This is a genomic window from Amycolatopsis sp. FDAARGOS 1241 (assembly GCF_016889705.1).
GTDB lineage: Bacteria > Actinomycetota > Actinomycetes > Mycobacteriales > Pseudonocardiaceae > Amycolatopsis.
The window spans coordinates 1,746,959-1,801,198 of record NZ_CP069526.1; the positions used below are offsets into that span (position 1 = coordinate 1,746,959).

Consider the following 54,240-nt stretch of genomic DNA (forward strand, 5'->3'; position numbering starts at 1 on the left):
ACAAGGAACGCGGCCGCGGCGGCCCGGTGCCAGGAGGCGATCACCGCGGTCCCGGCGCCCATGCCCGCCGCTGCCAGCAGCACCGGCACAACGGTCCGGATCAGCGCCCGATCGAGGGTGTCGGCGTCGCTCATCGCCCGATCCAGCGCCTCGCCCGTGCCCAGGCGTCGCAGTCGTTCCGGGCCGGCCTGTGCGGCGTCGCGGAACAAGCCGGACCGCAGTCGGGTGAGCCAGTTGAGCGTGGCGGCGTGGCTGACGAGGTTCTCGGCGTACCGCGCGAGCACGCGGCTGATCGCGAGCGAGCGGACGCCGCCACTGGGGGTGAGATAGGAGAAGCCGGGAAGGAGTCCCGTCCCGGACAGGAAACAGCAGGCGATGAACCAGCCGGATAACGCCAGGAGTGCGACCGAACTGCCCTCGGCGACGAAGGCCAGCGCCGCGCTGGCAGCAAGGGTGATCGCCGGGCGCCAAGCCAGCAGCCGGAGTGCCCGCAGCAGTGGTGTCGTCATCCGCGCACCACCGGGCTGTCGGTGGTCACGCGTCCCCGGTCGAGCCGCAGGACGACATCGGCTCGGCGGATCAGCTCCGCGGAGTGCGTCGCTACCAGCACAGTGCGGCCGGCGGCTGCTGCGAGCATCGTGTCGAGCAGCTCGCGCTCGGTCTGCCGGTCCAGGTGTGCCGTCGGTTCGTCCAGCAGCCACAGGGGTGCGTCTCGCAACAACGCGCGCGCCAGCGCGACCCGGCGGGCTTGCCCGGCCGAGACACCCCATCCGCCTTGGCCGAGGACGGTGTCCAAGCCCAACACGGGATCTAGTCCGGCTTCCCGCGCGGCGCGGGCGATCGACTCGGGTGCGGCCGCGGGATCGGCGATGGCGATATTGTCCGCCAGCGTGCCCGGCACCAGGACGGTGCCCTGGCCGATCCAGCCGGCGACGCCGGGGCATGGCCCGCTCGCCTGCCCGGTCGCGGGGTCGGCGAGGGTCACATCGCCCTGCTGCGGTGTGATCAATCCGGCGACCAGCCGCAGCAGGGTGGTCTTGCCTTCGCCGGAAGGCGCGACCAACACGGTCAGCCGTCCGGCGGGCACTGTCGTGGTCACGTCACGCAGGATCGCGCCCCGCGGGCCGGCGGGATCGACGGTGATGCCGGTCAACCGGATCTCAGGCGGCGCCGGTAACGGGTTCGGCCGGGTCTCGGCAGGTTGCTCGTCGCGTGACAGCACTCCGCGCAAGACCTGCGCGGCGGCCAGTGCCTCGTCCCGCTCGTGGTAGCCGGTCGCGTAGTCGCGCAGCGGCGCGAAGTAGACGGGGCAGAGCACCAGGACCAAGAGCCCGCCGCTGAATCCGAGAGACGGCAGCCACACAACGTGCAGGTAACCCAACAACAGCAACCCCACGTACGTCGCGCACACCGCAATGGCGCAGGTGATCACCGCGTCGAGCACTCCGGAAACGACGAACGCCCGGCGCAGCACCACCATCGTCGCCTGGTTCAGCCGATCACACGCCTGCCGCACGACACGTAGCTCGCGCTCGACGGCACCCAGCGTGACCAGGGTCCGCATGCCGCGGAACCGGTCGAGCAGCTGCTGAGACAACAACCGGACTTCGGCCAGCTGCCGGCGCTCCGCGTCCTCGGTAGCCAGCCCTGCCAGGCGCAGATTTACCGGCAGGATGGGTGTCGCCACGGCGAGGATGAGCGCGACCGGCCAATGCACCGCGGCCACGACCAGCAGCACCACCGCGCACGATGGTGGTGCGGCTCGCCGCGCAGGCTCGGTCCGGGCGTGGTGGTTCGCAACATGGTCGGTGAGCTCGACGAGCGCGTGCGCCGCCGCGCTGCCTTCGGGGCGAGTATCACCGCCTCCGCCGGGCATCACCGCGCGCAGCAGCGCCGCTCGCAGCGCGTCGGCGACCTGCCGCGCGCCGCGGCGGGCCCAGCGCCGGGACACGGCGAGGGCGCCGGCGCGGGCACCGCCCGCGAGGACCAATCCGACCAGCGCCGCCCACGTCCGGTCCGCGACGAGCACGGTGACCGCCGCCCAGCCGCCGACCGTCGCGGCCTGCGCGATACAGCGGCCGAACGCCGCCGCGTGGAAGGCGTGGCGGCCCGGCGCGGCCGAGCGTGCCAGCCAGTCGCGGTCCCCGGCCGCGTCAACGGTCCTCATCGCGCCGTTCGTGTCGATACCACACCAGTGCGCCGAGCAGGATCAGAACGATCAGCGCGATCAGGTTCAGCGTTTCGGAATGGACGCTCGGGTAACCGCCGAAGGTGTCGATGCAGAGGAAGTAGATCAGGATGCCGGCGACAGTCCAGGCGAGGTTCGCCGCCCAGCGCCGCGCCTTCACCGGGCCCCTTTGGGGGAGGGCAGCAACGCGTGCGCCGACGCCGAGAGCCCCGCCGGACGGACCGGTGCCTGCTCGCGGAACTTTCCGCGGAACACATGGTGGGCGTACCAGCTGTAGAAGACCAGCAGCGGGATGTTCGCGCCGACCCCGATGAGCAGCAGAAGGAACGTGAGCCCGGGCGAGCGCGCCGAGTCGATCGTGATGTCCGGCGGCACCACCGCCGGCGCCACCAACGTGACCAATCCCAGCACACCGGCGACCTCGGCGATCACCATTCCCGTCAGGGCGCGGCGGTCGGCACCGCGTGCGAACCCGGACCATGCGACGGCGAGACCGGCGCCTGCCGCGGCCACTGTCAGCGCGAAGACGGTGACCCGCAGCGGGGAGTCGAGATGCACCACGGTCGCCGTGGCGGGCAGGCTCAGTGCCGCAATCACGGTGACGAAAGTGGTGAACCCGAGCAGCACGCGGCCGGCGGCGCCGACGTGGCGGCGCAGCTCACCTTCGGTCTTCAACCGGAGGAAGGCCGCGCCGGCCGTGGCGTAGAGGAGAACGGTGGCGAGCCCGGTGACCACCGAATAGGGCGTGAAGAAGTCGAAGGCGCCGCCGGCGTAGACGCCGTTCGTCACCGTCACCCCCGACAGCAGCCCGCCGATGGCGACACCCTGCGCGAAGCTCGCGAGAAGAGAACCCACACCGAACGCGAGCCCCCACGGACGCGGTACTCCTTCGGCGGTGGAGATCAGCTCGATCGCCGCGCCGCGCAGAACCAGCGAGAACAGCATCACGATCACCGGCAGGTATAGCGCGGGCAGCAGGACGCCGAAGGCGCCGGGCAGGCCTGCCCACGTGCTCACGGCAAACAGGATCAGCCACGTTTCGTTGCCGTCCCAGGCGGTGCCCACGATTTCGACGAGCTCTCGCTTCCTGCCGCGGTCACGTTCGATCAGCGTCAGCGTGCCGATACCCAGGTCGTACCCGTCCAGCAGGACGTACATGCCCAGGCACAGCAGGATGACGGCAAACCAGGCATATTGCATGTTCCTCACGCCCCTTCCGCGACGACGCCGGCCGCGCCTGCAGTGAGGTCTTCGAGCGGCTCCGGGCCGCGGCGCACGTTGCGGACGACGTAGGTCACCCACACGGTCAGCAGTGTCAGGTAGATCGCCATGAAGCCGATCACGGAGAAGATCAGCTGTCCGGTGGCGAGGTGGGACACTGCCTGGCTGGTGCGCAGGTAGCCGTAGACGATCCAGGGCTGGCGACCGGTTTCGGCGGTCACCCAGCCGCCGATGATGGCCAGCACACCGATCGGCGTGAGCCAGACGAGCAGCCGGTGGAACCACGGCGTGCTGAACAGCCGGCGCCGCAGCCGCAGCACGATGCCGGTGAACACCGCGGCGAACATCACGATCGACGCATAGAACATCACCCGGAAGCCCCAGAAGACGGTCCACATGTTCGGCCGGTCGGCCGCCGGGGTTTGCAGCAGGCCGGGCGTAGGCGTGGCTCCGGACAGGTCGTGCGCCCCGGTCCAGCTGCCGACCATCGGGACGCTCAGCTGAACCTTATTGCGTTCGTTGGCCGGGTCCGGAATGACGAAGATGTTGTAGCCGCTGTTCGTTGAGTCCCAGTTCCCCTCCAGTGCTTGGAGTTTGGCCGGCTGGTCCTGCGCGACGTAGTCACCGGCGACGTGGTCGCCGATGTAGACCTGCAGGGGCAGGAGCATGGCGAGCACGCCCAGCACGAGCGACACCGTGCGCTTGCCGAAGGCGCGCTCACGGTCCTTGAGCAGGTAGTAGGCGCCGATGCCGCCGATCATCAGGGAAGCGGCGATCAGGACGGCGAGCAGCATGTGCGGGAACCGCCAGCCGAAGGACGGGCTGAAGATCACCTGCCACCAGTCGGTCGGCTCGAACCGGCCGTCGACGATCCTGAACCCAGAAGGAGTCTGCATCCACGAGTTCGCCGCGATGATCCACGTCGTCGATAGCACGGTGCCCAGGGCAACGATGCAGCACGAGAGGAACACGGTGCGTTCCTTCACGCGGCCGTCGCCGTACAGCATGACGCCGATGAAGCCAGCCTCCACGAAGAAGGCCGTGACTACTTCCATGCCGATGATGGGCGCCACCACGGGGCCCGTTGCGCTGCCGAACGGCCCCCAGTTCAGGCCGAACTCGAAGGTGATCACGGGCCCCTGCGACGACGCCGAGCGCGAAGCCCACCGCGAAGATCCGTTTCCAGAACCGGTACATCTGGAGGTAGACCGGATCACGGCTGCGCAGATAGCGGCCATATACGAACGCCAGAAAAATGGACAATCCGACCGTGACAGCCGGGAACGTCATGTGGAACACGATCGTGATGGCAAACTGCCAGCGGGAGAGTTCCAGCATCGTCGGTGAGGGCATGAACCGGGACCTCCCACGAACCGGGCGGAGCGGAAGTGCTGCGTTGCGAACGGAGATCGGGGGTTGACAACGTGGCCACGATCGTGATCGGACGCGAGTTGCCCGTTTCGCTGCTGTTCACGCTCACGGAACCTCTGTCTCCCAAGCTCCCGGCAATTTGCCGGGCGAGAGCATAACCGAGAGACGCCGTCGTTGTCGTTCGCTGAAACAACTGTCTTCAGCCGTAGGCCCGGGCTCGTCCGCTATGGAAGAATTCGGCGGCGGTCTCGGGGGCCGGCGACGAGGGAGGACGTTATGACCACGGGTGCCCATGGCCTTACCTGGCACGGTCGTGCCGCCTTTCCGGCGTTGCTGCTGGCGCTGACGGTGGTCACGGGCGTCGTGGACGCGGTCAGCTACCTGCGGCTCGGCCACACGTTCGTGGCGAACATGACCGGGAACGTGGTCTTCCTCGGGTTCGGCCTCGCAGGCGCGGCGGACGTGTCGGCCTCCGCGTCGGTCGTCGCGCTCGTGGCGTTCCTGGCCGGTGCTCTCGCGGGCGGCCGGCTCGGCCGGCGGCTCGGCGGCCACCGGGGCCGGCACCTAACGATCGCCGCGCTGATCGGCCTGGCCGGTCTCGTGGCGGCGTTAGTGATTTCGCTGGTGTGGGGCGATCAGCCCGCTGCCGCCCGGTATGTGCTGCTGTTCGTGCTCGCGGCCGCGATGGGGCTGCAGAACGCCACAGCCCGGGCACTTGCCGTACCGGACATGACGACCACGGTGGTCACGTTGACACTGACCGGCCTCGCTGCGGACAGCCCATGGGGTGCGCGCAAGCCCAGCAAGCCGCTGCGACGGGTGGCGTCGGTGGGGGCGATGTTCGCCGGAGCGCTGGCGGGCGCCCTGCTGGTGCTGCACGTCGGCGTCGCGGCCGCGTTGGGACTGGGCACCCTGTTGCAGATAGCGATCGCGGTGACCGCACACCTGCTGTCTCGCGGCACTGAGCCTGCCGCGTGGGCGCCGGCCGGCGCTTCCAGTGCGTAGCGGCCGCCGAACTCGTATCATCCGCGCATGTCGCAGCGTCGCCAGACCCTGGCCGAAAAGCACTTGCGCCAGGCCGACCCGGTGCTGTCGGGCGTCATCGACGAGGTGCTGCGCGAGTCCGGCGGAGTCCGTCCGGCGTTGCCGCCCGCGCCGTCTTCGCGGGACAACTCCGACATCCCGGCGGATCACTACGCGGTTTTGGTGCGCGCGATCGTCAGCCAGAACATCTCGAGCTTCGCGTCGCGCGCCATCTACCGGAAACTGACGGGCGATTCGACGGCCAGCCCCCGGGGCCGGAAGAGATCCTCGCGCAGGACCCCGACGAACTGCGGGTCGCGGTCGGACTGTCGGGAGCGAAGACGACGTCTCTGCGATCACTGGCCGAATGCATCCTCTCCGGCGAGCTCGACCTCGGCTCGTTGCACGAGCTGCCCGATGAAGCCGTGATCGCGCAGCTGACCAGGGTCAAGGGCATCGGGGTGTGGACGGCGGACATGTTCCTGATGTTCCACCTGTACCGGCCCGACGTGCTCCCGGTCGGCGACCTCGAACTCCGCCGCACGGTCGAAAAGGTGTACCGGCTGCCGGAGAAACTGACGCCCGCCGAGTTCGTGCGGATGGCTGAGCCATGGCGCCCGTACCGGACCCTCGCGTCCGTCTACCTCTGGCAGTTCACCGAAAAGACCCCGCGGCTGTGACGCAAACGGTCAGGACGCCTCCGCGGCCGGAACCGGTCTCGCCGGGGCGTGGTCAGCATCGGTGCGGCGCTCTTTCCAGGCTCGCGGACAGTAGCGCGAGACGGCCGAGCCACTGAGGATCGCCCCGACCCCGTTGACGGCCGAGGCCTTGCCGCGGCGACGGCCGGGGGAAGCTGCTCATGTCAGGAAGCGGGCGTGCTGACCGACCACAGCACCTCGAAAAGGTTCGCCTGGGTGCGGGCGTACTCGCGGCTCTCGATCATCATTGCGAAGTTCTCGGTGCGCGAGGACATGATCGCCACTGCATTGTCGCCGATGTAGGTGGTCAGGGTGAAGATGTGTTGGGGCGGGGCGAAGCGGACGTCGCGGATGTCTGTGCCACTGGTGGGCCAGCCCTGGTCGGTTTCGCGTTCTGGTGAGCGCACGACCCGCAGCGGTGTCCCGCGCCGGCGGCGGCTGGTGATGTAGTCGTCCATCACAGCGGCGCCCGGCACGGCCATCAGGTCGTGCATCGAGAGGATGCCGCGCAACGGGCAATCCCATTCCAGCGTCTCGAACAGGGCTGTCCGCATACCGGATTCGCCCTCCAGGTACCGAACCCGGGGGCGGCTGCCCTGAGTGTCGCGCATGGCCCGTAGCTCGGGCACGAGCCCGTCGAGCAGCTGCTTCCGGGTGGCGAGCTCATTGAGCAGTACGCCGGGGTCGGCCGCGGTGAGTACGCTGCGGCCGCGGCCGGCGGGCCGGCCGGTCGGGCCGACTTCGGTCATAGTCACCAGTCCGCGGTGGAGGAGGCGCTTCGCGATGTCGTAGCCGTTGGTGCGGCTGAATCCCGCGCGTTCGGCGGCTTCGGCGACGGTCGGGCGGGTCAGTTCGAGCACCGCGAGGTAGAACTGCGCCTCCTTGGGGTCGAGCCCCGCCGCCACCAGTTGCTGCCACACATCGCCTCCACAGTTGTCTTGACCCCTTGACCCTGTTGATATCGCTGTTTAACTTGACTCGAGATGCGCCATCGTCCAGCTTCTTGTGTCGAATCGCCTCGACATATCGCCGTCGCAGACGCCGTAGGTGAGGAAGTCATGCCGGAGTTCCACGTCCAGTACGAGCGCGGTCTGCCGATGCGCAGGCCGGAGGGCTTCCAGCCTCGCGTCCCGCGCTACTCGGTACGGTGGGGGCACCCCGTGCCAGAGCTGGTCGCGGAGTACTTCGGCCTGCAAGGCGCCGTCCTGCGAGGTGTCCGGGCGCGCCGCTTCACCCGGCTGGTGCGGGAATTCTTGTCGGTGCCCGAGGGGCCCGGTGCGGGTCGAGGTCATGGATACCGAGTCCGACGAAACCGGCCGCGCGTTGACGGTGGTGGTCGCGTATTGGACGTCGACCGCCGTTCACGCGCGCTGGACGTTCGGGTCGGCCTGGCGGGATTGGTGGGAATCGCCGGCGCGGCTCCAGGACGGTGTGGGGTACTGGCGGGAAACCGTCGTGTCCCCGTACGACCGGCACGAGACCGTCTACTCGCGACCAAACTACCGCGCCGGGTTCGCCCGCACGCCCGGCGCGCAGCTCGTGGAAATCACCCATAACGGCTACTTCGGAGCCGCGCGGGGGACCGCATCCCGCTTTCCGCGATCGACGATCTCACGTCCCCGGAGGGGCCGAAGGTGCGCTGCGAAGACCAAGGTGATCCGCAGGGCCGCCGGGTGGCCACGGTGGTGCCGCACAACTTCGCGATCGTGCGCTCCGGCCAGTTCTGGCACGAGTCGGAGCCGGACCAGGCACAGGACTACGAAAAGTCCCTTCGCCCAAGCTGGACACCGGCATGGCGTACCTGGCCGACCACGACGATCTCGGGTGCGTTTACCTGAGGCAGCTGACGAACGTCGACGACGGCTTCCGACCGCGGCGAGAGACTTCGGTGCTGTGCGGCTTCCAGGAGTACTCCGGGCTGGAGCAGTGGGCGGAGGGACATCCCACCCACGCGGCGATCTTCGAGCACGCGATCCGGAAGGGCCTGGAGTACGGGCCCCGGCGTGACGTCGTGACGTGGCACGAGTTCTTCATTGTGCCGGGTGGCAACCTCTTCGAGTACGTCAACTGTGCCCGGGGCACGGGCCTGACGTCCGTCGAACCGTTCTGGGTGCGGGGGTGACCCCGTTCGCGAGCCAGGAAAGGAACTGGATGAGCAAGGTGAAGTGGCGGTCGTGCAGGCCGGGACCACAGCGTTCGATTCCGCGGGAGCGGTGACGCTGGTCGACCAGTGGGCCGAACGTGCCACGGCCGACGGCGCGCGTCTCGCGGTGTTCCCCGAGGCGTTCGTCGGCGGGTACCCGAAGGGCACCGCCTTCGGTGCGGTGGTGGGCAACCGAACGCCGGAAGGGCGTGAGGAGTATCGCCGGTACTTCGAGGCGTCCGTAGAAGTACCGGGGCCGGTCACCGAGCAGCTCGGCAACATCGCGCGGCGGCACGGCATCACCTGGTGGTCGGCGTCATCGAACGCGGGGGCAACACGCTGTACTGCACCGCCGTGTACCTCGATGAGAATGGCGCTCTGCTCGGCAAGCGCCGCAAGCTGATGCCGACTGCCGCGGAGCGCCTCGTGTGGGGATTCGGAGACGGATCCACGATGGAGGTCTACGACACGGCGATCGGCAAGGTCGGTGCGGCCTCCTTGTCGTAGAACGGGCCGGCCAAGACGTCGCCGAGCGGGCCGATGATGGCGCTTCCGCCGTTGGAGACCACGGTTTGCAGGTCGTCGCCGAAGACGTGCGGGTGGTCGTTCGGGAAGTCCTTGACGCGTATGACCTGGTTGGCGGCCAGCACGAAGCAGCGGCCTTCCTGCGCGATGTGCCACATGGTCGCGTGATGCGCGGGGGTTCCGTTGGCCGTCGGCGCGCAGTAGAGCTGCACATCCTGCTGGTACATCGCCATCCGCGCGGCGGGCATCAGGTTCTCCCAGCACCGCAGGCTTTCGCGTTCTGGCACGCAGAGTAACGTCACGGCGCTCCTGACGCGGGACGGTTCGCGGCACGGTTTGAGCGGGTGGAGCCGCGGCGGCAGGTGGTGGCTTACCTGCGTGGACTGCTCGGTGAGACGGAGCGGAAGAGCGGGTGGACGCTGGCCGAGGCGGCCGGCGAGGCCGGCCCGGAGGGGATGCAGCGCCTACTGAACGCCTACGCGTGGGACACCGGCGGGGTGCGCGACGATGTGCGCGCTGCGGTGGTCGAGGTGCTCGGCGACGCCGAGCGGGGTGTGCTCATCGCCGATGAGACTGGCTTCCTGAAGAAGGGCACGAAATCCGCCGGCGTGGCGCGCCAGTATTCGGGCACGGCCGGGCGGATCGAGAATTCGCAGATCGGCGTGTTCTTGGCGTATGCCTCGGATCGGGGACGAGCTTTGGTCGATCGGGAGTTGTATCTGCCGAAAGAGTGGATCGCCGATCGGGGCCGCTGCGCTGCGGCCGGCATTCCCGACAGCGTCGGATTCGCGACCAAACCCGAGTTGGCACAACTAATGTTGGAACGCGCACTTGCCGCGAGCATCCCGTTTGCGTGGTTCACCGCCGACGAAGCGTACGGGCAGGTTGGACGGCTGCGGCTCTGGCTGGAAGAACGTGACATCGCGCATGTGCTCGCAGTGCCCAAGTCCCAGATGGTGATTTCCATGGATCTGCGGCAGCGGCGCGTCCACGCCGTCATCGCGGGTGTCGACCCGGCCGCCTGGCAGCGTCTGTCCTGCGGCGACGGCGCTCACGGGCAGCGGATCTACGATTGGGCCGTCGTCGACATCCGCCCCCTGCGCCGGCCAGAAGTCGGCCACTGGCTGCTGGCCCGCCGCTCAGTCAGCGACCCCACCGAGATCGCCTACTACATTTGCTTCGGCCCCGCCGCAACCGACCTCCACGAACTGGTGCGCGTCGCCGGAAGCCGCTGGGCGATCGAAGAAAGTTTTCAAACCGCGAAGAATGAAACAGGGCTCGACCACTACCAGGTCCGACGATACGAAGCATGGTATCGGCATATCACCCTCTCCATGGCAGCGGCGGCATTCCTCGTCATCACCCGAGACGCGGCGAAAAAAGGGGCGCTGCAACCAACGATCGCACCGGGTTGATCCCCCTCACCGCTCACGAAGTGCGCAAACTCTTCAACCGAATCACCGCACCCATTCATCACGCCATCGAACACGCCCTGCACTGGTCACGATGGCGACGAACCAGCCAAGCCCGAGCCCACACCAGCCACTACCGCAGACAACATCACAAACCGTCGTTGCAGTACTAGTACTCCAGCCGCACTTCGTGATCTTGCTCTGATAGGTTCTCGGTCTTGTGTGGGTGGATGAAGACGTCTCGGCGTGGGCGGCGGGCCTGGAGGGGTTGTTCGGGCGGGTGGCAGGCCGGTTCTTCCGGCCCGAGCCTCGCCGACGTGCCCGCGCTTACGTGCGAGGCTTGTTAGCGCCGTTGGCGGACAAGAACGGCTGGACCCTGGCCGAGATCGCGGGAGACACAACCCCGGATGGCATGCAGCGGCTGCTCAACGCCGCCGCCTGGGATGCCGACGGTGTCCGCGACGACGTGCGGGCCTATGCCGTGGAACACCTCGGCGACCCGGACGGTGTCCTGGTCGTGGACGAGACCGGATTCCTCAAGAAGGGCACCAAATCCGCCGGGGTGCAGCGGCAGTACTCCGGGACCGCGGGCCGGATCGAGAACTGCCAACTCGGCGTGTTCCTCGCCTACACCACAACGAAAGGACGCACTCTCGTCGATCGCGAGCTATATCTGCCGAAATCCTGGATCGCCGACCGCGAGCGTTGTCGCGACGCGGCGGTGCCGGACGAGGTCGAGTTCGCGACGAAGACCACGCTGGCCAAAGCGATGCTCGCCCGCGCGTTCGCGGCCGGTGTCCCCGCACGATGGGTGACCGCTGACGAGGCGTACGGCCAGGACAACAAGTTCCGATCCTGGCTGGAACAGCGAAACATCGGCTACGTGGTCGCCGTCCCCCGCAGTCAGCCCTTGCCCGCCGGCGGCTTCGCCACCGCACGAGCGGATCACCTCGTCGCCCAGGCACCACCCGAGATCTGGAAACGCCGCTCGGCGGGTGACGGTGCCAAAGGACCACGACTCTACGACTGGGCCACCGCCACGATCCCCACGATCGGCGAGCACACCCCCGACGGGTGGACTCGACGCCTGCTCGTCCGTCGCCAGATCACCCGCACCGGAGTGGAACCCGAACTCGCCTACTACCTGTGCTGCGCCCCCGCGACCACGCCGGACGAGGAGCTGATCCGGGTCGCGGGGGCCCGCTGGGCCATCGAGGAATGCTTCCAGACCGCCAAGAACGAAGTCGGCCTTGACCACTACCAAGTCCGGCGTTACGACGCCTGGTATCGCCACATCACCCTGGCCATGCTTGCGCACACCTACCTCGCGGTCACGGCAGCGGTGTCCCCAAAAGTCCTGGCCGCGGCCTCATCCCGCTCACCCTCGGCGAAGTCCGCCGTCTGCTGGCACATCTGATCCACACCGCACCACACTGGCGTCCGATCCTGACCTGGTCACACTGGCGACGACGTCACCAACACCGCGCGAAGACCAGCCACCACCAGCGAAGACAGCACAAATATCACGAAGTGCGGCTGGAGTACTAGTCGCGTCTCTCACAGTCACGCGCTGACAGACTGACTGGTCGCTCACGGTGCCGGAACCGTTGGATGTCCCGCGCGGCGGGCCTGTGATCGTCGGGGGTGCGGGCACAGTTCAGGTGGTGATCAGGGACATTTACATCGCGTTGCCGGAGCCTGACGGCGGTTATCGAGAGCCGCCGTCGTTTGAGCTGGGTGTTTCGGTCGTGGGTGGCGTGGCGTATCTGGAGCGGGTGGAGCTGAGCGGGGATAAGGACCCGCAGCGCCGGCAGACGGGACCCGCGATGACGGTTCCGGCGCAGGCGCTGCTGCGCGCGTTGCAGGCTGCCATCGCCGACGAGGAATCATCCGTGGAGTTCCTTCGCGAGCACGCGAAGCCCCCCGGCACGTGAGTAAGCCGTCCGACGCTCGGAAGTCGGGGCGTGCCGGCGCGCCTGCGGATACGGCGGCCGAGCACGAGCAGGCACAGCAAGACCAGGCCGCCGACGGCGAAGATCCACGGGCTGCGCTGTGGTCAGGCGTCTTGGGGTCCCCGTAGTACCTGCGGAAAATCGGGCGGATATGGCTGACCAGCAATGATTCAGTTGTTGGTGGCGCTGTGGTCGGCGAGGACGTTGTGGACGGTACCGGCGGACAGCTGGGTGGTGCGGTCGATGGTGCGGATGGACTCGCCGTTGGTGTGACGGGCGGAGAATGACACGGCGTTTGTCGGCGTCGACGACGCGGGGGCGGCCGCCGACCCGGCCGCGTGCTCGTGCGGAGTCCAATCCGTTCAGTAGGGCCCGGTCAGCGGGAACACCGACTCGGCCGCCGACTTCGGCCCGGTCCGATACGGGGTGATCTTGCCCAGGTCCGGAGATCCGCGGTGACAGCTGCAACCCGAGCAGGTCGAATAGCCCGTAGTCCACGAGCGTCACCCCGTGCGTGTCGGTCGCGTGCTCGGTGATCGGAATGTCGGTCGCGTTGCCGAGGATCTCGTCCAGGACGTAGTGCGCCTCGCGTTTCGTGGCGACGATGATCTTCGTGCCGTAGGTAGTGTGCCGGTCACGTGCGTGTACGTCGATAGGCCCTCCAGGCGTCGGCCATTCGCGTGAGGCCGAGGTTGGTGGACTGGGCGAGCAGCACCGCGATCGGGTTCCGCTTCAGCTCGGGGCGCGGGCCCGCTTGCCGCCTGGCTACCACTAGCGGCTGCCGCTGACCCTGGTCTTCGGCACCGGCACGCTGTCCTCATCAGACGGCCAGCGGTTCCCCACACAGCCACCACCCCCGCCCTCGGCTAGATGATCCACAAACTCCGCTTTGCCACCGGCCGCCGGCGAGAGAGCCCAGCTGATGCACGAACTCCGCACCCGCGTCAAAGCAGCCGGGCACCGGGGGTTCTAGGAGTCGCAAGCAGACGCCTTCCTACTCGCGAGTCAAGCGGCCGATATCTTCAGCCGTCTCCCCAGGTCAGGGGTTCGTCGGCGCCTCACGCGCTCCAGGGCGGCAATGGCAGCCCGGATCCTCTCCTCTTCATCGCCAGCGCCGAGGCCAAGCCGGTGACCCGGTCAAGGTGAACCACCAAGTAGGCCTCAAGCCGCTTCAGCTTTTACCGGACACCCGCCAAAAGGTCGGCGAGCTCGCGCGGGTGGGTCAGCGGGGCCAAGTGCGGGGCGTCGAGGCGCACGATGTGGTCGGCGCCGTCGGCCATCTTCTCTTGATCGACGGGGAAGATCGTCTTGTCGCGCTCGCAGATCACGTATGTGACAGGGTGCGTGCGTTCGGGTTCGGTACCGGATTGGGTGAAGCTGACCAGCGCTTGCGCGCCCCGGCGGTGGTGTACGTCTACGAAGGCGCTCTCGTCGATATCGACGGCGAGAACGTCCCGGGCCAGCGCCGAGTCGTCGACGACACGGATCGTCCCGTCGTCGTGTGGGACGAGGAATTCGATGGGGTGCGGCGACCGGATCTCGAGGACGGTCTGCCCGCGCTTCGGGCGGAACGCGGCGACGAACACGCTGTGGCGCACGTGTGGATGGCCGGCCAGCTCGGCGATGACCATGCCGCCGTAGGAGTGGCCGACCAGCACGACGTCGCGGACGAGACCGTCGATGACCTCTCGCACGTGGGCGACGTCGGCGGGCAGGTCACCGAGTTTCGTCGGGTCGGCGCCGCCGCTGGGCAACTGCTCCACAACGTGCACGCCGTGGCCTTGTGCTCGCAGTGTGTCGGCGACCTGCTGCCAGCTCCACCCGGCGTACCAGGCACCGTGTACGAGCACGTAGTCCATCTGATTCTCCTTTGAACAGACATGGGACCCGACCGCGGTCGGATCCGATGCAATACCTGCATCGTTCGAATATCGAACACATTCTCGTTTTCCGAACACATTTGACGACAGCACCGTACCCACCGTCAAGACCGTGGTCTCGCGACTGCCCAATCCATCACTGTCCGTGTGCAACAACTGTTTGTTGACCATGGTCCGTGGTCGTGCTTTGCTGTCTCCTGACAGAACCGGACCTGCACCTCTGGCCCGAATCGTTCCTGGCATGCGCGATCACGGTGCGCACCTGGAACCGTCCCGCAAAGGAGCGGACATGCCCTTCGTCCCGGCATCTGACGGTGTCCTTCTGCATTACGAATCCACGGGCAGCGGCCGCCCGATCGTCCTGATCCACGGATGGACGATGAACGGTCGCTTCTTCCACAAGAACGTCGAAGCGCTTGCCGCACACCATCGAGTGATCACCATCGACTCGCGCGGGCACGGGCGGTCAGGCAAGGAGCTGGTGCACCTGACGATGGAGCAGGTGGGCCGGGACGTCGACACCGTGCTGGCCACGCTCGACGTGCGAGACGCGGTGCTGGCCGGCTGGTCGATGGGCATGGCCACCGTCTACAACTACCTGGCCCAGTTCGGCACCGAACGCCTCGCCGGGGTCATCGACATCGACATGACCCCCTACCTGTTCGCGGACGAGGGCTGGCCGCACGGCGTGTTCGGCACGCTGGACGCGCGAAGCTCACTGGACGTGCAGCGGCAGATGATCGCCGACCGGACCGGTCTGATGAGCACGCTGGTGCCCGCCATGTTCGCGGCCGGAAGTACCCCGGAGCCCGACGTGCTCGCCTGGTGGGCCGACGAGTCGACCACGGTGCCGGACCTCACCGCGCTCGCGCTGTGGGTTTCGTTCTCCAGCCAGGACTGGCGACCGCTGCTGCCGTCCATCGATGTACCGGTGCTCCTCGCGCACGGCCGAAAGAGCCAGATCTACCCGACCCCGGTCTGGGAATCGCTGGCCGAGCTGATCCCGCAGACCTCCCTCGTCCTGTTCGATGAAAGCGGCCACTCACCGTTCTGGGAGGAGCCCGAGGCGTTCAACACGGCCGTACTCGATTTCCTCAAACAACTGTGAGGGTGCGGGGAGACCACCTACTTACTGCGGCACTGCCGCAGTAAGTAGGTGGTCTACTGCGGGGGCGCAGTGACACTGCCGTGAGCAGCGGGCGCCGACGTTGCGGGCTTGGACATGCGGCGAGCGGCCCCGGGTCGGTGGGGTTGCCGATGGGGTGCTGGTTGATCCAGAAGAGCGCGCACAGATCGAGGCGGTGGCGGGCGCGGGTGACCGCGACGTAGGCGAGGTGGGCCTCGGCCGGTTCGATCCCGGGGATCGGGATGTCGGCCGGGGCGCGCAGCGTGCGCTCGTGCTCGGCGTGCAGGGCGAAATCCAGCTCCGGCACCGTCTCCCGCAGCAGGGGCAAGTGCTCTCGCGCAGTGTCGGCAAGGGCGCGCAGCATCCCCGGCAGGTCCGGATTGCCGCGGTGCGCGGGGAACTCGCTCGGCTGCGGGGCATACAACCAGCGGTTGCGGGCCGCCCAGTACCGCAACCCTCGCTGGGCGTCGGGCGTTGTATCCGCGACCACTCCGCGCGTTCGATCTCGCTGGCGTGCGCCCATTCGTAGTGGTGCAGAACCTGCGCGAGCTGGATCAGCATCCCGTTGATCTGCCGGGGCCGGGGCCGGTGCGTGCGGAAGCCCGGCGCGTTCCGGTCGAGTTGATCGCGCCGCTGAGTTTCGGCGTTCATCCGCGGGTACAGGTAGTGCAGGTACGCGTTGCCGAAGCCGTGCAGCGTGGCCTCGGTAAAGTGGGGGAGGGCGCCGGTAGGGAACCCGGCGGTCGAGCCGTGGACAGCGGCGTACAGCCAGGGCAGGACGTCATCGGTGCCGGCGACGATCAGCCACCGGCGGTCGATGCCCTTCTCGTCGCTGGGCTTGGATGCGGCGACGCAGGCCCACAGGAGTGCGAACCCGGCCGGAGTCTGCACCCAAAATTCGCGGGCGTGGTCCGCGGCGAGGCCGTGCCGGTGGGCGCCGAAGCGGGCGCGCAGCTGTCGGACGCTGGTGGTGATGTACCCGCGGCCGGACAGGCCGGTGTCGGCCGGCGGGTCCGGGTTTGCGCGGTCCGTCGATAAGATGATCAGGGCATCTACCGTGGCTGGCGAGGAGACGGAATGCGAGGGAGCGCATCGGCGCTGGCGGCCGGGCGGCGTCATTCGGTCGGTCGCCGTTGGGACGGGACTGTTCTCGCCGTCGGGAACAATGCCGCCGGCGAGTGCCGTGTGGCGCGGTGGGAAGGCGTCGTCGCTGTAGCGGCGGGCAATGTCCATACCGCGCGCAACACCGGGAAGTCCCACACGGTCGGACTTCGATCGGACGGTACCGTGCTGGCAACGGGGTGGAACGGCGACGGCCAATGCGATGTCGCCGAGTGGCGTGATGTCACGGCCGTGGCCGCGGGCTGGCGCCGTACACTCGGGCTCCTTGCGGATGGCACCGTGCTGGCAGCGGGCCGGGGCTCAGAAGGCCAGTGCCACGTGCATTCCTGGCGGGAGATCGTGGCTCTGGCTTGTGGTGACTGGCATTCAGTCGGAGTCCGGGCGGACGGTTCGGCATTGGCCGTGGGGAACAACAGCCGAGGACAGTGCGATGTCTACGGTTGGCGCGATCTGACCGCCGTTGCGGCCGGATATCTGCACACGGTCGCTCTCAGAAGCGACGGGCGTGTTCTGGCGACCGGGGAGCGGACGACCGGAGCCAGCGGCCTCGGTCAGTGGGAAGACGTGGTGGCACTCGCTGCGGGCAGCTACCACACCGTAGGAGTCACGGCACACGGACGGGTCCTCGCGGCCGGTGACAACAGCCAGGGGCAGTGCGACGTCGGCGGTTGGCGGGATATCGTCGCTGTGGCCGCGGGCTCCATCCACACTCTTGGCCTGCGCGCCGACGGGACGGTCGTCGGGGCTGGGAACAACGCCCATCGCCAGTGCGACGTCGACTCCTGGTCGGGAGTCCAACTCAGCAGTTGACCAACGCGCCGTTACGAGTCCCAGTAGTGAGTTTCCGGAGGAAATCGGCAACGAGGTTGGCGTCAAAGTGCCATGCGTAGCTTGCCCACCGACGGCCGACCAGATAGTGGGGGGAGAGTTTCCTGTCGAAGATCGCCAGCTGTGCGTGCGTCGTGAGAGCGGCAGTTCGTCGTAGTTCGGCAGCAGGCCGAAGAGATGGTCGAATTGCCCCCCGTACTGGCCATACGGCCGTGAGTGTGCCATTCCGGTGCCCGGAGTGCGCCAGTTTATGAACCTGATGCCCATTTTGGGGCTGGCATTGCTCTCGGGCATCCAGTCTTCCTCGGACAGACTTGAGTAGTCGAAGCGCACCCGCTGGAGATTGGGAATCGTCGCCTCGCCGACCCCGATCTTCGGGATGGCAGGCGAATCCAGCACGGTGACCCGGACGCTCGGCCGAGCGCCCTGCCGAGGCAGGACGCGGCCATCCAGCCGGCCGTCCCGCCGCCGAGCACGAGTATCTTCTTGATCCGGTTGTCGTTCATGATCCCCCAATGTCCCAGTCGAAACGAACGGAGTTGCCCGCCGTTTTCGTGGATGTCCGCCCCGACAGCCCGAGCTGACGGAGCACCGCGGCGCCCAGTTCGCTGTCTGGATCGTCGAGATCGAATGTGATGTCGAAGTGGTTCCGATGCGTGATCACCAGATCCGAGACGGCGGCCGACCGCGAAGTGGCGGCCTTGACGAGATCGCTGTGCTGACGCGCGAATTCAGCGGTCTCGGCGCCGCCGCGCGCTATGACCAGCGGCGGAAGCCTGTCGGGAAGGTGGCGAATGGGGCTCAGCCGGGCCGCCGCGTCGGCATCGAGCCCCAGCGGTTCGTTCACATAGGTGTGCCGGACCGGCTCGAGGTCATACACCCCGCTGAGCAGGATCGCTCCGGCGAACACGTCCGTGGGATGCGTTCCCGCGGGCATCCAGCCATCGAGCAGCGCCATCAGGACCAGATGAGCACCGGCACTGCTGCCGGCGAGAGTGATCCGGCGGCTGTCGACCCCGAGGTCCCGCGCGTTCTCGACGAGCCACCAGATGCCGCGTCGTACCTGACCGACGATCTCGTCGAGCCGGTACTCGGGAGCCAGCCCGTAGTCGATCGCCGCGAACGCGGCGCCCGCCGGTACGAGCCCGCGGGCTGGAAAGGACGAGTCACTCTTGCTGAGCTCCCGCCAGTAGCCTCCGTGCACGAACACCAGTAGCGGTGCATCCGGGCCAGGCGCCGAAAAGAAGTCGACAGTCTCGCACGGCAGGGAGCCGTACAGAATATCCGTACGTACCGGCACCTCGGTCCTGGTCTGCGCGCTCTGTACGGCGTACGCGGTGAGGAAAGTCGAAATGTCGGCGACACAGGAGCTCGGCGAATACTGCCGATCGAGGTCGGCTTGGTGATATCCGCCGTAGACGAGGGAACTCAACGTGCACTCCGATCAGCCCAAGGAACCGGCGTCAGATAGCGGCTAGCAGTTCGAGGAAGAACCAGTGCTGGCCACCTTGCGTAGCCAGCTGACGCCGGAGGTACCGCCGGTGCCGGGCTTGTGGCCGAGTATGCGTTCGACGGTCAGCAGATGTGTGTAGTGTCATGGCTAGTACTGGTGGTTCAGGCCGCACAGTGATTCGGTGCGGGCGGGTAAGTTCCGGTACTCGCGTTGCGACCGGTAGACCTGCGTCCACGCCTCCTCGACCGCAGCGTGCGGTTGGTACAGCTCGGCGAAGTTGCGCTCGACGCAATGCACCGGGACACCCAGAACGCGGCGCCGGGGCACGGCGAGCGCCGCGTCGTACAGGCTACGGTGCCCGTAGCGCAGCCATGACATGCTTTGTACACGCAGCCCACCGGCCGGTACGGAGCTGCCATCCGGTGAGCCTTGTTGCCCAGCGCGCATTCCAACTGCCGGTACATGTAGAACTGCAGGCCCGATGCCGGTCCCAGCTCGTCCCGGAAGGCCGCGAACTCCGTGGGTGTGATCGTGCTGACTGCCATTCCAGGCGCCGTAGTCGAGCACCGGCTCACCGCCGGTGCTCTCGTCCCGGTGCCGCCGCTCCTTCTCGGTCAGCGAGGTATAAGAGCGCGGGGCCGTACGCTCCAGCCTCATTCGACATCAACTCCCACCAGGTGTTGCTCGACAGCGCCGAAGGCGTTATGCGTCGATCGCGAACACCATCGCCTGGCTGGCCGTGGCCGGGATTCGCGGTCGCAGTGAAACAGGGAATTTGATCGGCGGGTAATGCGCATCTCTTGCGAGCGCTCAAGGTTCCATAAGTAAACCCCCGGCAGCGTGCGCTACCACCCATTGGCGTAGCTTGGCACGGCCACATAGGCGCTGATCAGCAATCTTTCGATTTTCCTTCGGCCCGCCGGGGTTCAGGTCGTGACCGTCGAGGATTGCCGTGACCGTGCCGGACAACTCGCTGAGTATCCGGCGAAACCGTCGGACATGGCGTATGTGGTTTTCAGCTCCGGTTCCACTGGTACGCCCAAAGACGCGACCGTCTCGCATCAGGCGGCGCTGGGTACTTGTACGGATGTCTGCGACCTGGGGATCGGTGCACAGGACGCGGTGCTCGGGCTGACGTCGCTGAGTTTCGACTTGAGTGTGTTCGACGTGTTCAGGGTGCTGGGGGTGGGCGGGCGGCTGGTCCTGCCACGCCCCGGTTCCCAGCGGGATCCGGAGCACCGGCTGGAGCTGGTGGCCGCGCACGGTGTGACGGTGTGGACGAGGCCACCGGCAACGGCACTTCGCCACGGCGGGCCGACTGACCGGCCGACCAGGTGCGCGAGCTCGCGGTGCACGCGCTGCCGGCGCACATGGTGCCGAGCAGGATCCGCGTGATCGACGAGCAGCCGCTAAACGCCCAGGGCAAGGTGGATCGCCGTCGGCTGGAGGAACTGGCCGGTGAACCCGGGAACGGCACCACGGTGGTCGGGCCGGCGTCCGATGCGAAGGTCCGGATCGCCGCGATCTTCGCCGAAACGCTCGGGCATGATCAGGTCGGCGTCACGGACAATCTCTTCCGTCTCGGGGCGGACTCGGTGCAGATCGTCGCCATCCGGCAGCGGCTGTCCGCGGAGTTCGGCCGTGAGCTCGCCCTGGCGCGGATGTTCGAGAACACCTCGATCCGTACCTTGACCACCGCCTTCCGACCGCGCCCAGGCTCTCTTCGAACTACCCGCCGCCGTCCCGTCGGCGGGTAGTTCTCACCATCGTCCTCGAGCGGTGAAAGGAACGGGAAGGAAGCCCGGCCGCCGTCGTGGGCGAACCCTAGATTGGGAATGGGCCACGGCTTTCGTAAAGGAGCTGACTACGTTGAACACGGTTCCCGAACTGTTCGAGTCAATCGTCGCGCGGTGCGGCGCGACGCCTGCGGTCGTCGACGCGCGAAGCACTCTCGAATACGGCGACCTCAACACCACGGTGAACCGGTTGGCGCGCAGGCTAATTGCCGAGGGCGTCGGGCCGGATTCGATCGTCGCAGTCGCCGTGCCGAAGTCGAACGACCTGATCGTGACCATGTTGGCTGTGCTCAAGGCCGGTGGCGCCTACCTCCCGCTCGACCCGGCTTATCCTGCGGAACGCCTGTCGTTCATGCTCTCCGAAACGCGCCCGGCACTGCTCGTCCGGACGTCCACAGTAGACATATTTCAGATGTCCTTGGCGCGGGTATGGCGGGCGGCTCAGCCAGCGGGATGACCGGAGACGCATGGCGAGGCGCTGCTCTCGGTGGCAGAGGCGCTGGAGCGGGCCGGCATGCAGCTACGCCCGCACCTCGGCCGGAGCCGATCCCCCTCCGTGGTGTCCACAGCGACGTTCAGCTCTGTTCGTCCTCCGTCTTGTGCCGGATGGACTCGCCTCCCTTGTGGTGGCCCTCGCGGCCGAACAGGCTCTCCAGGACCCGCTCCAGCTTGCGCACGGCGCCGTTGAACGCATCGGCCACCGAACCCGCGTGGTTTGTGACCGCGACGGGCTGGTGCCGGGCAGGCCGGGCTTCGATCACGCACCGCAGGTCTTCACCATCGGTGCCGGCGCCCATTTCGTCGCTCAGGTGGACGTCGAGCCGGGTGAGGTGGTCGCTGAACCGTGCCAGCTTCGACTCGAGCTCGGCCTGGAAGTACTGGATCAGCTTCTCATCACCGCTCAGGTTGCTGTCCGTGCTGATCTGGATCTGCATTGCGTGGTTCCTTTCTCCCGACCCTGCCGCGACTTTTACCGCCGCGTGGTCAGTGCTTTCGGTGCCCGGGCCGCGACATCGGCCAAGTCGCGGACCCCCACGTCGGTGTGTGCCGTCAGGGTGTTGCTTGGTGTTGTGGGGACTACTGCGCGGTCGTGGGGAAGAAGTCGGCCACGTTGCCGGCGTCGTCGAGGGTGGACACTCGTACAGGCGTGCTGGGTTGCGCCCGCCGGGCAGTTCGACACGTCGCCAGTCGCTGCTCACCACGGCATCCTCGCCCGGGGCGACCTTGTCTGAGCGCATCGCGATGCCTACTTGCGCAGCAGGGCATCCGAAACGCGGACGTGTTCTCCGACGCGGACGATGAGCTGTCCGCCCAGGCCGTCAGCGTCGGACCAGACCCAGAATTCGATCTGGCCGTGCTCCTCGCGGACGGAGACCTTCGACACCGTCTCTCGCTCGAGGGGCAGCCGTTCTTTGTTCGCCTCTGTCCAGCGCACATGCACAGCACCTGCTATTTCGTCCCAGGTCAGTGTGACGCCTGAGCCGTCGTTTGCCCTGGCGGTCATGCTGACGACGCCGGGCTCGTCAGCTGGGACGACTTCGATGGGGAGGCCGTCGAGATCGGAGAGTTGAGGAACTTCCATGAGAGCGCTCTCACTATCCCTTCGGGATCACGGTAGTCATTCGCAGGCCGCTGTCGGTGATCTCCCAGGTCGACTCGAGGTGTAGGAAGCCTCCCGGGCCCGCGAACGGAGAGTCGCGGATTTGGTGCGGGTGATTCGCTCGATCTCGCTCAGGTCGTGGTCGTCGAAGCCGTCGTGGGCCGGCGATGGTCCGCCAGGCGTCGGCGAGGTCTGCGTGCCCGCGGCGACGGTGCAGCGCGGCGAGGTAGACCACGGCGTCGCCCATCTGGTGCGCGGCCGCAACCCGCAGCAGACGCTCGGCGTCGCGCAGCTCACCTCGGGCGAACGCCTCGCGACCGGCGTGTAGTGACCGCTTGGCATCGGCGAATACGGCCATCTCGGCGTCCATCCGCGCCGTCTCGTCCGGGGTGAGCTGTGCATACCGCTCGTAGAGCTGCGCGAGGGCCCGGCGAGGCGCGAGTTCGTCCTGGGTGCCCTCGGCGATGGCAGCCAGGTCCGCCGCGAACAGGCGGTCGACCAGCGTGTCGTCGGGGTCCTGGTCGCGGGGCCCGTCGCCCGGGTTGGCGCTGGTGTCGTCATCGGTCACGTGCCAGCCCCTTTCGCGACGTCGGGTTCGGCGGTGGCCGCCGGGGCGAGGGTGGCTCGCAGCTCGGTGATCTGCCGTTGCATCCGCTCGACTGACTCAGCGACGTCGTGCCGCCCGTTCTGCCGTTCCCGGATGCCGGTGTCGAGGATCGCACCTCGAATGTTCGGTTACTGCGCTCGTGGCTCGTCGGCGTCGGGGTATATCGCGAAGGTTTCCACGTAGTCGACTGCGGCGTACAGGGCGTTTCGCAGCGGTGCGATGTCCCGGGCGATCTGGGCGAGGAGCATGCCACCCTGGTACGCGGCGAGGAGCGTGTGCGCGAGCCGGGTGGGGTCGGCCGTGGCGTCGAGGCGGCCGAGTCGCTGCTTATGTTCGGGTGCTGCGTGCTGACCTGGTGGTTTGCTCGGCAACCCTCTCACCTGGTCGTTTGTTGTGTCAAACCGTCGTGCCGAGTCGCACACCGTGCCCCCGCAGTCGGGATTTTCGCCGTCTTTTCCCACGGCTGTTCCCACCCAAGAGCCACGACCGATCACCTCGACTATCGCGGTTTCGTCAAACATCAGTTCGACGGATCCCTCACCTGGGCAGCGAGTCCGTCCACTCGGCACTGATCGCGGCCCCCCGCGGGTCGTCCAAGTGGTACACGGCGCCGTCGGCGGTCACGAACGTCGACGTGCCGTTGACACGCCCGGTCGCCGGGGCGACGACCAGGCGTTCCTCCCCGGGCAGCACGAGCCCGCGCCCGCCGGGCACGGCACCGAGGTCGCGGACGCCCGGATAGGCGGCGATCGCACGGAACGCCGCGGCCCGCACACCCGGCGGCGCGGGCAGCGCCGACACGAGGGAAACCAGCGACTCCAGCAATGCCTGCTCCCGGTCGCTCGCGGTCAGCGGACCCGCACTCGTCCGGGCGTCGCTGTGCTTCAGCGCCTCCGCGATCCAGTCGCGCAGCGCCGTCGGGTCGGTGGGCAGGGCTCGAAGCTGGTCGAGGGTCACGTCGACGACGCCCAGCCGGAAGGGGTTCGACTGGCCCAGCGGCACGACCCGGCCACCGGACTTCGCGCCGCGGAACCACTGGTGACCGTCGGCCGTGGTCCAGGACTCGTACGTCAGATCCCGGGACGTCGTCACGACGTGCCAGTAGGTGCCGGTTTCCGACGGCGCCTTCGCGGCCACGGTGGCCGCCGCGAGCAGGACGTCCTGGCCGGTGACGACGGGGGCCACCGCCTGCGGCCGCGGGGCCTCCGCGGGAGCGCCGGGCAGGGTCGCCACCACGATGGCGGCCGCGGCCGCGGCGGCGAGGCCGGTGCCGAGCACGAGCGGGCGGCGTCGCCTCCGTGGCGCGCCGAGCATCCGGTTCTGCAGCCGGTGCCGGCTCCGGTCGACGACTTCCTGGGCCGGTTCGGTGGGCAGCAGCACTGCCCGCAGGGTCTGCAGGTCATTCATCGGACGCCTCCTGGGCGAGAACAGGGGTGAGTTTCTTGCGGGCGCGCGTCAGCCGGGAGCCGACCGTGCCCGGGGAGATGCCGAGCGCCTCGGCGACTTCGGCGTAACCGAGTTCGCCGAGGGCCACCAGCAGCAGGACGTCACGCTCGCCGGCGGACAGCCGGGACAGTGCCTTGCCGAGCTGCCCGGCCGCGATGGCCGAGACGACGCGGTTTTCGTGGCTTTCGGCGGCCACAGGGACGTCGAGCCGGGAGAGTGCGCGGTAGTGCCGGGCCTCCTTGCGGCGGTGGCGCGAGACGAGGTTGGTCGCGATGCCGAACAGCCACGCCCGCAGGTCGCCGCGGCCGGCGTCGAACGCCTTCCGGCGGTCGAAGGCGACGAGGAACGTCTCGGCGGCGATGTCCTCCGCGGCCTGGGCGCCGAGCCGCCCGGCGACGTACCGGTAGATGTCTGCGAAGTAGCGGTCGTGCACCTCGGTGAACGGCTCGACGCCGGTCACCGGGGCCGCCGTCACGGTGCTGCCTCTGTCATGGGGTTCCTTCCCGTAGGCGTTAGTTTCACCACCACTTCGCCGAAGGTCCGGAACTTCTTCCCTACCCCACCAGTCAGGGGCGCTGCGGCTCGCGAAGCCGTTCGTACGCCGTGGCTGCGCGCGGGACGCCCAGTCGTCGTCCGGCGCGGAGGCTGCGTCGCACGGGCCGGCCTATACGCGTGAAGAATCTTCGCGCCGTCTACTGCTCGATGGGCGGAAGGGGCTGGCTGTCCATCACGTGGATGTCGAATACGAGCCCGTCGGGCCTGATGGCGCGACCTGTCCCTGACCGTCGTGATCGACCGACACGCCGTCCCGCTACTGGAGCCACCACACGATGTCGTTCGCGAGATCGAGCGCGTCCAACGTGGGGTGCACGGCCGTGAAATCATGATCGCTCGTCATCGGCCAAGTCTGCTCGACAGCCCGGACGTTCGGCTGCGTCTAAGCTGGCGTGTCACCGAAACGGGCTGCTTTGAGGGATGGCACGCTGACCTCCGTGACGCCCAAGCCTGAAGCAGTTCCCCTCGACCTCGGCAGGTTCAAAGACCGGGAGCAGGCCCTGATCCTCGCAGGGGCCGGCTGCCCGAGGACTTACACCGAGATCGCAAAGCACCACATGACACGGCTGAATGGCCAGCTCACGGCAAACATGCTGCTCTTCGGGTCCTTCGTCTCCCGTATGCGTGGGCTCCATGAGGGCGTGGTGCGGGAGATCGCCGCAGACGACCAGCATGCCGCTTTCCCGCTGATCCGCGCATGGCTCGAAGTGAGCACGATCGCGCTGTACTGCCTGCGCAAGCCCGACTACGTCAACTTCATGCTGTGGGGTCCGGGCAAGGACCGTCCCGGGCACAAGAGCTTCGCGGCGATGTTCCATGTCGTCCGCGAGGATGCCCCCGGACACGAACCCATTTACCGGCAACTGTCGGACTACAGCCACTTCGGCCAACTCGGCATATGGAATGCCCACACGCCCGGTGAGGACAGTCGATACGTGTCGTGGACGGACATCCCACGATTCCGCAACGAGGGCCATTTCCAGACCGCCTGCGCCTGGGCACACGAACTCGCGGCCAACGGATTTCAAACCCTTCACAGACTCGGTGGGTTTCTTATCCCGGGCCTCGGCGATGACTCCGATCCGGATGATCCGGCCACTCCTTGAGCCCTCCTCAGCTACGTCGCTGGTCAGCGAGGTCCACGATGGACACGTGCCTGTGCCGGACCTGCCCCTGCGGCTCGCGGTCGCCGAGCCGGCCGCGGTGCTGCCCAGCGGCCGGTACGAATATTCGCCGAAGCTCGACGGGTGGCGCCTTCTCGTGCACGTGCCCGGCGGAGTGCTCCAGTCCCGCACGGGCAGCTACCTGACTGACCGCTTCCCCGCAGTGCTCCAAGCGGCGGCCGACCTGGGCCGGATGGTGCTCGACGGCGAGCTGTGCGCGTACCGCGGAGGGCGGTTGGACTTCGCGGCGCTCAGCTACGGCCCGGCTCGGCGGCGCACGGAAGACGTCGCGCTCGTCTACATGGCGTTCGACCTGCTCGGCGCGCGGGGTCGTGACCTCCGGCCGTGGCCACTGTCCCGCCGGCGAGCGCGGCTCGCCGAGGTGATCGGCGACGGGAACGGTGGTGTTCAGTTGATGCCCTCGACGCTCGATGTCGAGGTCGGCCGTGCGTGGATCAGCGCAGACCAGGCCGTCGTCGGTGTCGAGGGAGCCGTGGCGAAACCCTGACCAGCCGATATCCCGCACGCGGTGGGCGCGCGGGTTGGGTAAAGGTGCGCTACTACGACGACATCGATGCCCTGGTGCTCGGCGTGGTCGGGAGTCCGTCACGTCCGGCGGCGCTGGTGCTCGGGCAGGCCGACCGACGCGGGCGCGTGCGCGCAGTGGGGCTGTCGACGACGCTGTCCCGGCCGGCGCTCGTGTCGCTGGCCGGGAAGCTCCGGCTCGCCGAGGGCGGCCCGCAGCGAGCGTCCGGGATCATCGCCGGCCTGCCCGGAAGTGAGGACTTCTCGTTCTGGCCGGTCGAGCCTGGCGTGGTCGTCGAGGCGCGAGCTGCCCCCGGACGAGACCGGCAACCGCCGACCCCGTCGACGCACCGGGTTCGACAGCGCAGGTAAGGCGCAGGAGCAGCTGGACCAGGTCCGCGATCTTCTGGCGATTCCCGGAGGAAGACGACGATGAGACCCGGCGCAAGATCGGTGATCTGATCGCTGAGGCGATCGCTGCGAAGGCGAAGCTGCCAGACGTCGACGAGATGAGGCGGTTGGTGCGGGTCGGCGCCGATGTCACCGACGACCCGCTCATGGAGGAAGTCCTCGCGATGTTCCTGGCCGCGAAGGAGGTCGCGGTGCGACACCGGACCCTGGCTCGAAACACCTACCGGTCCTACGAGTCGCATGACCGGCTGTACTTGCGCCCGCATCTGGGGCAGGTCCGGCGGCGCAAGCTGCGGGTGCGGCACCTCGATTCGATGTATGAGGCGATTCTGGAGCACAACGAGCGGATCGCCGAGTTCCGCAGGAGCGGGGATCCGGTGAAGATCGCGGCCGTGAAGTGGCAGCGCCCGGTCGGTCCGACGTCGATCAACAAGATCAACGGGACGTTGAAGACGGTGCTGAGTCCGGCGGTCAGGGAGGGGCTGCTGCTGGTGAACGTGGCCAAGCTCGTGGAGTTGCCGGCATTGGTGCGGCCGACTCCGCTGGTATGGACGCCGGAGCGAGTCGAGTTGTGGCGCCGCACGGGGCAGAAGCCGGGCCCGGTGATGGTGTGGACCCCGGAGCAGACGGGCGCTTTCCTGGACCGTGCGATGAACCACCCGCTGTATCCGTTGTTCCATGTGATCGCCCATGTCGGGCTTCGCCGTGGGGAGGCGTGCGGGCAGCGGCGCTCGGAGACCGATCTGGCGGCCGGCACGTTGAACGTGACCAACCAGATCGTGCAGTGGGGCTGGGAGACGGCGCAGACGAAGCCGAAGACGACCAGTTCCGAGGGGGTCGTCGCGTTGGACGCAGACTCGGTGCTCGTTCTTCGACGGCATCTCGCGCTGCAGGACGTGGACAAGGCGCGGTTGGGGAGCACCTGGCAGGAGCACGACCTCACGTTCACCCGGCCGGATGGATCTCCGCTGCATCCGGCCGAGGTGACCGAGGTGTTCTACGAGATCATCAAGCTCGCCGGGCTGCCGCCGATCCGCCTGCACGACCTTCGGCACGGGGCGGCCACGCTGGCGCTTGCGGCGGGGGTGGAAATGAAGGCTGTAGCACATGCTCCGGCATTCGTCGATCACCGTGACCTCCGACACCTACACCAGCGTGCTGCCGCAAGTGCCTTCGCGGCGGCCGAAGCAACGGCCGCGATTATCCCACGGCAGTCGGCCCGCAATCTCGGGCTCCCCTCGGGCTCACAGCAGACCACAAAGGACGGTGACAAAGTGGAAGAACAGCGTCCAGATAGCACGAATCCCCAGGTCAGAAAATTCCTGAACCTGGGGAGTGAGGGTGCGCCATCAGGGACTCGAACCCCGAACCCGCTGGTTAAGAGCCAGCTGCTCTGCCAATTGAGCTAATGGCGCTTGGTGCTTCCCGCCGCCTCGGTTTCCCTCGGCGACGTGAGAAAGATTAGCAGGCTGTTCAAGCCCCGTTTCAGGGGGGTGCCCTTTTCGCGCAGCACCTGGCCGCCACCCGCCCGGCAGCCTTCCTACCTGCACCTTCGCACCCTGCCCCTCCCCGCGCAACCCCCGCCACCCGGTCTCCGACCTCGCCCGCGATCACCCGCGTGACCGCCATCACTCTCCGTGGCGATCTCCCTCGTGCGACCGCCCTTCAGTCCGCAGTGGACGGTCCAGGCGAAGAACAGCCACACCGCAAATCGCAACCACACGGGGTGGGAGTCCAGGGCGCTGGCCCCTGGCGGGTTCTGGGGGGCCGACCCCCAGAAAAAGGCGAAACCCCAGCTTGGGGGAGGACCCGCAAGGATCCGACCAAACTGGGGTGATGGGGTGAGCGACGGGTTTCGAACCCGCGACCTCCTGGACCACAACCAGGTGCTCTACCAGCTGAGCTACGCCCACCATGCGCGAGGGATCTGCGATCACCTTGCTGAAAGCAATCGTAGCGTGCCCTCGCGACGGGTTTTCACCGGGTCAGCTTCGATGCCGTTCCTGCACCTCGGCGGCGGCGGCCTTGGCTTGTTCGCTGGTCGGGCCGGGTTGGGGGACGAAGGCGACGCTGCGGTAGTAGTCGAGTTCGCCGATGGACTCCTTGATGTCCGCGAGGGCGCGGTGGGCGAGGCCCTTCTCCGGCTTGGCGTAGTAGATGCGCGGGTACCAGCGCCGTACGAGTTCCTTGACCGAGGACACGTCGACCATGCGGTAGTGCAGGTGGCTGTCGAGGGTCGGCATGTCGCGGGAGATGAAGCCGCGGTCGGTGGCGATGGAGTTGCCCGCCAGGGGGGCCGCGCCGGGGTCGGGGACGTGTTCGCGGATGTAGTCGAGCACGCGCTGCTCGGCCTCGGCGAGGGTGACCGTGGAGGCGCGGACCTCTTCCGTGAGCCCGGACTTGGCGTGCATGTCGTGGACGACCTGCGGCATGCCGTCGAGCGTGGTGTCGTCGGTGTGGATGACGATGTCGACTCCGTCGCCGAGCACGTTGAGGTCGGCGTCGGTCACCAAAGCGGCTATTTCGATCAACGCGTCCTTGCCGAGGTCGAGCCCCGTCATCTCGCAGTCGATCCAGACTAGATGGTCGGTCACCCGGACAACCCTAACCCGACACGGGGATGTCAGCGGGGTTACCTGCGCATTCGGCGCGTTACGCTCGGGCGGCCAGGTGAAACGGTGTGATTTGGGACACGGACCGGAGTGTGGGGAGTGGCCGAGCAGGGGTCGGGGCCTGCGGCGGAGATCGCGCAGGGGTATGTGAGCGAGGGCGCCGCGGTGGAGCTGGGAGCCGTCGTCATCGACGGGCAGGCCGACGCGGCCGCGGCCGTACGCCTGCCGTTGGCGACGCTGAACCGCCACGGCGTGGTCGCCGGCGCGACCGGTACCGGCAAGACGAAGACGTTGCAGCTGATCTCGGAGCAGCTGTCGGCCGCCGGGGTCCCGGTCGTGCTGGCGGACGTGAAGGGCGACTTGTCGGGCCTGTCGGCGGCAGCGGAGCCGAACGACAAGCTCACCAAGCGCGCGCAGGAGCTGGGTGACGACTGGGCGCCGGCCGCGACCCCCGTGCAGTTCCTGTCGCTGGGCACCGGTGGCAAGGGGTCGCCGATCCGCGCGACGATCACGAGCTTCGGCCCCGTCCTGCTGTCCAAGGTGCTGGAGCTGAACGAAACGCAGGAGTCGACGCTCGGCCTCATCTTCTACTGGGCCGACCAGCGCGGCCTGGCGCTGCTCGACACCAAGGACCTGCGGTCGGTGATCACCCACCTCACCAGCGACGAGGGCAAGGCTGACCTCAAGGACATCGGCGGCGTCTCCGCGGCGACGGCCGGGGTAATCCTGCGCGCACTGTCCAATCTGGAGGCCCAGGGTGGCGAGGACTTCTTCGGCGAGCCCGAGCTCGACGTCCACGACCTCATGCGCGAGCTGGACGGCAAGGGGGTCGTCACGCTGCTGGAGCTGGACAACCTGCAGTCGAAGCCGGCGCTGTTCTCGACGTTCCTGATGTGGCTGCTGGCCGAGCTGTTCGAGGAGCTGCCGGAGGAGGGTGACCTCGACAAGCCGAAGCTCGTCTTCTTCTTCGACGAGGCACACCTGCTGTTCAACGACGCGTCGAAGGCGTTTCTGGAGCGCATCGAGCAGACGGTGAAGCTGATCCGGTCCAAGGGCGTCGGCGTGTTCTTCTGCACGCAGCTGCCCACGGACATCCCGAACGCCGTGCTGTCGCAGCTGGGTGCGCGCGTGCAGCACGCGTTGCGCGCGTTCACGCCGGATGACCAGAAGGCCCTGGTCAGGACGGTCAAGACGTACCCGAAGACGCCGCACTACGACCTCGAATCGGCGCTGACGTCGCTCGGAATCGGGGAGGCGGTCGTCACGGTGTTGTCGGAGCGCGGTGCACCGACGCCCGTCGCGTGGACGCGGCTGCGCGCGCCGCGGTCGAAGATGGGCTCGATCGGCGCGCAGGCGGTCGCGGCGGCGGTCACGGCCTCGGACCTGCAGGCGAAATACGCGCAGACGATCGACCGCGAGTCCGCGTACGAGAAGCTGGCCGCGAAGGTGGCTCCGCCTGCCGAAGCACCGGTGCCGGAAGCGCCGCCCGCGCCGAAGCCGGGCAAGGAGGAGCCGGGGTTCATCGAGCAGACGATGGCCAACCCGGCGGTGAAGTCGTTCATGCGCTCGGCGGCCTCCGCGTTGGGCCGCGAGATCACGCGCGGGCTGTTCGGCAACCGGCGGCGCTGAAAACCTGACACCAGATGGCAGGTATGGCGGGTTGTGTGGGCGCCGACGCCTCACCGATCGGGAAGGACCAGGGTCATGACCACCGCCACCGCGAGGTTCGAGCTCGACAAATGGGAGCCGCAGGCCCAGGACGAGGCACGTGGCACGGAGTTCGCGCGGGTCGCCATCACCAAGACGTTCACGGGTGCGGTCGAAGGCACCAGCCGCGTCGAAATGCTGACGGCCTCGAACGCGATTTCGCGTGCCTACGTCGCCTTCGAACGCCTGTCGGTGTCCATCGACGGGCGGAAGGGCTCGTTCGTGCTGCGGCACACCGCTGGTGACGAAGGCCTGTCGCTGGTGGTCCTGGCGGGTTCGGGAACGGGGGAACTCGAGGGCATTTCCGGTTCCGCGGCGATCACGATGGACGAGGCCGGCAACCACACCTTCACCCTGACCTACGACCTCCCGGCAGCGTGACAGCCGCTCTCCCAGGGCCCCGAATCCCTGGGAGAGCGGCTGTCACCGTGGTTTCCCCGCCCGACCCCGAATCGGGCGAGGAAGGTCGGACGGGCCGCCCCGACCGCGGTCCGTCCGGCGTTCCGGGTCAGCCGTTGACGATCTGGTCGACAATCGTCTTGGCGTCGTTGATCGGGATGGCGAAGCCGATCCCGACGCTGCCTGCCGCGCCGTTGGCCGAGGCCGTCGGGCTGTAGATCGCGGAGTTGATGCCGATCACCCGGCCCTGGGCGTTCACGAGCGCGCCACCCGAGTTGCCCTGGTTGATCGAGGCATCGGTCTGGATCGCGGTGTAGCTGGGGCCGTTGTCAGCCGCGTTGGACGTCCGGCTGAACGGCGACTCCTGCTGCTGCTCGCCCCCGCCGACGTCGGACAGCGGCCGGTTCAGCGCACTGACAATGCCGGTGGTCACGGTGTTCTGCAGCCCGCCCGGCGAGCCGATGGCGACGACCTCCTGGCCGACCACCAGCTTGCTCGAGTCGCCGAGGCTGGCGGCGCTGAGCCCGCTCGCGCCCTTCGCCTGCAGCACGGCGATGTCGCCCTTGGTGTCGGCACCGAGCACACCGGCCTGGTACTGCTTGCCGTCCGACGTGGTGATCGTGACGTCGCCGACCGCGCCGCTGACCACGTGGGCATTGGTGAGGATCCGGCCGTCGGCGGTCAGGATGACGCCCGAGCCGATGGCCTCGCCCTGGTCCGTTTCGACGTTGACCTGCACGACACTCGGCGTCACCTTCGCCGCGACCTGGCTGACGTCGCCGGTGGCGGTGGTGTTGCTGACCGTCTGGCCGGTGACCGCGGACGACGTCGCCGCCGGCGAAGCCACCGACGTGGTGGTCAGCCCGACGATCGCCGCGCCGGCGCCGCCGCCGATCAGCGCGGCGGCGAGCGCGGTCGCGCCCACCACGGCGGCGAGCTTGCCGCCCCGGCGCCGCGGCGGGGTCGCCTGCGGAGCCGGCTGCGGCTGCTGCGCGAAGAGCGGGTTCGGCGCGGCCTGCTGCTGGTACCCGTACTGGGCGTACGGGTAGGGGTGCTGGGGGTTCTGGTGCGGCTGGTGCCCACCGGATGAGGCGGGGCCGGGCCGACTCTCGTTCTCGGTCATGACACCAGGTTCGCCGCCACGGTTGTGAGAACCCTGTGGAAACACCTGCGGCTTTGCTGAGAAGAATCTCCTGAGAATCCTCAGGCATTCCTCAGCGGAAATCCGTGGGTTTCAGTCGAAGAAAGCCGGGACGTCCAGCGCACCTCCCGCGGCTTCGAACTCGTCGTGCACGGCTATGCGCAGCGCTTCGTCGGCGAGGTAGTCGGCGGCCGTGAGCGCGAGCCCGAGCGCGCCGTCGACGACGGCCTTGTCACCCGACGGTGAGCCCGCGGCTTCCGCGAACTCCTTGGTGTGCAAGGCAACCGTGCTTCCGGACACGGCGATCATCGGGTGCAGCGCCGGCATCCGGTACGACAGGTTGCCCAAGTCCGTCGAGCCCGTGAGGAACTCCGGCACGATGCCCGGCGGCAGCGGCTTGCGGCCGGTGCCGAGCTGGTTGGCCGTCCAGCGGCCGGCGAGTGTGGTGTTGAACCGGATCGGCAGGTACGCCGGCTGCGAATCCCACGTCAGTTCCACGCCGCAGCCGGTCATTTCCGCGGCGCCGTGGGCGATCGCGGTCATCCGGTTCGCGAGGTCCCGAAGCGTTTCCGGGTTGGCCGAGCGGAGGTAGAACAGGAGCGCGGCGCGCTCGGGGATCACGTTGGGGCGGGCGCCGCCGTCGGTGAAGACGCCGTGCACGCGGTCGCTGGAGGGCAGCTGCTGGCGCAGCCCCGACACGCCCTGGTACGCGAGCACGGCGGCGTCGAGTGCGTTGCGCCCCATGAACGGCTGCGCCGACGCGTGCGCGCCGACGCCGTGGAAGACCATTTCCAGCTGGCGCCGCCCGAGGAACGGGTGCAGCGCGATGTCGTGGCTGAACGGGTGGAGCATGATCACGGCGTCGACGTCGTCGAACACACCGGCGCGCGCGAGCGTCTCCTTGCCCCCGCCCCCCTCCTCCGCAGGTGTGCCGATGAGGGAAACGCGGCCGCCCAGCTGCTCGGCGACGGTGGCCGCGCCGAGGAACCCACCCGCGCCGGTCGTGCAGATGACGTTGTGCCCGCACGCGTGGCCGAGCCCCGGCAGCGCGTCGTACTCCGACAGGACGGCGATGTGCGGGCCGCCGTTGTCCGGGGTGCTCGCGCGCAACGCCGTGTCGAGGCCGCCGAGGCCGACGGTGACCTCGTGGCCCTGGGCACGCAGGAGCTCGGCCAGAGCGCCGACGGACCGGTGTTCGGCGAAGCCCTCTTCCGGGTGGGCGTGCAGGTCTTGGCTCAGGGCAACGAGCTCCGGGGCGCGAGCCTGGACTTCCCGCTCGACCGCGGCGCGCACGCCGGCGTCGGCTCCGGTGTGGTCGGAGCCGAGGGGTTCGGCGTTCGCGACGGCTTCGGCCGTGGCTTCGATGAGAGCGCGGAGGTGGGCGTCGTCGGGTGGGACGGGAGCGGCGTCGGTCATGCGGGGATGCTAACCCCGGGCACCGACGAAGTGGATCAGTTCGCCTCGGGGAGCTTCCCGGCGACGATCTGGGTGACGCCCGAGAACCGTTCGGTGATCACGACGAATCCCCGGGCGCGCAAGGCCGCCGCGATTTCTCCGCGGTCGAACATCCGCTGCCCGCTGAGGATTCCGCCCGCCGTGTCGACGATTCGCGCGGGTTGCCAGTCGCGCCGCGCGCTCGTGAGGAGCACGACGCGGCCGCCGGGACGCAGGATGCGCGCGAACGAGTCCAGTGCGCGTTCGGGCTCCGCGAACATGTGCAGCGCGGCGAAGCAGCAGACCGCGTCCACTGTGGAGGGTGGGAAGGGCGGCTCGACGGCGTCGGCGCGGAGGTAGGCGACGCCGGCCGCGACCGGGGTCTCGGCGACGGCGCGGGTGAGCATCGCGGGGGCGCCGTCGAGGCCGATGGCGAGGCCCTCGGCGCCGACGGCTTGGCCGAACGCGCGCGTGAAGCGGCCGGTGCCGCACGCGACGTCGAGCGCGAGCTGGCCCGGGCGCAGGGCGAGCAGTTCGACGGCGAGCCGGATCTCGTCGGCCATGCTCGGGCCGAAGGGGCCCTTGAACAGGCGGCCGAAGGCGGGGCGCCAGTAGTGTTCATAGACCTGGGGGAGCAGGGTCGTGCGCATCACGCGCTGGGTGAGCCCCGTGGTGGGCCCGGCCTGGGGCGCGTCGCCGAGGACGTCGAGGTAGCCCGCGTCCACGGGTTTCGCCGGGGCGTCGAGCAGGTCGGCGAGCCGGTCCCGGGCGGTCGGCTGCGTGGTCACCGGCGCTCCTTCCTTTCGGATACCGGCAGTATGCCAAAGCCCCCACTTCCACGATCGGGTGAAGATCCGGCCGATCAGGCGTTCGAGCCCTCGGTCTGTCGGTGCCCGTTCCTAGCGTCTTCCCCACGGTCTCCGAGCCCCGGAGCCCGCAGAGGAGGGAACCACGATGACCGCACCGATCCTGCTGCCGATGAACGTGCCGACCGGCGAAATCGCCGTGCGCGGGCCGTTCGACCTCACCGTCGCGAGCCGCTACCTGGCCGGCTTCGGTCCCGCTGGGCGTCCCGACGCCGCCGTGGAGCCGGGCGTCCTGCGGCTGGCCTTCGCGGTCGACGGCGTGTGGACCCACGCCGGTGCCGCGATCCGCCAGAGATCGCCGGGTACGGTGGAGGTCGAGGTGTCAGCGCCGGTCGATCTCGCGCCGCGCGTGATGACCCAGGTCAGCCGCGTGCTGTCACTCGACGTCGACGCGTCCGCCCTGCCCGACGTCGACCGGCGCGATTCGGTGGCCGCTCGGCTGAGAGCGTCGTGGCCGGGTCTTCGGCCGGTGCTGTTCTCGTCGCCGTACGAGGCCGCGTGCTGGTCGGTGCTCGCGCAGGGCATGCGTTTCACCCAGGCCATGAAGCGCCGCCGCCTGCTCGCCGAACGGCACGGCCGCATCGTCGACGTGGGCGAGTACCAAATCGTTTCGTTCCCCGCGCCGGGGGCGCTGGCCGAGTTGGCGTCGGAGGAGGGCCTCGCCGACTTCCGCGTCGCCCGCCTGCGCTCGGTCGCCCAGGCCGCCTTGGACGGCCGTCTCGACCAGGCCGCACTCCGCGGCGTGCCGGTGCCCGAGGCGCTGGCCGCGCTGTGCGCGATCCCCGGCATCGGCCGCTTCTCCGCCGAGCAGATCCTCATCCGCGCCGCCGGCCACCCGGACCTGTTCCCCCGCGCCGACGGCCGCCTGCACGCCGCGATGCGAGAGGTGTACTCCCTCCCGGCCTCCGTCCCGCCCGAGCAGCTCGAACGCCTGGCTGACGACTGGCGCCCGTACCGCAGCTGGGTCGCGCTCCTCTTCCGTGCCACCCGCGACGCCGTGGCGCCGGAAGCGCAGGGAGCCACGCCCGAAACGGTCACGGTCGCGGCCGAGGAGACGGCGGTGGGCTGATTTCCGCGGGGGCGCTGCTGCCGGGTCTGGCCAGACGGCCGTGGCGCGGCCGGTTCTGCGAGGTCGATCGCCGGGACCGATGACGAGGCGGGCTAAGACGAAGGAGGTCGCTGGGTGGAGGGTGAGGCCGGGATGTCGGAAAGGGGAACGCATGGAGTGAGCCGCGGCCCATAGCGAAACCGGACACGGCCTGGTGCGGCGGGCACTAACAGCGGCCAGATGTCGCCTGTGGTGAGGTGTGCGCGTGATTTCGCGCGTGTTCGACGTCTCATCCGTGGCCACCACTCCGGCCCTGGCCGGAGGGTGGGGGCGCCTGGCTGAGGCGCAGGGAGCCGTCGCTGACGCGCTCACACAGGCCAACACCCCCGCCGCGATCACGCTGGTCACCGGCGGCGTGGCGCTGCTGATCGTGCTGGCCGGGGGCACGCCGTGGCGGTTCGCGCGCAACGTGATCACCATCGTGCACGAGGCGGGCCACGCGCTGGCCGCCGTGCTGGTCGGACGGCGGTTGCGGTCGATCAAGCTGCACTCGGACACTTCGGGCGTCACCGTGTCGCGCGGGAAGCCGGAGGGACCGGGGATGGCGTTCACGGCGCTGGCCGGGTACGTCGCGCCCTCGGCGCTGGGGCTGCTGTTCGCGAGCCTGGTCGGGCAGGACTTCATCACCGCGGTGCTGGTGCTGGTCGCTTTGCTGCTGCTGGGTGTGCTGATCATGGTGCGCAACGCGTACGGCGTGTTCACCGTGGTCGCGAGCGCTGTCGTGCTGGGGCTCGTGGCGCTGGTGGCGCCGACCGTGGTGCAGGCGCCGTTCGTGTACCTGCTGACGTGGTTCCTGCTGTTCGGCGGGGTCCGGCCGGTGGTGGAGCTGCAGATCAAGCGCCACCGCAGGCAGGCGCGCAACTCCGACGCCGACCAGTTGAGCCGGTTGACCGCGGTGCCCGCGGTGCTGTGGGTGCTGGTGTTCGTCGTGCTGACGGTCAGCTGCCTCGTGGCCGGGGCGCTCTGGCTGTTGCAGCCGGTCGTCGTCTGAGCGTGACCACGGGGGGCCGCGAGCGGCCGCCGCTGTGTGACGGGCGTCCCGAGGGGTGAGCCCGCCGTCCCCCGATGTGGGCGTTGCGGCAGACTATATGGCTGCCGTTCTCCTCGCGACCAGCGGAAACGCGGTTAGTAGCCAGTGGGAGCAAAGCGGAGTATCTGGGACTGTTATCGCAGGTCAGGAGGCATCCGTTACCGATTCGCTGGGAGCGTCTGGGGGCGCTTGGTTATCGCGGTCCGTCCCACGGTCCGTCCCACGGTCCGTCCCACGCCGTCCCATGCCCTCGATCGCGCGGAGACCTGGACGCTGCCCGAGCGCGGAGAACAGCTTCGCGCGTGCTTCAGCCGTCTGCTGTACGTAGCCGGCCAGCTCGTCGAGGTCCGCATGACCCATGATCGACTTGACGGTGAACACGTCGGCGCCGCCGGAGACGGTCTGGGTGGCGAACCCGCGCCGGACGCCGTAGCCCGAAACGGGCGCGACGTTCGCGCCTGAGGCTGCTCGGCGCAGGTGCAGAGACAGCAGATCGGGACGCAGCACTCCGCCTTGCAGGTTCAGCCACACGAGCGCGCCCGTGCACGTCGAGCCGTCCATGTGCGGTACCCCGCACCCGGTGTCCAGCTTCCGCCCGTCGAGCTGCCGCCCGATGATGTCGACGGCCTGCCGGGTGAGGGGAACCGCCCGCCAGTCGCCGTCCTTGGGGTACGCCCGGATCTGCTTCAGTCGTTCGACGAACACGTCAGCCACCACTAGGACGCCCTCGTCGAGGTCGACCCGATGCGCGTGTAAGCCGGCGAGCTCGCCGGGCCTGAGCCCGGTGGCGAGCCCGAAGTCGACCGCGTCGCGGTATCGCGGGTTCATCTTGGGCGCGACCTTGTCGCGGTGGCTGCGCGACACGTGCGGCTTTGTCCCCTTGTTGGTGCGCGGGAGCTCCAGGCCGGCGCACGGGGATGCGTCGAGTACCCCGGCCTTCACGGCAGCGTTGATGGACGAGGTGAACACGCGCGCGATGTTGCGTACGTAGGCCGCTGAGAAGCCCTTCCGGACGAGGCTGTCGATCCATGGCTGGACACCGTTCTCGCCGGTGTGCTTGATCCCGTTGAGCGGCACATCCTGCCACTTCGGCATGACGTGGTTCTTGACGTAGCCAGCCTGGTTGATGCCATGGCCAGAGGCATACGTACGGTCCGCGTTGAAGGTCTCCCACCACTCGCCCCACGTCGTGCGCGCCGAGAGCGTGCCCTTCTCCGCGGCTGCCTTCCGCTTCGCCTTGCTTTCGAAATCGACTGCGGCTTCCTTCGCGTCCGACTTGCGCGCGAAGGTTCCGGGCACGCGCTTCTTGTTGCCGTCGGCGTCGCGGTACAGGCCGCGGTATCTACCGCTCGGGAGCTTCTCTGTGCTCGGCACGTGCGTCCTCCTTGCCGAGGTATAGGTCTGCTTTTTGCCTTCGCTGTCGTAGCACGTTGTACATCGTCCGGGCGCCCATCAGTGCTCGTTCAGCTTCCCGTCGTTCATCCTTCGCGATGTTCCATTTCTTTAGCACATCTTCAGCTTCCTTTGGAGAGAAGTTTGATGGATTTTGCCGCATCTCTTCATAGACGGCGTGGGCCGCTTCTTCCGGTTCTGTGACCTGAAAATATCGTACTTCCGCTTCTGCAAAAGCAACGGCAGCTGCGGCAATCTCTTCGTCGACGTTCGGATGCTCCGCAACGAAGATCGCCCCATCGACCATGTCGCGGAGTCTCTTCAGTGCATCGAGATCTAGCCCGCGTAGCCTGCCCCGTAGGTCGAGACTCTCGTCAGGACCGCCCGCCGTACCCTGTCCGGCCGCTGCCGCTGGAGCGGCCGATGCCTTTCCTGACCCATGTGCCGCAAGATTTAGGAATGCTGATCCTTCGGCCGCCGCCTCTCGGAAGTGGACATCTGTTTCGTGGGCGCTCTGCCCGATGGCGAATTTGGTGCGAACGCTGCTTAATTGAGATTCAAGCTGCCTGATCAATGGGCTTGTTTTATGATTCTCCGGCGTTCGCTCAATAACAGTTCTAGCAGTGTTGATAACATCGCGTATGTTCTGGTGGGACGCGATCGATTCTGGTTGTTTTGACAAGTATGTCAACGCATCGATTGTAGCGCGGATTTCGTTTGCTCGCTGAATATTCGGGATCGTACCTGAAATGCCGGCTGCTTTTAATGCCACCTCCGCGTCTAAGCCGACCGCGTCTGCGGCCTGTACCACTGTGATCGGCTTCGGGTTCACGGGGATCTTGGTTCCGTGGCGTCGCTCAAACCCCGACTCCAGCTGGCGCCATCGTCCTTCAGAGAAGCCCGCTCGCCGGGCGGCGCCGCGCACGGAGAGCTTTCTTGCCGTGCGGTGCTCCCTGAGGAGGTGTCCAAGATCGCCCTCTTGCTCCGAAGTCATTGCCGAATCCTCGCATCCGTTGCTTCGCAGCTATCTAACGCTACGCCCCCATCGGCTCCCATACACTACACCACGCTACGCATCAGTACGCATAACTACGCACCACTACGCACCCTCACGCAGGACTTCTAGTTGCTGCGCATGGCGGTTGCGCGTGTCGCCTTGCGAAGCATCGATCGCTTCGCGTAGCGTCTGGCGTCATCGGGGAGCCACGCAAGGCTCCAAGTGAGTGCAAAGGAGTGGCCGAATGGCCGACACCACGGTGAGCCCGTGGATGGGGACCCCGGGAGGGGCGACCTACACCGGAAGACACGCGAAGACGCTTCTGAAGGCGTTACGGCGCGGCGAGCTGCGCGGCTACCAGAACGGCCCTGGTGGTTCCTGGCGGATCCACCGTGACGACCTGGACGCGTGGGTCCGGGGCGAGCGCCCGCAGAAGCCCCGGAAGTCCGCGTGATCGCGATGACCAACAACCCCCAGACGAACCACCCGGCCACGTACTTGGCGGTCGGTGCCGGGCGGCCCGTCGAAACGACCATGGAGGAAACCAGCATGTCGCTTGCCCCCGAGTGTGCCACATCGGCGCAACTCGTCCCGTCCATGATCGAACAGCACACCGAGACCGGCGCGTTCTGGCTGGCTGACGCCGACTCTGTCGCTGAGCCCCCGTGGTGCGTCATGCCGCACGGCGACACCGATCACCCGGAAGACCGGCGCCACGCATCCGAGTTGTTGCTGCAGTTCAAGCCGGTGCTGCTGGAAGCGGTCCGGGCGAAGTTCCCGAACGACGATGGTACTCACGACACCGACGAGGTCGTCCTGTTCGTGGAGATCGCGCAGTCGTTCCGCGAATCGGCTCCGCGGATCGGTCTGCACACCGATCTGACGGGTGGCGAGGTGGGCAAAGGGCTCGACTTCACAGTCGCCGAGGCCGAGCAGGTCGGCCGTGCACTGCTCGCCGCCGTTCAGATTGCCCGCGGCGGTGCCCAGTGAGCAAGGTCATTCGGTGTGAGCGGTGCCGTCGTCGGCTGCGTGGCCGTGGTGACGGCTGGAACGTGACGATGTCGCGCGGTGTGCCGGCCGGGTATCTGTGCCCCGGCTGCCAGACCCCGGAGGAGAACGCCGAGGCAGAGGTCAATCAGGCGACTCTGGACTACGCGGTGCGTGCGGACGGGCGGGCGATCGGCGTGCCCAAGGGGCTGATGTCGGCCGACAAGGACGTCAATGGAGGTGCCCGCTGATGACGGACGAGTTGATCCTGACGGAGTCGAAGACGATGCGGGCCCAGTACGCGGGGCGAATCGACGTGCTGGACAAGGTGGGCGCGTTGGCTCTGGCCGACGGCATCCACGCGACCACTGAGCAGGTAGCGCACTACTACGAGATCACGGTCAAGACCCTCGAGTCGTTGATCGAGGACAACCGCGACGAGCTTGAGCACAACGGGTTACGGAAGATCGACGGTGAGGAACTGGCCCTCTTCAAGGGGGCCAGTGGGATCGCATCCCGGGCGAAGTCGCTGCTGGTCTTCCCGCGCACGGCGATCCTGAACGTCGGCCAGCTGCTCACCGGCTCGACGGTGGCGAAGACGGTCCGCACTTACCTGCTGGCCGTCGAGGCCACCGCGACCGCGGAGCACCGTGAAAGCGCTATCAAGATCGTCCGCTTCCAGGAGCTGACCAACTACAAGAACATCCTCCACTCCCTGAAGCTCGGCGGCGCTGTCCGTGAGGACTACGCGTTGGTGCAGGACACGATTTACCTGACGCTGTTCGGGAAGACGGCGCGGCAGATCAAGACCACCCAGGAGCAGCAGACCGGCACCCCCCGCAAGCGTGGCGGAGGGTTCTGCAAGTCCGACGTTGCGAAGGACTTCATGACCGTGGAGCAGTTGGAGCTGCTCGACGCGCTGGTGGCGATGACCATCGCGCAGATCCGCCTCTACCACCGGGACGGGGCGACACCGGCGCAGATGCTGGACGCGGTACACCGCGCGGCTGGCCTCATCGACTGTGGCCGACTCGGAGGTGCCGCTTGAGCACCTTCGCTGAAGGCGCCGAGGTCTTGGTGGTCGCTGACAGCGGCTGCTGGGGCCGGGCGCACATCCGCGGTGATGCCGCCGTGCTCACCGGCGAGATGAAGTGGCAGGACGCGTTCTCGCCCCCGGCCGGGTTCGTGGTCCCGCTGGACTCCTACGGCATCGAGTTCACACCGTGGGAAGACGACACCCCCGAAAACGAGTTCGCCGAGGTCATCCCGATCGGCCGCCGCGCGGTCCGTTCTCCCCGGAAGGACACAACCCGATGACCACCATCCCCGAGACCGTGAGCGTCCCGGCCACCGAGCTGCAGGCCCTCAAGGCCGTGATCGAGGACTTCATGTTCGCTGTCCTGTGGTCGCAGCGTGGTGACGACGCGTGGGGCGTGCTCAGCGCTGACCGGTTGCGCCGCGCCATGGAAGACCGTGGCGGCGAGTTCACCTTGCCGTTCTGGTTCAACCGCAACCACCTGCTGGTGAAGGTGGAAGACCGGGTGTACCGCGACGACCACAGCGACCGCAGCTACGGCGTCGTGTACTCCGTCACCGCCTTCGCCGCGCTGGTGGACTGGGAGAACGCCGATGTCGAGTGGACGCCGTGGCGCTACATCCACACCGACGCAAGGCGCCACGACGAACCCTCGTTCGATGTGACCGACTGGGGCGCCGTCGCGGTCCACATGGGATACCGCCGTGACCGGCACATGTCGCCCGATGACGTGGCCGCTCAGCGGATCCTTCGCGCGCTCGACGACGCCGAGGAGGCCGGCCAGTGAGCTGGATCATCGTGGTCGCAGCGCTCGGTCAGATCGCGAGCATGTGGGTCGGCGTCGGGATTGGCCGGCACTGGCCGAGCCGCGCCGCGCTGCGTCGTTACGACGCCTTGGTGCTGTCGGAGATCGATCGGCAGCTCGAGGCCCGCGCCCGCAAGATCCTCGACGAGGGGAGCCACCGTGGCTGACGAGATCACCGGCTACGTCCGGATCCAGCTCGCCGACCTCGGCGCGTTCCAGCCCCGCAACGGGCTCACGGTGGAGATCGACCTCGGTGACGGCTGGCCTGACCTGGACGCGGAACTGCGGGTCCGGCGCGTCGCGTACTGGGCCGACCGGGTCGTGCTCGTCGGCGCCGACCCGCACGCCGTGGCCTGCATCGTGAAGAACACCAACCAGTACCTGTCGGAGCAGCGCGCGGCCGAGGCACAGCACGCCGGCGGTGTCGGTGCCTGACCCGTCCAACGAGGTCACCATTCCCCGCGTCGAGTACGACCTGCTCGTGCTCGACGCGGGGGCGTGGCGGCTGCTCAACGAGAGCCCGCACGTGGCGGAGCTGCTGGCCGAGTGGGTCGAGTGGGCCTACCGCGCCGACGTGCGCGAGTCCTCGAACGCCATCGCCGAGCTGTTCCGCGGATCGGGCTACGGCGTGTCCTACACCGAGCTGGCGCGCCGCCGGGCGGTGTCGACCCGGCCGGCGCTGACCCCGGAGGAAATCCGCGCCCAGACAGATGAGTCGTGGGCGCGTGTCGAAGAGTGGATCACGAAGAGGAGGGCGGCCTGATGGCGCGCGAGTTTGCCCAGATCAAGCTGGCCCTGTGGGAAGACGACGATGTCCGTCTGCTCAGCCCGGAAGCGCAGCACCTCTACTTCGTGCTGCTGACCTCGCGCTCGCTGAACTACTGCGGCGTGGGGGACTGGCGCCCACGCCGCATCGCGGCCCTGGCGCAGGGCTGGACGGTCGAACGCGTCGAAGACGCCGCGACCGAGCTGGTAGAGCGGTTGTTCGTCGTGATCGACGAAAGCACCGAGGAGATCCTGGTGCGCTCGTTCGTCAGGCACGACGGGCTGATGAAGCAGCCGAAGATGGCCACGGCGATGGCGGCCGCGCATGGGGCGGTCGCGTCGTCGGTGCTGCGCGGCGTGGTCGTCCACGAGCTTCGCCGCCTCCAGGAGGACTTCCCCGACCTCAAGGGTTGGGGGTCGGAGAAGGCATCCGATCTCCTCCGGAAAGCCTCCGTTGACCCATCGGTTTACCCGTTGGGCAAGGGGCCGTCTAACCGGTCTGGAAAGGGGTCGGGTGAGGGGTTGGGAAACCCTAAACCGAAGGGTTCGGGTAAGGGGTCCCCTACTCCTGCTCCTAACTCCAGCTCCTTACTCCAGCACCTCACTCCGCGCGAAAACGCCGCCCCTGACGGGGCTGGCGCTGCCGCGCCGGAGAGCTACCCCGACGACTTCGAAGCCGCGTGGCTGGCCTACGAGCGCAAGGGCTCCAAGCGCAAGTCGTTCGCCGAGTGGCGGCGCGCGATCAAGCGCGCCGACCCCACGGTGATCGTCGACGCCATCCCGCGCTACTTCGCGTCGGTGAGCCAGCCCAGGTATCGCAAGGACTTCGAGCGCTACCTCGCCGGCGACCTCTGGGAGTCCGCTGCCGCGTCGGCACCCCCGATCAAGGTGTGGGCCGAGGAATGATCAGCATCTACGACATCGCGGCCGAGCAGTCCTTGCTGGGGTCCGCGCTCGCGCACCCCGACACCGTCGTCGAGCACCTGCACACCGTGCCGCACGAGGCCTGGCACAACCCGCTGCACCGTCGCCTGGCCATCGTCCTGCGGGAGATGGACTCGCGTGGCGAACCGATCGACCTCACCACGGTGAAGTCCGTGATCGCAGCTCGAGGAGCGTCCGGTGTCCTCACCGACGACTTCCTCGAAAGCCTGTTCCTCGGGTTCCACACCAGCGACAACGCGCCCGCCTACGCCGCCCGCATCCTCGACGTGCACTCGCAGAACGGGTTCGTCGCCTCGCTGCAGGAGACCCTCGACCGGTGCCGCGAGAACTGGGAAGGCGGGTACGGGCTCGACGTGGCCGGCCTCGCCCGCGAGCTGCGCCACGCGTGCGACGACGCCGAGAAGTCCGCCCGCCCCGCGCACTTCCAGCTCAGCTCGGTCGTGGACCTCCTCGAGGGGCAGGACACGTTCGACTGGCTCACGCCCGGGCTGATGGAACGCATGGACCGCGTCGTGCTCACCGGCGCCGAGGGCGGCGGCAAGTCGGTGCTGCTCACGCAGATGGTCACGACCATGGTCGGCGGGCTGCACCCGTTCACCGCGGCCGTCCTCGGCGACGGCGACCAAGGCCTACGGGTCGCGGTCGTCGACTGCGAGCTCACGCCCCGCCAGGCCCGCGGCCGGTACCGGCGCCTGGTCCGCAACGTCGACGACGCGCGCGCCGCGAACGGCCTCGGCCCCGCCGACTGGAAGAACAACCTCCTGATCGAATTCCGGCCCGAAGGGCTCGACATCACCGGCGCCACCGACCGCCAATGGCTCGAACGGTTCGTCACCGCCGCCGCCCCCGACGTGCTCGTCATGGGCCCCATCTACCGGCTGTCCACACGCGACGAGTCCGACCCCGGGGCGGTCCGCGAGATGCAGCACGTCATCGACTCGCTGCGCGTCCGGCACAACTGCGCGTTCATCACCGAAGCCCACTCCGGGCACGCCACCGACACCAACGGCGAACGCAAAGTCCGCCCCGCGGGCTCCAGCCTGTGGCTGCGCTGGCCCGAGTTCGGCTACGGCATGCGCCGCGCCAAGGCCGAGGGCGAGGTCGCCGCCTACCTCAACACCCTCGGCCAGCGGCTCAGCCGCGTGAACAGCCAACGCCCCGTCGTCGTCGACGTGGTGCCCTGGCGCGGCTCCCGCGAAGAACGCGCGTGGCCCGACCGGCTCCGCTACGGCACCACCTTGCCGTGGGAGCCGTTCGACCCGACCTACTACGACGACGCCGAAGTGATCAACGAGTTCTGATCGGAGACGAGCATGCCCACACCCACCCGCAACCAGGTCGAAGCCGCGACCGTCCCGTGCACCTCGCTCGACCGCGACGGACAGCCCTGCGGCAAACCCGGACAGCTCGGCCTGCCCGCCGGCATCTGCCCCGAACACGCCATCGCCGTCTACCGCGCGGTCGTCCGGCTCATGGACAAGGCCGCCTGATCAGCACTCACCGACCGCCCACATCAACCCCACACAGAACGGAGTCACACACCATGCGCACCTACGTCAACCCGAACCCGCCCGTCGGCGAGCTCTGCGAGCACGAGACGTTCACTCATGTCCCCGAGCAGCCCTGCGACCGCGTACAGCCAGCGGGCCCGGCACCGATCACGGCCAGCCGCGCGAACCACAACTACGAGCCAAGCCGCGTGAACGGCATGGGCCGCTGCGGCTGCGGCGAAGACTGCGCCACCGAGCGGGCGTGGATGCAGCACATCGCGTCGCTGCTGGAGCCGATCCAGAACCCCACTGCTGCCGCGGAGGCGAAGCTCGGCGAGCTGCGCACCGCCGTTCTCGCGGTGCTCCAAGAGCTGTCGGCCTACGGCGGCCGCGAGCAGCAGACCTTTCAGGCGCAAAACCGCGATGCCCCGCTGCACCGCGCGTTCGGCCGCGGTATCGCGCTTGCCGTGCAGCGCATCCGCGCCGTCGTCGAAGGAGAGACCCGATGAGCGACCCAGACACCCGAACCGACGAGGAAATCCTCGAAGACCTCATCCGACGCGACGGCCCGCCGCGCTACACGGGCCACGTGTAACCACCTAACCGGGTGAGGCGGTTAGGATACGGGCATGTCACACAGCTGGGCACGGGGAAGCACCCGCCGCTGGCGCAAGCTGCGCCTCGCGGTGCTCACCCGTGACCACTGGACATGCCAGCTCTGCCACAAACCCATCGACCCCGCCATACGCCACCCGCACCCGATGAGCGCGCACGTGCACCACCTCGACGGCAAGGCATACGGCGACGACCCCGACCGCTGCGTCGCATCACACCGACAGTGCAACCTCGACGCCGGCGACCCCACTGCAGCGGCCGACCCCGCACCCCGACCCATGACCAGGTGGTGACACGTGCGCACACAAGCCTCTGACCTGCGAAAACGAGTGACCACAGTGGACAACGCTCTGACCTGCGGTTTTTTGGGAGCCCCGATCACCCCGGACATCCACGTCCCTATGTTCTCTCTCTCCCCGCTGTCTCGGGACCCGCGATGAGCCCCGCGAAGCGACTGCCGACATCCACTGACGTGCTCGGCGCGACCCGCGCGGCGCTGCGCGAGCTGGAGACGGACGACGAGGACCGTGCCGCGGTCGCGCTGGCCGTTCGGCTCGCTTCCGCGATTGATCAGGAGGAATCCGGCCGAACCCTGGCGGAACTCGCCGGAAAGCTGCTGAACGTGCTGGCCGAGCTCGGTGCGACCCCGGCCGCCCGGAAGGCGATCCTGCCGAAGGGAGGTCCCCAGGTTGACAGCCCTGCTCGAACCGCCCGCGACGAGCTCCGCGAGCGCCGCGCCGCTCGGTCGTACGGAGCCGCGGATCTGGACGCCGCCTCTTCGTGAGCTGACGCCGGATACCTCGTACGGCTTCGACGTGATCGACTTCGCGCGCGATGTGATCTCGATGCCGCTGGACCCGTGGCAGGAGTGGCTGGTGGTCCACGCCGGCGAGCTGCTGCCGGACGGCCGGCCCCGTTTCCGGACGGTGCTGGTGCTGGTGGCGCGCCAGAACGGCAAGACGCACCTGCTGGTCGTGCTGTCGCTGTTCTGGCTGTTCATCGAGCAGCTGCGGCTTGTGCTCGGCACCTCCACGAACCTCGACTATGCGCGCGAGTCGTGGGAGAAGGCGGTCGACATCGCCGAGGCGTGCCCGGAGCTGGCCGAGGAGATCGCGCAGGTTCGCAAGGCCAACGGCGAGCAGTTCATGCGCACGATCTACCGCACCCGCTACAAGATCGCCGCGTCGAACCGCAAGGGCGGCCGGTCGCTCACGATCAACCGGCTGATCGCCGACGAGCTGCGCGAGCATCACGACTGGTCCGCCTACAACGCCGCCATGCCCGCGATGAACGCCGTGCCGGACGCGCAGGCGTGGCTGATCTCCAATCAGGGCGACCATCGCGCCGTGGTGCTGGATTCGCTGCGCAAGGCCGCGCTGGCCGCCGTCGAGGACGGCACCGCCGGTGACCCGAACTCAGAGGAGCGGCTCGGGCTGTTCGAGTGGTCGGCGCCGGACGGCTCCCGCGCCACCGACGTGACCGCGCTGGCGCAGGCCAACCCGAACCTCGGCCGCCGGATCGACCTCGCCGGGCTGCTCGGCGACGCCCGCCGCGCCGAGGCCGCGGGCGGTGAGGAGCTGACCGGGTTCCTGACCGAGATCCTGTGCATGAAGGTCCCGATGCTCGACCCGGCGATCGACGCCGCGCAGTGGGGCGCCGACGCCCCGGGCGGGTGTCTGGACCCGGGCGACCTGTCCGCGATCGCGCGCGGCCGGATCGCGCTGTGCTTCGACGCCGCGCCCGACGGCCGGCACGGGACGCTCGTTGCGGCCGGTGTGCTCGGCGACGGCCGGGTGCGGGTCGAGGTGGTTTCGGCGTGGGACGACGCGAAGAAGATGCGCCGGGAAATGCGCGATTGGATCCGTCGCGTCGGCCCCGGCGTGATCGGCTGGTTCCCGTCGGGCCCGGCCGCCGCCTACGCCGCCGAGCTCGCCGACACCGAGCAGGCCGACTGGCCGCCCGCGGGTGTCACCGTCGAGGCGATTCGCTCGGACGTGACCGCGGTGTGCATGGGCTTCGCCGACCTCGTGCAGGCCGGGGAGATCGCCCACTCCGATGACCCGCTGCTGAACGCGCAGATCGCGAGCACCGAGAAGCTGCGCCAAGGCGACGGCTGGCGCTTCACCCGCCGCGGCGCCGGCCACTGCGACGCCACCTACGCCACCGCCGGTGCCGTGCACCTAGCGCGGACCCTGCCCGATGAGAAGCCCGCCGGCTGGTTCGGCGTGGTGTGAGGAGACCACTGTGGACGGCACCGACAACCTGCAATGTGGCGGTGGTTACCGCGCGCCAGATCTGCCGTACGAGCTGGCGGAAATGCCTGCGGGGCCAGCGCAGGGCGCGCCGTGCCCGGGATTCGAGTACAGCGGTACCGACCTGGTACACGCGCTGACGTGCTGCGAGCGGTGCCACCGCTACGCCCGCACGCACGCGGAGGAGAACCGACGTGGATGAAGTGCTGAAGAAGTTCCGCGCGCTGTGGCCGCCGGCGGCGCAGGTGCTCGGCGTGCTCGCCGTGCTGGCCGGGCTGGTGCTGCTGGTGACCGTGCTCGCCGGGCCGGTGTTCGGCGTGGTCGCCGCGCTGGTGCTCGGTGGCCTGGCCCTCGCCGCGCTCGGCGTGCTGCGTGAAGCCGGGAGGCTGTGATGGGGCTGGGGAAGACGTTCATGCGCTCGGCCGTGGCCGAGCAGCAGCTACGGATGATCGTCTCGAACGGCTGGCAGATCGGGCCGAGTGCCGCGATCGCCGGTGACGAGGTGTACGGATGGGCGGGGTTCGTCCGCGCGCTCGGCATTCCGGGCGTGGGCCGGGCGGTCGCGCTGATCTCCGACCTGATCGGCGGGCTGCCGTGGGACGCCTACACCAGCCACGGCCGCGATTTCGCCGAGAAGATCACCCCGCGGCCGGCGCTGCTCGAGCAGCCGAACCCGGAAGAGGCCGGGATCAACACGTTCTCTGCGTGGGTGGCTGACTACCTGCTGCACGGCAACGCAGTCGGCATCATCGTCGAGCGGAACGCGCTCGGCGTTCCCACCGCTGCGCTGCCGGTGCCGACGTGGGCGGTCGGTGTGCGCCGCGTCGACGGGTGGACCAACTCCGTGTTGCCGAAAGGTGCGATCGAGTACAGCATCGCCGGGAAGTCGTTCAGCGCGTACGACATTCTCCACGTGAAGGGCCTGTGCGAGCCGGGCAGGCTGCGCGGCGTCGGCGTGCTCGAGGCGCACCTGAACGGCAACGGCTCGCTCGACCTCGCCGCCGAGCTTGCGCGGCAAGCCCGCAACATCGACGCCACCGGCATCCCCACCGGCGTGCTGAAGGCGACCAGCCCGGACGTGACCCCGGACCAACTGCGCGAGGCCAAGCAGCTGTGGTTGGAGACGCAGCGGGACCGGACGGTGGCCGCGCTCGCGCCCAGCACCGACTTCGAGCCGCTGTCGTGGGACCCGGAGAAGATGCAGCTCGTCGAAGCACGGAAGCTGTCGCTGCTGGAGGTCGCGAACGTCTTCGGCCTGCCGCCGCGGTTCCTCGGCGCGCCGTCGGGCGACTCGATGACCTACGCGAACAGCGAAACCGAGTCGATCGACCTGCTGAAATACACGATCGGTGGGCACCTGCGCCGGTTCGAGCAGACGCTGTCGCTGCTGTTCCCGCGCGGGACGCAGGTGCGCGCCGACCTGGACGAGGTGCTGCGCGCGGACACCGCCGCGCGCTACAGCGCGTACGAGACCGGCATCCGTGCCGGGTTCCTGCGCAAGTCCGAGGCCCGCGCGAAGGAAACCGACCTTCCGCCAGTGCCCGGAATCGACGACCCGCCGAAGCCGGTGCAGCCGCCCGCGCCGCCGGACGCCCACGCCGCGCCGCAGGACGCCCAGTCCGACCAGAACGCCCAGCCCGACCCGACCGCCAAGGAGAGTGCCTGATGGCCGCACGCAAGACCACCACCAGCAAGACCGCCGCCGCGGCCCCGGCGGCCGACGAGCCGGCCGTGGAACCCGCGCCGAGCGCACCCGAGGTGGCCGCCGACGCGGCTCCGGCCGCCGACGAGCAGCCCGCCGCCGAGGCCGATGCGCCGGAGCCGGAGCGGGACTGGTGCCGCGTCGGCCGTGACCTCGACGAGGGCGCGCCCGAGTGCCCGCGCCACGAGCTCGACCCCGGGCTCGGCCTGTGCAACCTGCACTTCGTGACCCGACTGGACCTTCGGGAGGCGGCCCGTCATGACGGCTGAGGTGATGACCCGCACGTTCGCCGCTGAGATGGAGGTCTTGTCGCGCGCCAAGGGCGGCGACGGTCGCACCCTCGTCGGGATCGTCGTCCCGTACGCCACACCGGTACGCATCGACTCGCGGCTGACCGAGCAATTCGCGCGGGGTGCGTTCAACGCGCAGCTGCGCGCGGCGCCGCGCGTGCCGCTCTACCGCGACCACAAGCCGCACGGCGGGACGCTGATCGGCAAGGCGACGACCCTGCGCGATGACGCGGCCGGTCTGTACGGAGAGTTCCGTGTGTCGAACACTCCGAAGGGTGACGAGACGCTGGAGCTGGCCAAGGACGACGTGCTTCCGCACTTCTCCGTCGGCTTCTTCGAAGGTCAGAATCGGCGCCTGCCGGGGGACATCACTGAGCGCGCCACCGCGCGCCTGACCGAGGTCGCGGTGGTGCCGGAAGGCGCATACGGTGAGTACGCCGCGATCGCCGACGTGCGCAGTGCGGCGACGTTCGACGCCCGCGCGGAGCTGGACCGGATCGTGGCCGGCATCCCGGCGTTGTCGCTCGAGGCCGAGCTGCTGACCCGCTCGGCGCACGGCGGCTCGAACCTGAAGTACGGCCCCGGCTCGCCGCTGTGGAAGTACTGGACCGGGCCGGAAGGGTTCGCCCGCTACGCCGGCGCCCCGGACCCGTGGACGACGCTGCGCGCTGCGCTGCTCAAGGAAGGCGTGCCGGTCTCGATGGTCGACGGGCTGACCACCAACATCATGCAGGCGACCCCGGCCGGACGGGCGCTGTTCGCCGCGCACCACGGCAAGAAGGCGCGGTAACCACCATTCGCTGATCATCGGTTACACTCGCTGCAACGACGCGGACGCCGACACCTCAGCCACTCACGGAAGCTGACACCCCGGCCACTCGGGCGGATGAGACCACTCACTCCACTTGAGACCGGAGGACGGCGTCATGCCGAACCCGTACCTGACGCGTCTGCGCGAGCAGCACGACGCGCTGCACGCTTCGATCGAGGGCCTCCAGACCCGCGCGGCCGAGGCCAACCGCGACCTGTCCGACGACGAGTTTCGTTCGGTTACGGACCAGGCGGCGCAGCTGAAGAAGCTGACGGCGCAGATCGAGGACCTGGCCGGCGTCGAGCAGAGCCGCGCCAAGGTCGGCGAGCTGGCCGCGGACCTGGACAAGGGCGCCGAGCAGGGCCAGGAGCAGAACCTCGGCGGCGGCGAGCAGTCCCGCTCGCGCGTCACCACCCGCGACCGCGACCCCGGGCACTACCGCTCGGTCACCGACGGCGGGCAGCACAGCTTCTTCGGCGACCACTACCGCGCCGTCAAGCACGGCGACGGCGAGGCGAAGAAGCGCCTGGACGAGCACATGCGTGCTGTCACGCAGTCCTCGGGCGGCGCCGGCATCATCCCGCCGAAGTGGCTGACCGACGAGTACCAGGGCCTCGCGCGGCAGAACCGCGTCGTGGCCGACCTGGTCCGCCACATCGACCTCGGCCAGGACCCGCGCCCGCTGGTGCTGCCGAAGCAGACCGGCGGCACGGACGCCAACATCACCACGCAGACCACCGAGGGCGCGAACAACGCCGGGTGGGGTACCGACCGCTACACCAGCGATGTCGACACCCTCACGCCGGTGTTCAAGGCCGCGTGGCAGGACGTGTCGCGCCAGCTGCTCGACGCCTCGACCCCCGCGGTCGACTCGCTGATCTTCGGCGACCTGCGCGCCGCGTGGGACACCGTCGTCGAGGCCCTCACCTGCGCCGCGATCCTCGGCGCCACGGGCACCGCGGCCGGCACCACGTTCGCGACCGAGGCCGCGTTCGCCACCAACGCCGCGGCCATCGATGCCGTCATCGACGCGCAGACCGCCGTCGCCGGCGACCAGCGCGGCCCGGCCGACCTCGCGGTGATGAACTTCCGCCGCTTCGGCGCGTTCCGCAAGCTCAAGGACTCGACCAACCGGCCGCTCATGCCGGTGTCGCGCTACAGCCCGCAGAACGCCACCGGTGCCCTCGACAACCGCCTCGTCGGCGACATCGAGGGCGTGGACGCGGTCGCGAGCTCCGGCGTGCCCACCGCCTACGCCGAGACGTACGCCGTGCTGCGCCGCAACGCGGTGCTGCTCGCCGAGTCGGGCGTGCAGGACTTCACCTACGAGCAGGCCGGCGGCCCGGCGTTCGTGCGGATGGGCCTGTGGGGCTACGTCGGCACGCTCGTCCGCAACCCGGGCGGCATCTCCATCCAGACCGTCACCGCCGCGAGCTGACCCATGGCGACCTGGCCACCGCAGCTGGCGGACCTCAAGGCGGACCTGAAGGTGCCCGATGGCACTCAGGGAGATGACGCCGTCTTGCAGTCCTGCCTTGACGCTGCGGTGGCCAAGGTCTGCGAGGTCCGGTCCGATGTGGACTATGGCCCGTACCCGATGCCCGGGGCCAAGGTCCCGGATGCGGACCTGCTGCTCGGCACCATCCGGTTAGCCGGCCGGTGGTTCATCCGCCGCCGGTCGCCGGACGCGCTGGTGAACATGGGCGATATGGGGTCCGCGCGGATCCCGTCGTTCGATCCGGACATCGAACGGCTGCTCGGCATCGGCCGTTTCCGAGGGCCGGTGTTCGCATGACGAGCATCAGGGACGCCATTGCTGTGCTGCACGCCGCATTGGCCACCGTGGAGGCCTTGGACGGGGGCGTTACCGAAGACCCCGGCTCCGTGGTCTGGGGCACCGCCACGGCAATGATCGCGCCGCCTTCGGTGACGTGGGGGTCGTTCGGCGGCTCTGAGCCGACCGAAGCGTCGGTCATCGTGCACCTGGTCGTCCCGTTCGACGAGTACGCCACCGGCCGGCTGTACGACCTCGTCGAGCCGATGGTTGCCGCCATCGAAGGCAACTCGCTGTTCACGGTGTCGTCCGCCTCGCCGGGCCTTTTGCAGACCGGCGGCAATACCCAGCTTCCGACCTACGCGATCACCGTCGACGTGGGTCTGTGAGGAGAAGATCATGTCTCTGAAAGTGCGGCGCCTCAAGGTCATCACGCTGACCATCGGCGGCGTCTCCGTCGAGTGCCAGCTGTCGAGCTGGACCCTCGATCCCGGTGTGCAGGACGGGGACCGGCTCTACACCTACTGCCCGGACGGCACGGCCATCGGCGAGACCGACGCCGAACCGACTCTCGCGGTCACCGCATTCAGCGACTGGTCCGCCGGCGGGTTCGAGGACTTCCTCTGGACCAACCGCGGCACCGTCGTCGAGTTCGAGCTCAACCACCACCCCGACATCACCGGCGAGCACGTGCGCTGGACCGGGCAGCTCATGGCGCAGCCCGCGCCGGTCGGCGGCGACCGCGGCGACAACGAGACCACGGAGATCACGTTCCAGGTCATCGGCGACCCCGTCTACTCGCGGCCGTAAGGGAGACACGCAGACATGGCACGTCAGTCCGTCGATACGCAGCAGGTCACGCTCACCGGCACCGACGCGGGCGGCACCTCGCCGACCGCCGAGGGCGACATCGTCGACACCGGCGGCACGGTGTTCCTGCTCGTGTCCAACACCGGCGCCTCCCCGGCGACCGTCACGGTGCAGTCGCAAGCCACGTACTACGGCCTCGACGTGGAAGACCTCGCCGTCTCGGTCCC

66 protein-coding genes, 2 tRNA genes and 8 pseudogenes (2 of these 76 only partly in view) are annotated in these 54,240 nt (G+C 68.5%); 46 read left to right on the plus strand and 30 right to left on the minus strand.

Annotated elements, in window-relative coordinates; translation table 11 throughout:
• The 6 genes and pseudogenes from I6J71_RS08645 to I6J71_RS50445 form a co-directional block, all read right to left on the minus strand.
• Positions 1–509, minus strand: partial view of an ATP-binding cassette domain-containing protein gene (locus I6J71_RS08645; protein WP_204094241.1) — the beginning only. The gene continues 1,105 nt to the left of window position 1, outside the view; only the first 509 of its 1,614 coding nucleotides appear in the window; it begins with the start codon at positions 507–509; its stop codon lies off the left edge, out of view.
• Entirely contained in the window at positions 506–2,167 is a 1,662-nt protein-coding gene (locus I6J71_RS08650) for an ATP-binding cassette domain-containing protein (RefSeq protein WP_204094242.1), read from the minus strand. The genes I6J71_RS08645 and I6J71_RS08650 overlap by 4 nt, the downstream gene beginning before the upstream one ends.
• Positions 2,154–2,348, minus strand: coding sequence for a hypothetical protein (locus I6J71_RS08655; RefSeq protein ID WP_204094243.1), 195 nt, complete (start codon positions 2,346–2,348; stop codon positions 2,154–2,156). Before I6J71_RS08655 ends, I6J71_RS08650 begins: the two co-directional genes overlap by 14 nt.
• A complete protein-coding gene (locus I6J71_RS08660) occupies positions 2,345–3,388 on the minus strand; it encodes a cytochrome d ubiquinol oxidase subunit II (protein ID WP_239155292.1) in 1,044 nt (347 codons plus the stop codon). The genes I6J71_RS08655 and I6J71_RS08660 overlap by 4 nt, the downstream gene beginning before the upstream one ends.
• A gap of 5 nt (positions 3,389–3,393) precedes the next feature.
• Positions 3,394–4,647 (minus strand): cytochrome ubiquinol oxidase subunit I, encoded by a 1,254-nt coding sequence (locus I6J71_RS08665; RefSeq protein ID WP_370542102.1) that lies wholly within the window; start codon positions 4,645–4,647, stop codon positions 3,394–3,396.
• A pseudogene (locus I6J71_RS50445) lies at positions 4,607–4,762 on the minus strand (cytochrome ubiquinol oxidase subunit I); the annotation flags it as partial. The pseudogene I6J71_RS50445 and the gene I6J71_RS08665, both read right to left, overlap by 41 nt.
• A 294-nt stretch (positions 4,763–5,056) precedes the next feature.
• Between I6J71_RS50445 and I6J71_RS08675 the strand changes: the two are divergent.
• Together I6J71_RS08675 and I6J71_RS08680 are read left to right on the plus strand one after the other, a co-directional pair.
• Entirely contained in the window at positions 5,057–5,785 is a 729-nt protein-coding gene (locus I6J71_RS08675; RefSeq protein WP_204094246.1) for a YoaK family protein, read from the plus strand.
• Positions 5,755–6,483, plus strand: coding sequence for a DNA-3-methyladenine glycosylase (locus I6J71_RS08680; protein ID WP_204094247.1), 729 nt, complete (start codon positions 5,755–5,757; stop codon positions 6,481–6,483). Before I6J71_RS08675 ends, I6J71_RS08680 begins: the two co-directional genes overlap by 31 nt.
• A gap of 182 nt (positions 6,484–6,665) precedes the next feature.
• On the opposite strand, the gene I6J71_RS08685 is transcribed toward I6J71_RS08680, so the two are convergent.
• A complete protein-coding gene (locus I6J71_RS08685; RefSeq protein ID WP_204094248.1) occupies positions 6,666–7,421 on the minus strand; it encodes a TrmB family transcriptional regulator in 756 nt (251 codons plus the stop codon).
• 370 nt (positions 7,422–7,791) lie between these two features.
• Between I6J71_RS08685 and I6J71_RS50450 the strand changes: the two are divergent.
• Together I6J71_RS50450 and I6J71_RS08695 are read left to right on the plus strand one after the other, a co-directional pair.
• A pseudogene (locus tag I6J71_RS50450) lies at positions 7,792–8,623 on the plus strand (phenylacetaldoxime dehydratase family protein).
• A 91-nt stretch (positions 8,624–8,714) separates the two neighbouring features.
• Positions 8,715–9,151 (plus strand): annotated as a pseudogene (locus I6J71_RS08695) (nitrilase-related carbon-nitrogen hydrolase).
• Here the strand turns inward: I6J71_RS08695 and I6J71_RS08700 are convergent.
• Positions 9,106–9,456 carry a nitrilase-related carbon-nitrogen hydrolase gene (locus tag I6J71_RS08700; RefSeq protein ID WP_239154554.1) on the minus strand — a complete coding sequence of 117 codons (351 nt, stop codon included), beginning with the start codon at positions 9,454–9,456 and terminating at the stop codon, positions 9,106–9,108. The pseudogene I6J71_RS08695 and the gene I6J71_RS08700 overlap by 46 nt on opposite strands.
• Positions 9,457–9,513: 57 nt before the next feature.
• Here I6J71_RS08700 and I6J71_RS08705 point away from each other — a divergent pair, with 57 nt between their 5' ends.
• The 3 genes and pseudogenes from I6J71_RS08705 (at position 9,514) to I6J71_RS08715 (ending at position 12,515) form a co-directional block, all read left to right on the plus strand.
• On the plus strand, positions 9,514–10,584 hold the full coding sequence (locus I6J71_RS08705) for an IS701 family transposase (RefSeq protein ID WP_370542103.1): 1,071 nt from the start codon (positions 9,514–9,516) through the stop codon (positions 10,582–10,584).
• A 223-nt stretch (positions 10,585–10,807) separates the two neighbouring features.
• A pseudogene (locus tag I6J71_RS08710) lies at positions 10,808–12,129 on the plus strand (IS701 family transposase).
• Positions 12,130–12,245: 116 nt separating this feature from the next.
• Positions 12,246–12,515 (plus strand): hypothetical protein, encoded by a 270-nt coding sequence (locus tag I6J71_RS08715; protein ID WP_204094250.1) that lies wholly within the window; start codon positions 12,246–12,248, stop codon positions 12,513–12,515.
• A 519-nt stretch (positions 12,516–13,034) separates the two neighbouring features.
• Here I6J71_RS08715 and I6J71_RS47850 read toward each other — a convergent pair.
• Positions 13,035–13,187, minus strand: a pseudogene (locus I6J71_RS47850) (Tn3 family transposase); the annotation flags it as partial.
• Between the two features lie 524 nt (positions 13,188–13,711).
• Complete coding sequence (locus I6J71_RS08725; protein ID WP_204094251.1) at positions 13,712–14,392, minus strand: alpha/beta fold hydrolase; 681 nt, start codon at positions 14,390–14,392, stop codon at positions 13,712–13,714.
• A gap of 133 nt (positions 14,393–14,525) precedes the next feature.
• On the opposite strand from I6J71_RS08725, the gene I6J71_RS08730 reads away from it, so the two are divergent.
• Entirely contained in the window at positions 14,526–15,521 is a 996-nt protein-coding gene (locus I6J71_RS08730) for an alpha/beta fold hydrolase (protein WP_204094252.1), read from the plus strand.
• On the opposite strand, the gene I6J71_RS08735 is transcribed toward I6J71_RS08730, so the two are convergent.
• The gene (locus tag I6J71_RS08735) at positions 15,508–16,029 is read right to left on the minus strand and encodes a hypothetical protein (RefSeq protein WP_204094253.1); all 522 of its coding nucleotides are present in this window, start codon (positions 16,027–16,029) and stop codon (positions 15,508–15,510) included. The genes I6J71_RS08730 and I6J71_RS08735 overlap by 14 nt on opposite strands.
• 41 nt (positions 16,030–16,070) lie before the next feature.
• On the opposite strand from I6J71_RS08735, the gene I6J71_RS08740 reads away from it, so the two are divergent.
• Both I6J71_RS08740 and I6J71_RS08745 read left to right on the plus strand, forming a co-directional pair.
• On the plus strand, positions 16,071–16,577 hold the full coding sequence (locus tag I6J71_RS08740; RefSeq protein ID WP_204094254.1) for a hypothetical protein: 507 nt from the start codon (positions 16,071–16,073) through the stop codon (positions 16,575–16,577).
• A gap of 39 nt (positions 16,578–16,616) precedes the next feature.
• Entirely contained in the window at positions 16,617–17,471 is an 855-nt protein-coding gene (locus tag I6J71_RS08745; protein WP_204094255.1) for a chromosome condensation regulator, read from the plus strand.
• 255 nt (positions 17,472–17,726) lie between these two features.
• Here I6J71_RS08745 and I6J71_RS47855 read toward each other — a convergent pair.
• The 5 genes and pseudogenes from I6J71_RS47855 to I6J71_RS50460 form a co-directional block, all read right to left on the minus strand.
• Positions 17,727–17,888: pseudogene (locus tag I6J71_RS47855) on the minus strand (tryptophan 7-halogenase); the annotation flags it as partial.
• 103 nt (positions 17,889–17,991) lie between these two features.
• Complete coding sequence (locus tag I6J71_RS08750) at positions 17,992–18,921, minus strand: alpha/beta hydrolase (protein WP_204094256.1); 930 nt, start codon at positions 18,919–18,921, stop codon at positions 17,992–17,994.
• A 42-nt stretch (positions 18,922–18,963) separates the two neighbouring features.
• The gene (locus I6J71_RS50455) at positions 18,964–19,071 is read right to left on the minus strand and encodes a hypothetical protein (RefSeq protein ID WP_204096943.1); all 108 of its coding nucleotides are present in this window, start codon (positions 19,069–19,071) and stop codon (positions 18,964–18,966) included.
• An 18-nt stretch (positions 19,072–19,089) separates the two neighbouring features.
• Complete coding sequence (locus I6J71_RS47860; RefSeq protein WP_239154556.1) at positions 19,090–19,320, minus strand: hypothetical protein; 231 nt, start codon at positions 19,318–19,320, stop codon at positions 19,090–19,092.
• A 98-nt stretch (positions 19,321–19,418) separates the two neighbouring features.
• Positions 19,419–19,487 (minus strand): annotated as a pseudogene (locus I6J71_RS50460) (hypothetical protein); the annotation flags it as partial.
• A 388-nt stretch (positions 19,488–19,875) separates the two neighbouring features.
• Here I6J71_RS50460 and I6J71_RS08765 point away from each other — a divergent pair.
• From I6J71_RS08765 to I6J71_RS08775, 3 genes are all read left to right on the plus strand, one after another.
• Positions 19,876–20,337, plus strand: a complete 462-nt coding sequence (locus tag I6J71_RS08765; RefSeq protein WP_239154558.1) for an AMP-binding protein — start codon at positions 19,876–19,878, stop codon at positions 20,335–20,337.
• A complete protein-coding gene (locus I6J71_RS08770) occupies positions 20,334–20,699 on the plus strand; it encodes a phosphopantetheine-binding protein (protein WP_204094258.1) in 366 nt (121 codons plus the stop codon). Before I6J71_RS08765 ends, I6J71_RS08770 begins: the two co-directional genes overlap by 4 nt.
• Before the next feature lie 112 nt (positions 20,700–20,811).
• On the plus strand, positions 20,812–21,195 hold the full coding sequence (locus tag I6J71_RS08775; RefSeq protein WP_239154560.1) for an AMP-binding protein: 384 nt from the start codon (positions 20,812–20,814) through the stop codon (positions 21,193–21,195).
• A 118-nt stretch (positions 21,196–21,313) separates the two neighbouring features.
• On the opposite strand, the gene I6J71_RS08780 is transcribed toward I6J71_RS08775, so the two are convergent.
• The 6 genes from I6J71_RS08780 to I6J71_RS08805 all read right to left on the minus strand — a co-directional run bounded on the left by I6J71_RS08780 (position 21,314) and on the right by I6J71_RS08805 (position 24,866).
• Positions 21,314–21,673, minus strand: a complete 360-nt coding sequence (locus tag I6J71_RS08780) for an HPF/RaiA family ribosome-associated protein (RefSeq protein ID WP_204094259.1) — start codon at positions 21,671–21,673, stop codon at positions 21,314–21,316.
• 311 nt (positions 21,674–21,984) lie between these two features.
• Entirely contained in the window at positions 21,985–22,320 is a 336-nt protein-coding gene (locus tag I6J71_RS08785) for a hypothetical protein (protein ID WP_204094260.1), read from the minus strand.
• Between the two features lie 13 nt (positions 22,321–22,333).
• Positions 22,334–22,906, minus strand: coding sequence for a hypothetical protein (locus I6J71_RS08790; RefSeq protein ID WP_204094261.1), 573 nt, complete (start codon positions 22,904–22,906; stop codon positions 22,334–22,336).
• Positions 22,907–23,073: 167 nt separating this feature from the next.
• A complete protein-coding gene (locus tag I6J71_RS08795; protein ID WP_204094262.1) occupies positions 23,074–23,466 on the minus strand; it encodes a hypothetical protein in 393 nt (130 codons plus the stop codon).
• A gap of 16 nt (positions 23,467–23,482) precedes the next feature.
• Positions 23,483–24,352, minus strand: coding sequence for a CU044_5270 family protein (locus I6J71_RS08800; protein WP_204094263.1), 870 nt, complete (start codon positions 24,350–24,352; stop codon positions 23,483–23,485).
• Positions 24,345–24,866, minus strand: a complete 522-nt coding sequence (locus tag I6J71_RS08805; RefSeq protein ID WP_204094264.1) for an RNA polymerase sigma factor — start codon at positions 24,864–24,866, stop codon at positions 24,345–24,347. Before I6J71_RS08805 ends, I6J71_RS08800 begins: the two co-directional genes overlap by 8 nt.
• A gap of 517 nt (positions 24,867–25,383) precedes the next feature.
• On the opposite strand from I6J71_RS08805, the gene I6J71_RS08810 reads away from it, so the two are divergent.
• The 4 genes and pseudogenes from I6J71_RS08810 to I6J71_RS50465 form a co-directional block, all read left to right on the plus strand.
• Positions 25,384–26,052 (plus strand): hypothetical protein, encoded by a 669-nt coding sequence (locus I6J71_RS08810; RefSeq protein WP_204094265.1) that lies wholly within the window; start codon positions 25,384–25,386, stop codon positions 26,050–26,052.
• A 46-nt stretch (positions 26,053–26,098) separates the two neighbouring features.
• A complete protein-coding gene (locus I6J71_RS08815; RefSeq protein ID WP_204094266.1) occupies positions 26,099–26,617 on the plus strand; it encodes a hypothetical protein in 519 nt (172 codons plus the stop codon).
• Positions 26,618–26,661: 44 nt separating this feature from the next.
• Positions 26,662–27,006 (plus strand): hypothetical protein, encoded by a 345-nt coding sequence (locus I6J71_RS08820; RefSeq protein ID WP_204094267.1) that lies wholly within the window; start codon positions 26,662–26,664, stop codon positions 27,004–27,006.
• A 689-nt stretch (positions 27,007–27,695) separates the two neighbouring features.
• Positions 27,696–28,178, plus strand: a pseudogene (locus tag I6J71_RS50465) (tyrosine-type recombinase/integrase); the annotation flags it as partial.
• Positions 28,179–28,387: 209 nt separating this feature from the next.
• On the opposite strand, the gene I6J71_RS08830 reads toward I6J71_RS50465, so the two are convergent.
• From I6J71_RS08830 to orn, 3 genes are all read right to left on the minus strand, one after another.
• Positions 28,388–28,460, minus strand: a tRNA-Lys gene (locus tag I6J71_RS08830).
• 422 nt (positions 28,461–28,882) lie between these two features.
• A tRNA-His gene (locus I6J71_RS08835) sits at positions 28,883–28,958 on the minus strand.
• A 72-nt stretch (positions 28,959–29,030) separates the two neighbouring features.
• Entirely contained in the window at positions 29,031–29,639 is a 609-nt protein-coding gene (gene orn, locus I6J71_RS08840; RefSeq protein WP_204094268.1) for an oligoribonuclease, read from the minus strand.
• 117 nt (positions 29,640–29,756) lie between these two features.
• Between orn and I6J71_RS08845 the strand changes: the two genes are divergently transcribed.
• Both I6J71_RS08845 and I6J71_RS08850 read left to right on the plus strand, forming a co-directional pair.
• A complete protein-coding gene (locus tag I6J71_RS08845; protein WP_204094269.1) occupies positions 29,757–31,286 on the plus strand; it encodes a helicase HerA-like domain-containing protein in 1,530 nt (509 codons plus the stop codon).
• 75 nt (positions 31,287–31,361) lie between these two features.
• Positions 31,362–31,745 (plus strand): DUF3224 domain-containing protein, encoded by a 384-nt coding sequence (locus I6J71_RS08850; protein WP_204094270.1) that lies wholly within the window; start codon positions 31,362–31,364, stop codon positions 31,743–31,745.
• A gap of 127 nt (positions 31,746–31,872) precedes the next feature.
• Here the strand turns inward: I6J71_RS08850 and I6J71_RS08855 are convergent, their stop codons facing one another.
• From I6J71_RS08855 to I6J71_RS08865, 3 genes are all read right to left on the minus strand, one after another.
• On the minus strand, positions 31,873–32,886 hold the full coding sequence (locus I6J71_RS08855; protein WP_204094271.1) for a S1C family serine protease: 1,014 nt from the start codon (positions 32,884–32,886) through the stop codon (positions 31,873–31,875).
• A 111-nt stretch (positions 32,887–32,997) separates the two neighbouring features.
• Positions 32,998–34,320, minus strand: a complete 1,323-nt coding sequence (locus I6J71_RS08860; RefSeq protein WP_204094272.1) for a M20 family metallopeptidase — start codon at positions 34,318–34,320, stop codon at positions 32,998–33,000.
• A gap of 35 nt (positions 34,321–34,355) precedes the next feature.
• Positions 34,356–35,126 (minus strand): class I SAM-dependent methyltransferase, encoded by a 771-nt coding sequence (locus I6J71_RS08865; protein ID WP_239154562.1) that lies wholly within the window; start codon positions 35,124–35,126, stop codon positions 34,356–34,358.
• A gap of 166 nt (positions 35,127–35,292) precedes the next feature.
• Between I6J71_RS08865 and I6J71_RS08870 the strand changes: the two genes are divergently transcribed.
• Positions 35,293–36,273 carry a DNA-3-methyladenine glycosylase gene (locus I6J71_RS08870; protein WP_239154565.1) on the plus strand — a complete coding sequence of 327 codons (981 nt, stop codon included), beginning with the start codon at positions 35,293–35,295 and terminating at the stop codon, positions 36,271–36,273.
• 313 nt (positions 36,274–36,586) lie between these two features.
• Positions 36,587–37,303, plus strand: coding sequence for a M50 family metallopeptidase (locus I6J71_RS08875; protein ID WP_204096947.1), 717 nt, complete (start codon positions 36,587–36,589; stop codon positions 37,301–37,303).
• A 183-nt stretch (positions 37,304–37,486) separates the two neighbouring features.
• Here I6J71_RS08875 and I6J71_RS08880 read toward each other — a convergent pair whose 3' ends face one another.
• Positions 37,487–38,716 carry a tyrosine-type recombinase/integrase gene (locus I6J71_RS08880; protein WP_204094273.1) on the minus strand — a complete coding sequence of 410 codons (1,230 nt, stop codon included), beginning with the start codon at positions 38,714–38,716 and terminating at the stop codon, positions 37,487–37,489.
• Entirely contained in the window at positions 38,685–39,728 is a 1,044-nt protein-coding gene (locus I6J71_RS08885) for a helix-turn-helix transcriptional regulator (protein WP_204094274.1), read from the minus strand. Before I6J71_RS08885 ends, I6J71_RS08880 begins: the two co-directional genes overlap by 32 nt.
• A 247-nt stretch (positions 39,729–39,975) precedes the next feature.
• Here I6J71_RS08885 and I6J71_RS08890 point away from each other — a divergent pair, with 247 nt between their 5' ends.
• The 25 genes from I6J71_RS08890 to I6J71_RS09010 all read left to right on the plus strand — a co-directional run.
• Complete coding sequence (locus I6J71_RS08890; protein WP_204094275.1) at positions 39,976–40,185, plus strand: helix-turn-helix domain-containing protein; 210 nt, start codon at positions 39,976–39,978, stop codon at positions 40,183–40,185.
• Positions 40,182–40,721, plus strand: a complete 540-nt coding sequence (locus I6J71_RS08895; protein WP_204094276.1) for a hypothetical protein — start codon at positions 40,182–40,184, stop codon at positions 40,719–40,721. Before I6J71_RS08890 ends, I6J71_RS08895 begins: the two co-directional genes overlap by 4 nt.
• A gap of 62 nt (positions 40,722–40,783) precedes the next feature.
• Positions 40,784–40,969 (plus strand): hypothetical protein, encoded by a 186-nt coding sequence (locus tag I6J71_RS08900; protein ID WP_204094277.1) that lies wholly within the window; start codon positions 40,784–40,786, stop codon positions 40,967–40,969.
• Entirely contained in the window at positions 40,969–41,766 is a 798-nt protein-coding gene (locus I6J71_RS08905) for a hypothetical protein (protein ID WP_204094278.1), read from the plus strand. The genes I6J71_RS08900 and I6J71_RS08905 overlap by 1 nt, the downstream gene beginning before the upstream one ends.
• Positions 41,763–42,035 (plus strand): hypothetical protein, encoded by a 273-nt coding sequence (locus I6J71_RS08910; RefSeq protein WP_204094279.1) that lies wholly within the window; start codon positions 41,763–41,765, stop codon positions 42,033–42,035. Before I6J71_RS08905 ends, I6J71_RS08910 begins: the two co-directional genes overlap by 4 nt.
• Entirely contained in the window at positions 42,032–42,541 is a 510-nt protein-coding gene (locus I6J71_RS08915) for a hypothetical protein (protein ID WP_204094280.1), read from the plus strand. The genes I6J71_RS08910 and I6J71_RS08915 overlap by 4 nt, the downstream gene beginning before the upstream one ends.
• Entirely contained in the window at positions 42,538–42,726 is a 189-nt protein-coding gene (locus I6J71_RS08920; RefSeq protein ID WP_204094281.1) for a hypothetical protein, read from the plus strand. Before I6J71_RS08915 ends, I6J71_RS08920 begins: the two co-directional genes overlap by 4 nt.
• Positions 42,719–42,994: a hypothetical protein gene (locus I6J71_RS08925; RefSeq protein WP_204094282.1), complete on the plus strand. Its 276-nt coding sequence runs from the start codon at positions 42,719–42,721 to the stop codon at positions 42,992–42,994. Before I6J71_RS08920 ends, I6J71_RS08925 begins: the two co-directional genes overlap by 8 nt.
• Entirely contained in the window at positions 42,987–43,322 is a 336-nt protein-coding gene (locus tag I6J71_RS08930; RefSeq protein ID WP_204094283.1) for a hypothetical protein, read from the plus strand. The genes I6J71_RS08925 and I6J71_RS08930 overlap by 8 nt, the downstream gene beginning before the upstream one ends.
• Positions 43,295–44,230, plus strand: a complete 936-nt coding sequence (locus I6J71_RS08935; protein WP_204094284.1) for a hypothetical protein — start codon at positions 43,295–43,297, stop codon at positions 44,228–44,230. Before I6J71_RS08930 ends, I6J71_RS08935 begins: the two co-directional genes overlap by 28 nt.
• The gene (locus I6J71_RS08940; RefSeq protein WP_204094285.1) at positions 44,227–45,570 is read left to right on the plus strand and encodes an AAA family ATPase; all 1,344 of its coding nucleotides are present in this window, start codon (positions 44,227–44,229) and stop codon (positions 45,568–45,570) included. The genes I6J71_RS08935 and I6J71_RS08940 overlap by 4 nt, the downstream gene beginning before the upstream one ends.
• Positions 45,571–45,582: 12 nt before the next feature.
• Positions 45,583–45,759 carry a hypothetical protein gene (locus tag I6J71_RS08945; protein ID WP_204094286.1) on the plus strand — a complete coding sequence of 59 codons (177 nt, stop codon included), beginning with the start codon at positions 45,583–45,585 and terminating at the stop codon, positions 45,757–45,759.
• Positions 45,760–45,812: 53 nt separating this feature from the next.
• Complete coding sequence (locus I6J71_RS08950) at positions 45,813–46,268, plus strand: hypothetical protein (RefSeq protein ID WP_204094287.1); 456 nt, start codon at positions 45,813–45,815, stop codon at positions 46,266–46,268.
• Positions 46,269–46,388: 120 nt separating this feature from the next.
• Positions 46,389–46,667: an HNH endonuclease gene (locus I6J71_RS08955; RefSeq protein WP_204094288.1), complete on the plus strand. Its 279-nt coding sequence runs from the start codon at positions 46,389–46,391 to the stop codon at positions 46,665–46,667.
• Between the two features lie 143 nt (positions 46,668–46,810).
• Positions 46,811–47,158 carry a hypothetical protein gene (locus I6J71_RS08960; RefSeq protein WP_204094289.1) on the plus strand — a complete coding sequence of 116 codons (348 nt, stop codon included), beginning with the start codon at positions 46,811–46,813 and terminating at the stop codon, positions 47,156–47,158.
• Between the two features lie 31 nt (positions 47,159–47,189).
• The gene (locus I6J71_RS08965; protein WP_239154567.1) at positions 47,190–48,608 is read left to right on the plus strand and encodes a terminase; all 1,419 of its coding nucleotides are present in this window, start codon (positions 47,190–47,192) and stop codon (positions 48,606–48,608) included.
• Positions 48,609–48,820: 212 nt separating this feature from the next.
• Positions 48,821–49,018, plus strand: coding sequence for a hypothetical protein (locus tag I6J71_RS08970; RefSeq protein WP_204094291.1), 198 nt, complete (start codon positions 48,821–48,823; stop codon positions 49,016–49,018).
• Entirely contained in the window at positions 49,018–50,292 is a 1,275-nt protein-coding gene (locus tag I6J71_RS08975) for a phage portal protein (protein ID WP_204094292.1), read from the plus strand. Before I6J71_RS08970 ends, I6J71_RS08975 begins: the two co-directional genes overlap by 1 nt.
• Positions 50,292–50,597: a hypothetical protein gene (locus I6J71_RS08980; RefSeq protein ID WP_204094293.1), complete on the plus strand. Its 306-nt coding sequence runs from the start codon at positions 50,292–50,294 to the stop codon at positions 50,595–50,597. The genes I6J71_RS08975 and I6J71_RS08980 overlap by 1 nt, the downstream gene beginning before the upstream one ends.
• A complete protein-coding gene (locus I6J71_RS08985; protein WP_204094294.1) occupies positions 50,587–51,408 on the plus strand; it encodes an HK97 family phage prohead protease in 822 nt (273 codons plus the stop codon). Before I6J71_RS08980 ends, I6J71_RS08985 begins: the two co-directional genes overlap by 11 nt.
• A 136-nt stretch (positions 51,409–51,544) precedes the next feature.
• Complete coding sequence (locus tag I6J71_RS08990) at positions 51,545–52,867, plus strand: phage major capsid protein (RefSeq protein WP_204094295.1); 1,323 nt, start codon at positions 51,545–51,547, stop codon at positions 52,865–52,867.
• A 3-nt stretch (positions 52,868–52,870) separates the two neighbouring features.
• The gene (locus I6J71_RS08995) at positions 52,871–53,224 is read left to right on the plus strand and encodes a phage gp6-like head-tail connector protein (RefSeq protein WP_204094296.1); all 354 of its coding nucleotides are present in this window, start codon (positions 52,871–52,873) and stop codon (positions 53,222–53,224) included.
• Positions 53,225–53,247: 23 nt separating this feature from the next.
• Positions 53,248–53,592: a hypothetical protein gene (locus I6J71_RS09000; RefSeq protein WP_204094297.1), complete on the plus strand. Its 345-nt coding sequence runs from the start codon at positions 53,248–53,250 to the stop codon at positions 53,590–53,592.
• Positions 53,593–53,602: 10 nt separating this feature from the next.
• The gene (locus tag I6J71_RS09005; protein WP_204094298.1) at positions 53,603–54,013 is read left to right on the plus strand and encodes a hypothetical protein; all 411 of its coding nucleotides are present in this window, start codon (positions 53,603–53,605) and stop codon (positions 54,011–54,013) included.
• 15 nt (positions 54,014–54,028) lie between these two features.
• On the plus strand, positions 54,029–54,240 hold the 5' portion of the coding sequence (locus tag I6J71_RS09010) for a hypothetical protein (protein ID WP_204094299.1). The gene runs 142 nt beyond the window's last position; 212 of the gene's 354 nt are visible here — the first part of the coding sequence; the start codon lies at positions 54,029–54,031; its stop codon lies beyond the right edge, outside the window.

Bases quoted from the DNA above. Each gene is read 5' to 3' on its own strand.
- I6J71_RS08940 (WP_204094285.1), top strand. From the start codon at position 44,227: ATGATCAGCATCTACGACATCGCGGCCGAGCAGTCCTTGCTGGGGTCC.
- I6J71_RS08905 (WP_204094278.1), top strand. From the start codon at position 40,969: ATGACGGACGAGTTGATCCTGACGGAGTCGAAGACGATGCGGGCCCAG.
- I6J71_RS08980 (WP_204094293.1), top strand. From the start codon at position 50,292: ATGGCCGCACGCAAGACCACCACCAGCAAGACCGCCGCCGCGGCCCCG.
- I6J71_RS08675 (WP_204094246.1), top strand. From the start codon at position 5,057: ATGACCACGGGTGCCCATGGCCTTACCTGGCACGGTCGTGCCGCCTTT.
- I6J71_RS08995 (WP_204094296.1), top strand. From the start codon at position 52,871: ATGGCGACCTGGCCACCGCAGCTGGCGGACCTCAAGGCGGACCTGAAG.
- I6J71_RS08795 (WP_204094262.1), bottom strand. From the start codon at position 23,466: ATGTTTGACGAAACCGCGATAGTCGAGGTGATCGGTCGTGGCTCTTGG.
- I6J71_RS08785 (WP_204094260.1), bottom strand. From the start codon at position 22,320: ATGGAAGTTCCTCAACTCTCCGATCTCGACGGCCTCCCCATCGAAGTC.
- I6J71_RS08990 (WP_204094295.1), top strand. From the start codon at position 51,545: ATGCCGAACCCGTACCTGACGCGTCTGCGCGAGCAGCACGACGCGCTG.
- I6J71_RS08745 (WP_204094255.1), top strand. From the start codon at position 16,617: ATGCGAGGGAGCGCATCGGCGCTGGCGGCCGGGCGGCGTCATTCGGTC.
- I6J71_RS08725 (WP_204094251.1), bottom strand. From the start codon at position 14,392: ATGGACTACGTGCTCGTACACGGTGCCTGGTACGCCGGGTGGAGCTGG.
- I6J71_RS08975 (WP_204094292.1), top strand. From the start codon at position 49,018: ATGGGGCTGGGGAAGACGTTCATGCGCTCGGCCGTGGCCGAGCAGCAG.
- I6J71_RS08960 (WP_204094289.1), top strand. From the start codon at position 46,811: ATGAGCCCCGCGAAGCGACTGCCGACATCCACTGACGTGCTCGGCGCG.
- I6J71_RS47860 (WP_239154556.1), bottom strand. From the start codon at position 19,320: ATGTCATGGCTGCGCTACGGGCACCGTAGCCTGTACGACGCGGCGCTC.
- I6J71_RS08850 (WP_204094270.1), top strand. From the start codon at position 31,362: ATGACCACCGCCACCGCGAGGTTCGAGCTCGACAAATGGGAGCCGCAG.
- I6J71_RS09005 (WP_204094298.1), top strand. From the start codon at position 53,603: ATGTCTCTGAAAGTGCGGCGCCTCAAGGTCATCACGCTGACCATCGGC.
- I6J71_RS08885 (WP_204094274.1), bottom strand. From the start codon at position 39,728: ATGACTTCGGAGCAAGAGGGCGATCTTGGACACCTCCTCAGGGAGCAC.
- I6J71_RS08660 (WP_239155292.1), bottom strand. From the start codon at position 3,388: ATGCAATATGCCTGGTTTGCCGTCATCCTGCTGTGCCTGGGCATGTAC.
- I6J71_RS08945 (WP_204094286.1), top strand. From the start codon at position 45,583: ATGCCCACACCCACCCGCAACCAGGTCGAAGCCGCGACCGTCCCGTGC.
- I6J71_RS08870 (WP_239154565.1), top strand. From the start codon at position 35,293: ATGACCGCACCGATCCTGCTGCCGATGAACGTGCCGACCGGCGAAATC.
- I6J71_RS08855 (WP_204094271.1), bottom strand. From the start codon at position 32,886: ATGACCGAGAACGAGAGTCGGCCCGGCCCCGCCTCATCCGGTGGGCAC.
- I6J71_RS08890 (WP_204094275.1), top strand. From the start codon at position 39,976: ATGGCCGACACCACGGTGAGCCCGTGGATGGGGACCCCGGGAGGGGCG.
- I6J71_RS08915 (WP_204094280.1), top strand. From the start codon at position 42,032: ATGACCACCATCCCCGAGACCGTGAGCGTCCCGGCCACCGAGCTGCAG.
- I6J71_RS08665 (WP_370542102.1), bottom strand. From the start codon at position 4,647: ATGGCCGCTATCTGCGCAGCCGTGATCCGGTCTACCTCCAGATGTACC.
- I6J71_RS08955 (WP_204094288.1), top strand. From the start codon at position 46,389: ATGTCACACAGCTGGGCACGGGGAAGCACCCGCCGCTGGCGCAAGCTG.
- I6J71_RS08780 (WP_204094259.1), bottom strand. From the start codon at position 21,673: ATGCAGATCCAGATCAGCACGGACAGCAACCTGAGCGGTGATGAGAAG.
- I6J71_RS08985 (WP_204094294.1), top strand. From the start codon at position 50,587: ATGACGGCTGAGGTGATGACCCGCACGTTCGCCGCTGAGATGGAGGTC.
- I6J71_RS08950 (WP_204094287.1), top strand. From the start codon at position 45,813: ATGCGCACCTACGTCAACCCGAACCCGCCCGTCGGCGAGCTCTGCGAG.
- I6J71_RS08800 (WP_204094263.1), bottom strand. From the start codon at position 24,352: ATGAATGACCTGCAGACCCTGCGGGCAGTGCTGCTGCCCACCGAACCG.
- I6J71_RS08860 (WP_204094272.1), bottom strand. From the start codon at position 34,320: ATGACCGACGCCGCTCCCGTCCCACCCGACGACGCCCACCTCCGCGCT.
- I6J71_RS08650 (WP_204094242.1), bottom strand. From the start codon at position 2,167: ATGAGGACCGTTGACGCGGCCGGGGACCGCGACTGGCTGGCACGCTCG.